Below are 54,844 nucleotides of genomic sequence, written 5' to 3' on the forward strand. Positions count from 1 at the left end.
ATCCTGGTCGGCCCGTCCGGCTGCGGGAAGTCCACCACGCTCAAGATGATCAACCGGCTGATCGAGCCGTCCGGCGGACGCATCCGGATCAACGACGAGGACGTCACCGACATCGACCCGGTACGCCTCCGCCGCAAGATCGGCTACTCGATCCAGTCCTCCGGCCTCTTCCCGCACATGACGGTCGCGCAGAACATCGCGGTGGTGCCCAGGATGACCGGCTGGTCCAAGTCCGGTATCAAGACCCGGGTCGAGGAGATGCTGGACCTGGTCGGGCTGGACGCGGCCGAGTTCCACGACCGCTACCCCCGGCAGCTCTCCGGCGGGCAGCAGCAACGGGTCGGCGTCGCCCGCGCCCTCGCCGCCGACCCGCCCGTCCTCCTGATGGACGAGCCCTTCGGCGCCGTCGACCCGATCACCCGCGACCACCTCCAGGACGAACTGATCCGGCTCCAGCACGAGCTGCACAAGACCATCGTCTTCGTCACCCACGACTTCGACGAGGCGATCAAGCTCGGCGACCGCATCGCCGTCCTGCGCGAGCGCTCGCACATCGCCCAGTTCGACACCCCCGAGGCGATCCTCACCAACCCCTCCGACGACTTCGTCTCCGGCTTCGTCGGCGCGGGCGCCGCCCTCAAGCGGCTCAACCTGACCCGCGTACGTGACGTGGGCATCGTCGACTTCCCCACCGCGACCGTCGACGAGCCCCTCCAGAACATCTTCGACATGCTGCGCGAGGGGCAGACCAACGAGCTGCTGCTGCTCGACCGCCAGCGCCGCCCGTACAAGTGGCTGCGGCGCGGCGACCTGATGCGGGCCAAGGGCTCCCTCGCGCGCGCCGGCACGATGGTCCACGACACGGTGACCCGTGACGCCACCCTGCGCGACGCGCTGGAGGCCGTGCTCACCGACAACGCCGGCCGGGTCGCGGTCACCGGCCGGCGCGGCGAGTACACCGGCGTGGTGGACATGGCGACGCTGATGAACTCCGTGCACGAACTCCTGGACGCCGACCGGCTCGACGCCCTCGACCACCAGCACCGGCTGGAGGAGGCGCGGGCGCGGACTACCCGGTCCGAACAGGAGGGCACCGCATGAGCGCCACACCGGGCGACGGCGCGGACCCGCCCCCGCGGCCCGGCGCCCGCACCGCCGCATCCGAGGAGGACACCCGGCTGCTCGACGCGGACGACCCCGACGGCCCCGACGGCCGGCCGGGCCCCGCCGCCTCCCGCACCCGCGGCACCCCGCCCGGCACGCGGCGGGTCAGCTGGCAGAAGCTCGTGCTGCTGCCCGCGCTGCTCGCCCTGATCCTGCTCATCACCTGGCTCTGGTTCGACGACGCCGACCTCGACCCGATCGCGCGCAACTCGCTCGCCGACGGGAACGTCTGGCTCCGCGTCAAGGAGCACATCTGGCTCACCGCGGTCTCCACCTTCTTCGTGCTCATCATCGCCATCCCGCTGGGCATCGCGCTCACCCGCCGTTCGCTGCGCCGCGCCGCGCCGTATGCGATGGCCCTCGCCAACCTCGGCCAGGCGGTGCCCGCGCTGGGCCTGCTGGTGCTGCTCGTCTTCTGGATCGGCATCGGCGCCGACACCGCGATCGTCGGCATCGTCATCTACGCCGTACTCCCCGTCCTCGCCAACACCATCGCCGGGCTGCGCGGCATCGACCCCTCGCTCGTCGAGGCGGCCAAGGGCATCGGCATGTCCTCGTGGGGCGTGCTGGGGAAGGTCGAACTGCCGCTCGCCGTCCCGCTGATCCTGGCCGGGGTGCGCAACGCGCTCGTCCTCAACGTCGGCACCGCCACCCTCGCCACCTTCGGCGGCGGCGGCGGGCTCGGCGACCTGATCGCCGCCGGGATCACCAACCAGCGCATGCCGGTGCTCGTGCTCGGCTCCGTACTGACCGTGGTGCTCGCGCTGCTCGTCGACTGGCTCGCCTCGATCGCCGAACTGCTCCTGCGGCCCCGCGGCCTGGAGGCGAGGACATGACGCCCCGCGCACCCAGCGCCCCCCGGCCCGCCGGGCCCCTGCGGCGCGCGCTGCGGCGTGCGCTGCGGCCCGTCCCGGCCGCCGCGCTCGCCTGCGCCGTCACCGGCTGCGGACTGGTCAGCGGCAGCCCGATGAACGACGCCGTCGAGCCCGGCACCGCCGGCCGCGGCAAGCCGCTGGAGGGCGCCGAGCTGACCGTCACCTCCAAGGAGTTCACCGAGCAGATCATCCTGGGCCAGATCATGGGGCTCACCTTCAAGGCGGCGGGCGCCAGCGTCGTGGACCGCACCAGCATCCAGGGCACCATCGGCGCCCGCGAGGCAGTCCGTTCCGGCACCGCCGACGGCATGTACGAGTACACCGGCACCGCCTGGATCACCCACCTCGGCCGCACCAAGCCCCTCGTCGACCCGGACGAGCAGTGGCGGGCCGTCCGCTCGGCCGACCGGAAGAACGGCATCAGCTGGCTGCCCCAGTCCTCGCTGAACAACACCTACGCGCTGGCCGTCAACGACACCTTCCAGAAGAAGTACAAGGTCCGCACCCTCTCCGACGTGGCCCGGCTGGCCAGGAGCGACCCGTCGCAGGTCACGCTGTGCGTGGAGAGCGAGTTCGCCTCCCGCGAGGACGGACTGCCGGGCATGCAGAAGGCGTACGGCATGAAGATCCCGGCCTCGCAAGTACGCAAGATGAGCGGCGGCGTCGTCTACACCCAGGCGGCCAAGGGCTCCTCCTGCCACTTCGGCGAGGTCTTCACCACGGACGGACGGATCAAGGAACTGGGGCTGAACGTCCTCGAGGACGACCGGAACTTCTTCCCCAACTACAACGCCGCCCCCGAGATCAGGACTTCCACGCTGGAGGAGTACCCCGCGATCGCCCAGGTGCTCGCACCGGTCACCAAGGCCCTCGACAACGACGTCGCCCGGGAGCTGAACGCCAAGGTGGACGTCGACGGCGAGGACCCGCACAAGGTGGCCAAGGACTGGCTGCTCGACGAGGGCCTCATCAAGGAGGGCTGACCCGGCGTGCCCACGCGGGCTGGTGCCGCGTCAGGCAAGGTTCACCCCGCTCGCCGTCCTGGCAGGCCCATCCGCTGCGTTGCCCGATCGACCGAGTAGCCCACTACGAGGCCGATCAGGCGCCTTCCGGCCGGCCGCACCAGGACGCCTCGCTACCGGGCAAACCTTGCCCGACGCGGCACTAGCCGCGGGAGTCAGGCGGAGCCGCCCCCCAAGTCCCCCGGCTCGCCCGACTCCTCGCTCGCGCGCGGGTCCCGCGGCAGGCCGCGCGGGCGGGAACCGTCGTGGGAGGCCGGGCTCAGCAGCTCTCTGAGCCCGTCGTCGATCTCCAGCCGCTCGCCCTCGCTGCCCGGCGGCACCACCCGCAGCGTGCGCTCCAGCCACGCCGAGACGGCCAGTACGGGCGCCTCCAGCAGCGCGTCGCCGTCCGGCGAGGACAGCGCCACGCAGATGATGCTGCGCGTCCCCACCCGGGTCGGCCACACCCGCACGTCACCCTGCCCGCTCGGCCGGAACACCCCCTCGATCAACAGCTCGCGGGCGAACGTCCAGTGCACGGGGCTGTCGGAGCCGATGTGGAAGGCGATGTGGACCGCGTACGGATCGTCCGTGCGGTAGGTGAGCCGGGCGGGGACGGCGATGCTGCGCTCCGGCGACAGCACCAGCTTCAGTTCCAGCTCACGTTCGACGACGGTCTCCATGGGGGTGGGCCCCTTCCTCTCGTGTTCCTCGTCCGGGTCGTCCGGTGCGGACGGTTCCGCAGGAGGAGAGAGCGGGTCGGCCCGGGACTCTTACACGCCTTCGCGGGACTTTCCGGGGAAATCTTTTTCGCCAGAACGCGCGCGGGGCCCTCGGCACCGGGCACGCCGTCGGCCGCTTCTGGTAGATGTTGACTCCGCGCGGACCGGCCGCGCCGGAAACGCGGTCGCGGAGCGGCCTTCGTCACATACCGACACAACGGTCGAAGAGATACGGGACCCTGGACAGATGAGTGCGCCACCCGCGGGAGCCAACGGAAGCCCTGTGCCTGGTTTTTACCCAGACCCCTCGTACTGTCAACGGGTACATTTCGGGTACGCCTCTGACCTGCGGTGATGCGTGCTGGCTGCTCTGTCCGGAGGGGATCGGGCGGCCCGGGTGTGGCCATGACTTTGGGTGCCACATCAGCGGGGGGCTGGCGCGGCACCCAAGAGTGTCGGTGTGCGTTCGGCGAGAACGCTCGGCTAGCGGTCGGCGGGGTCTTCGCGGGCGTCGTGGGTGGGGTTGGTCATCTCCCATGTGTGGCCGGTGGGGTGGTTGCGGAAGAGGGCGCAGGCGTCTCCGTCGATGTCCCTGGTGCTGGTGTCGGCTTGTGCTCGTACTTTGCTGCTGATCATGGGGCGGTTGCGCGTGATGCTGGGGCGGGGCTAAGTCAGGTGTTGGGGAACAAGTGGGGGTAGTGGCGCGCGAGGACTTCCCGGGTTACTTCGCGGCTGGGGTCGGTGATCTGCCATGCATGCACCTGCGGATGTCCTCGGAACAAGGTGCACACGTCCTCATCCTCTTCGCTGGGAGCCTCGCAGGCGGGGTGCAGCGCGAACCGGCCGCCTTCGTTTGTCCACCTTCGCCACACGGACCATTGAGCGTCCATGTCCCAGAGGAATGCGGCATGCGGCCCATCGTGTTCCTGCGCGAGTTCGCACAGGGCGTGTCCAACATTTGCTTGCGGAAGGAGGTGCTTCGGGGGAGGCACTTCACCTACTGCTGTGCACTGGAGCATGAGCGTTCGCCTGTCTGCGGAGTCTTGGGGCCGGAATGTGCGGACTACTCGGGCAACGGTTGCTGTGGGTGCGCGAAAATCTGTGGCGTGGGCCCGGGTGGATTCGAACCACCAACCGCACACCGTCGGGGCACGTGCTAGGAGTCGACGGGAGGTGCGGCACCGAGTGCGGGCCCATGTCCCCCACTTCTGTCAGGGCTAGGCGGGGACACGCCCTGACAGCAGTGGGAACTTGGGGAAGATTGCCCGGAACAGAGTTCGGGGTTGTGTCTTAGGTAACTGGAGCGGAATTCAGGTGGTCCAGTCCTCGGACGGGGGGAAGGTCCATATCGGGGTACCTGTGCGGTCCTCGACCTGCGCGCCGGAGAGAGTACAGGGAATGTCTTCTCGCACGTTGTGCTCCTCCAGACGAGAAGAGAGAGGGTCGATCCGTACGTGGCGATTGCATCGTGGACAGCGCAGCGAGCGCAGGCGGCTATATCGTGGGACGTTGTTCATAGATTCTCTCCCTGCGTGCTATCGCGAGTGCGGAATGGTGGGGATCGCGTGCCAGGGACGCACAATGATGTGGCGGTAGGCGCGGTGTGCCGGGTGGACTCCGGCATGGGCGGTGATCCACTCCCGTAGCGCTTCGGTGGAGGACAGGGGGCGGGATTGCTCGTGGCAGGAAGCGCACTGCACGATCTGTTTCGTCGGCGCGTCCTTGCGCGGGTCGGGATTGGCGCGCCACACCACGGGGGATGGAGCGGGGTCGGCCTGCACCCTGACGCGCAAGGCCGCGTCGTTCAAGAGCCGGTAGGTCACCCCGCCCTCAAACATCAGCAATCGGTCACCCCCGGCGCATCGACGCATCTCCTGCACCTTCCTCCAACCGCCCCGTACGTGAACGATGTTGCCCACGCGCACGCTTTGCGCGGTGACATGGGGGCCTCCTTGGAAACTCTCGACGTGCATCCCCGGAAGGTCTCCTTGCTTGATTCTTCGTTGGGTGAAAGTTGGAGCCGCGTCCAGGCCGGGTTGGGGGGAGCCGTTGCGGCCTGGATGCGGAGTGGCTCCGCCCCCGTCCGTGCGGGGCAGGGGGAGGGGACGGAGCCGCTTACAGCGCCCGGCTGGCGACCTGTCCGCCATGGCGGCACTCAGGTGCCCCGGGCGGCAACGGCGCGTCCCGCAGTGCGCGGCAGAACTGGGCGTGCACCAATTCCGCCTCGGCTGTCGAGAGGCGGAGGTTCAGGTTCGCTTGGGGGCGACCGTTGTAGACCAGCCACAGCGGCAGCACGCACCGGTTCTCGTCGGCCCGCAGCGGTATTCCAGGGACCCGCTCCACGGACCATCCGCGCGGGCAGCGCAGGTTGGACGGAGGACAGATCCGGGACGGGTCCGGCATCACCTGGTGGTCAAGGACGTGGCAGAACTGGGCGTGCAGTTCCTCGGCCTGTGCCGTGCTCAAGATCAGATCGAGGTCACTGTGGTGCTCGCCATCACGCACCAGCCACAGCGGCATCAAGCACCTGTCGAACTCCGGCTGCCGCAATACTGGCTTGCCCGGGATGCGGTCGATACGCCAGCCCACGGGGCGTCGCGTTGTCACCGGGCTCGCTCCTGATCTGTGCTCGGCGCGGGGGTGACGTGAGGCGCGCAGTCGGGACAGGCGACCATCCGTAGCGGTCGGTAGCCGGTCTCCACGAGGCGCACGAGCACCCCCGCGTACGTCTCACGCCCGCAGCGTAGGCACTCTTCGAGTGGCTTCACGACGGCCCTCCCACCAGTACGCCGTGAATCCACTCCGGCCCCAAGTCGAGTCCGCTGGCCGCGAAGTACAGCGCACGTCGGCGGCTGGTCTGCTCACCGGCGAGCACGTAGGGACGGACCATCGGCAGCGCATCCGCGTCGATGAACTCGGGTTTCGGCTGCGGGCGGGGCTGCGGTGGAAGCGGCAGAACCGGGGTCTCCTGCGTGGTGCGGTCTCCAGCTCGGTGGCGTTCCGCTGTCCGGCAGATGAGCGCGCTCACTCGTTCGATCAGTCGTCGCATGTTTCGGTTACTGTGATCCACGTTGATCACCCCTTGCGTGATCGGCCATGCCCCCGGACGTTGGCGCGTCGCGGGGGTGCTTGTCCCGGCTATCGTTTGGGTATCCAGTGCTTACGCGGTAGTTGACCTGACTTGACGATGCGTGGGCACTCAGTCCATGCCCAGAGGGTAACTATGAGTGACTTTGTGGACCTTGCGCGCAGGGCCCTGCAAGAGCGCGGCTACTCAATGAGGGCTGCTGCTATCGCCATGAATTACGACCTTTCCTATGTGTCTCGGGTTCTGAATAGGAAACAACATCCTTCCCGGAACCTGGTCAAGGCATTTGATGATTTAGTGCAAGCGGATGGCGCCTTGTTGGCGACTATGCTTGACGAGGATAGTGCCAATAGAGTTGATCGAACGGCTGAGAATCCATCTCGGTTGGATGCGGGAACGGTTGATGCTCTGGCGCGGATATTGAGTGCTTATAGGCGCCTGGATGACCATACGAGTCCGGCGGTGATTATCCCGGGTGCGCTTTCACAGGTTGAAGAGTTGACGCAGCTGCTTAAGTCGGCGCGTGGTCCGCATCGTGATTCTTTGACTAAGGTAGTTTCGGAGTTCCATCAATTCGTCGGCTGGATGCTTGCTCAGGATCGACAGGATAAAAGAGCAGTGGGTTTCCTGGATAATGCTCTGGACCTGGCTGACGAAGTGAATGATGGTGTCCTAGCTGCCCAGGCATTGAATTTTCGCGGATACCTCGCACGTCAACAGAAGAAACCCATGGCAGTCGCTCGTTGGTTCTCAGCCGCTGCCTCTACTCCGGGTGCTCATCCCGCTCAGCGAGTGGGCGATATGCTGCAATCGGCAAGCGGGCTCGCTGAGGTGGGAGAAAGGAATAGCGCTCTGCGGGTTATTGAGAAAGCGGAGAAATTGACAGATTCAGCCGCTGCGCTTAACCCGCCCGAAACTGCGTATTGGTTGACACCGGATTTCAATCGCCTAAATATGGGGCTCTGCACACTTTCCCTGGGTAGGTATGACGAAGCAGTAGATCACTTGACTCGTGGCCTTCAAGGACTGCCAGCGGACCAGCAGAATGCGCAATGGACGTGGGAACATAGAAATTCTCTGCGTACTGCGATCAGCTGTCAGTGATGCCGGGGCCGTGAAGGGCGCCTAGGGGTGCCTCCGGGGCAGCGGCCTGGGGGCAGTGCTTCCCCGGTTCGTGACCTGTACCAGCCTCGGAGCACCCTGCAACTCATCCGAATAACCGGTTGCAACTCATCCGGATAGGTTGCAGAGTGGTACTCATCCGGATGAGTCGGGTCGCTCGATCTTGGCTCATCATGTACTGATTTAGAAGGGTTCCAATGCAATTGATGCGTTATACGGTCAGGTATGGAATCGTTTGTCTTGTTGTAGCTGGTTTGATCGGTTTCATGAACGCAGCGGATTCGGATGCTGCGGGTGCGGCCGAGTCTCGGGTTGATCTTGTGGGACCGGCGGCAGCGGCGGCAGTGGCGTCTCCGACTGCTCCGGCTCCTCCGGCCGGACTGCCCACGAAGGGCATAGGTGTTTCTGGTTTGCGGCTTCGTGTTGATCCTGGTGTGGGCTCGGGAATCATCGGTCTTCTGTATCCGGGTGACCGCGTTTTCATCAGGGAGTCCTACGCCAACACCTATACCGATTGGGTCGGCGTGACGCTGACGCGGACCAGTGCCAGCGGCCTTCCGTATATGACGCGGGGGTACGTCTATAAGTCCTATCTGCGTTGATGCTTGGGGGGCGGCGGCGTGACCCTTCCGGGTGGCGCCGCCGCCCTAACGTGTGCGCCCGCACACCAGGAGTGAGAAATATCCGCAGTATTTGCCCCAGCTAGCTGCTCTATGTCGGCAATGTCAACAACAGCAGGTGGTGACAGTGCAAGCACGGACGGCATATGTTCGTCTACAGGAGCGACAGGAGCGGGGGGTGTTTCTGGGACGTGAGGGGGAATCGTGACCGAAGATCAAGAGTCGGAGGATAGCGCAGAAACGGCAGCGTGGGTTCCGGATGCGGATTACCTGAAAGCGTGGATGGACACGCGGGATGCTGCTGAGGTGCTGAATGCGGCGGCGGACGCTGCGGGATTGGAGCTGGAGGCGGTTCCTCGCACGGAGCGGTGCGGCTGCGGGAAAGTCCGTATGCATGCGTCTCCTGCGGACGCGCGGCGGATGGCGGGGATTCTCAGACGCGTTCGGCGTTCGCCTCCCGTGTGAGTGTTACGGGGTGGGGCAGATAGGGAAAGCGGGTAGCGCTGGCGGGCTTTGGGCTGGAGCTGCCACGGGGCGAGAGATCAGGGGCTCGTAAGCTTGCTGCGACTCGGGCAGCACCTAGCCTGCCCGCAAAGGCCCGAAGTGAGCCCCTGATCTTCGAGGCTCGCCCCGTGGTGGCTGCCTAAAGCCCGCTAGCCCCGGCCGACCCGGTGTCATGAAGAGAAAGCCGAATACAGACAGGGGACGGACTGTGCCGACAAGGAAGCTGCGTACACGAGGGCGGGGACGTGTGGAAGTGCGCACCGACCGCAAAGGGGCTCAGCGAGTGTGCTGCACGGGCTGCGGTGCGTCGCTTTTGGTGCCCTGGCCTGCCTCCGCGACTGCTCGGCAGCGGCAGCATGCCGCCTCGTGCACGGCATGACAGACGGTGAACACGCCCTGGTGCGGCTGGCGACGGTCGGCATGGTCTTTGAGCTGGTCATTTAGGCTCTGACCGGCCGTCGCCGGCGTCCCGCGGTGGCTACTTTCTGTGTTCGGGTCCGCGCCGTGTCCTCTGGGTGTCAACAGCGGGCAGCGTCCGCAGCTTCGTGTGCAGCGGCCTCGCCGGTGAACGTGACCTGGCTCCGCCTGCGCCGACATTCCCCGGGCTGCGAGCGCTGTCCCTCGGCTCCCGAGGGCACCTGGGCGTGACGCCACTTGCTCAGCTGTCCACTGGTTGGGTTCGTGCTCGGAGGGTGGTGAGGAACTGCGGCTGCCGCTTGGGGCGAGACCGGCCGGAGGCCGCAGCTCGCCCAAGGGCGGCGGGACGCAGGCGCGCCGCAGGCGCGCCCTTGAAGAAGTAGAGAAAATCTACGCCAGGCCGGACTGAGGACGGGTGGCGGTGATGCGGTAGGTGAGGCTGCTGCGAGCGGCGCTGGTGCGCAGCTCTTCAAAGATCAGGGGTCCGCTGGCTGCGTGGGTGATGCGGTGGGTGACCAGGAGCGGCGCGGGCTCGGCCATGGCCAGCGCAGAGCGCTCGTCGGGGAGTGCGGCGCGGGCGCTGACGGCCTCTGTCCAGGTGAGCGGGGAGTATCCGGCGGCAGCCAAGTGGCCATAGATCGTGTCCAGTTCGGCGCGGGGGTCCTCGGCCAGTACGGGTGCGTGCTCTGCAACGTCGAACGGGATGGCCAGCCGGTGCTGTACGCGTGGCCCGCCGTCCGGCTTGATCAACCGGTCGACAAGGAAGGCGGCGGCGCCCGGACGTTGCAGCAGCTCTGCTGCCACTCCGCAGAGATGGGCGCGGTTGACGGTGGGGGATTCGGCTTTGCTGAAGAGATCGCCTGTGTCGTAGCCCTTGCCTCGACGCGTGATTGATCGGTTGATGCTCGTCGTGGTGGTCGCGGGCTGGCGCACGAAGGAACCGCGTCCTTGCTCGCTGAACACGAGGCCCGTTGAGCGCAGCTCTGCGACGGCGGCGCGCACCGTCAGCCGTCCGACGCCGTACTCCGCCATGAGCTGTGACTCGCTTGGAAGCTTGGTCCCCGGTTGATACCTCCCCGTCGTGATGGCCTCGGCGAGTGCTGAGGCTAGCTGCCGGTACATGGACCCTTCGGGGTCCCCAAGTCTCCGTGTGATCTGACTGGGCATGCCTGGCGCTCCTTCGCTGCGCTTGCGAGCGGCCTGACCTGGTGAAAGGGCCTGCTCATCCGCACATGTTCACCTGCCTATCAGGATAAGTGCTTGCCGGGGTGGGTCAACCGGACACATACTGCTCGCCACTCATCCGCATAAGTGGGTGAGGTTGGAGAGTGAAGGGATACAGGCTGATGCAACGGATGCCGATTGATACGGGGCGGCTTGGAACGCTGATGTGTGTGGTGGCGCCGGAGCCCAGGGTTGACCGGGAGACGGGAGCGGTCCGGACCACGAGGGAAGGTGCCCCCTTGTACGTGGTGGGGGTGCTGGCTCGGCAGGCTGATTCCCGGCGGGCTGATGTGCTTGAGGTGACGGTGGAAGGCGAGCCGCGCGGGCTCGCTGAGGGCGTGCGGGTCACGCTCAGGGAGTTGACGGCCATGCAGTGGGAGATAGACGGCCGTCATGGAATCTCCTTCCGTGCGGCGGAAGTCGCTGCGGCCCCTGCGGCTGAGGGCTCCGCATCCGCTCCGGCGGCTCGTGGCAAGTCGAGTTCGGGTGGTGACTCATGAACGGCTGGGTGGACCTGCGGCACTTCCTGGACGAGCTGCCCGCTGCGGGACGGCACATGGAGCACCTGCACGCGACGGGGGAACCGCCAGAGGTTCGGGCGTCGTTCCTCACTGACCTCGGGATGAGCTTGACCGAGGGCGCGCGAATCGCCCGGATGTTGGCGCGGGAAGCACGCATCCCCGGCGTCCCGCCGGGGCAGTGGCCCGAACTGCGGGCGCTGTTGCAGCAACTCGGTACGGACGTCGAACTGACGGATCGGATCATGCACGATCCGCAGAAGACACAGAAGTCCGAAGCGCTCTTCTTGTCGCTCCTGGCGGGCAGCATGCTGGCCAGCACTGACCTGACGCTGAGCCTTCTGCATCGCGTCCGACAGGGCGACAGCGGAGGCGGCAGTGACTGACGAACGCCAAGACGCCGTGGCCCAACGACTGATGCGGGACTTACGCATCATTGCGGGAGCTGAGGCGCTGCTGACCGCCCTGGAAGGCGGCGGCCTGGTAGCGGAAGCCCTCGTGCTGGTTCAGCGGCACGCGACCAGCGCGGCGGACGCGGCCAACGTGCTGCTGCGGGATATGAGGGAGCAACAGAGCCGGTCCGAGTGGTGGTCCTCCCCGTCACCGGGGGGCGGTGATGGCTGACGCTCTGGAACTGATCCTTTGGCTGATCTTGCTGGCGCTGTGCTTGGCGCTGCTGACGCGACGGCATTGGGAGAAGCCTCTCCCAAGGTGGGCGGCCAGCGTGGCGGCCTGGCCGTGGCGCTGGTGGCTCGTTGGGTTCCCCGTGACGCTGTGCAGAGTGCGGTTCACGTGGCGCCGCCTGAGCGCCCATGCGGGTCTCTCCGTCGTCAAGCGGCCGTCCTTCGCCGTGATTGGAGATCAGGCAATGCGGGGGATGGCGCTGCGGCCGGTACCGGCACGGCTGGGAATGATCCGGCCGACTCGGAGCGGCCTGAAAGTCTGGGCACGTCTCCAACCCGGCCAGACACCGAGGGAGTTCATAGACGCTGCACCGGTGCTGACGCACGCGTGGCGGATGCACAGTGTGCGGGTCCGCTCGGCGCGGCGCGGTCATCTGGAGATCACAGCCACAGCACATGATCCGCTGCGGGCCGCAGCTCTTGTGCCTCCGGCGGAAGTCGCGTCGGCTCTGCCGCTGCTGTCGGCACGAGTGGGCACGCTGGAGGTGGGCGGCGAGTGGGTGCTCGATCTGCGGGCCGTGCCGCATTACCTGGTGACCGGTGCGACGCAGAGCGGCAAGTCAACGTGGATGGCGGCCTTGGTCTGTGCCCTCGCGCCGCAACCCGTCGCCCTGGTCGGGATCGACTGCAAGGGCGGTATGGAGCTTTCCCTGTTTGCTCCCCGGCTGAGTGCGCTTGCTGAGAGCCGCACACAAGCGGTCACGCTCCTGGACACGCTCTTGGAAGAGATGCAGCGCCGGATGAGCTTGTGCCGGACGGCGGGCGCCCGGTCCATTTGGGACCTGAGCGAAGATGCGCGGCCGGTTCCCGTCGTCGTGCTGGTTGACGAGATCGCAGAGCTGTACCTGTCGGACGGTTCCAAAGAGGGGCGCGAAGAGGTGGCGTCCTGTTCGACGGGGCTGCTGCGTATCGCTCAGCTCGGCCGTGCTCTTGGGATCTACCTGGTTGCGGCGGGCCAGCGGTTCGGCTCAGAGCTGGGCGGCAAGGTCACCGCGCTTCGCGCGCAGCTCGGCGGGCGGATCTGCCACCGGGTCAGTGATCCGGAGACGGCACAGATGACCCTGGGCGACCTGGCGCCGGATGCTGTCGGCATAGCGCAGACCATCGGCACGGATGAGCCAGGCGTATCTGTGACCACGACTAGCGGCGGCCAGTGGACACGCGCCCGCTGTGTTTACCGCTCTTCGGAAGAGGTCGAGGAGATCGCTCGTCAGCACTCTGATATGACACCCCCATTCCCGGGGCTCTCATGAATGAGGTAGCCGAATGGACCAAGTAGTAAGCGAAGAAGTCGCTTTACCTCTTGTGGTGGTTCTCGGAATTGTCGCCGTATTGCTGGTTCGTTCTCAGGAGATTCGGGTGTGGCATGCGATAGTTCTTTTCCTGTTCGGTATCTATATGGCGCTGACACCTGCGGTATTCATCGTGACTGATCTGGTGTATTGGGTGTATTCCCGGTTCACGTTCTGATTTGGGAGAAGGAGCGTATGCCGCACCGATACATACGCTGCCCCTACTGTCGGCGTCTGAGAATCCGAACCCCCGGGGGCCGTCTGCGTCGCTGCTGGTGCTGCCGTAGGCGCCGTGGGCCTTGGCGCCCGCACTGACCCCCAATCCGTCTACTACTAAGGAGAGTTCCGTGCCCGTCCGTCTCGCTCCCGTCTCATTCCGAATTGAAACAAGAGAAAGGTCTCCGCCGTGACGGAACCGCACCACCATGCAGAACACGAATTGGGGCGCCCCGTTTCCTCGGACGCGGGGCGCCCGCTGCTGTCTGAAACAGAAAAGGATCTCATCCGGGTTGCTTCTCGCGAGGGGTTTCGGCGCTGGCTTGGCCAGATTCAGAATGTAGGCGGCTGTGCTCATCCCATATATCTTGCAGGGCGCGCGGTCACACGAGACACACGCACCGGTGAGATTCTGGAGGAGTACACCACGGGCACCGAGCCCGGAGGGGCTATAGCGGTTCGCTGCCGGAACCGGCGTGCCAATGTGTGCCCTTCCTGCGCGCGGCTGCATAGCGGTGACACCTTCCAACTCGTGCGCGCTGGGCTCGTAGGAGGAAAAGGCGTCCCCGATACAGTCTCGGGGCACCCGCGTCTCTTCGTGACGCTCACCGCACCGTCCTTCGGTGCTGTGCATCGGAGGGGCGACGTGTGCCGCCCTAGGGGGAGAAAATCATCGTGCGCACACGGGCATGATTTGCGGTGTGCAATGGAGCACGCCGACATTGATCCGCTGTGCGGTCAGCCGCTGTGTGCACGGTGTTATGACTACACAGCGCATGTGCTGTGGAATGCGCATGCGGGGGTATTGTGGAATCGAACCTGTGATTCGATTCGGCGCCGACTGGCTACGGCTGCGGGAATCTCGCGTGCTGCATTCAGCAGAAAAGCGAGGGTGAGTTTCGCAAAGGTGGCGGAATACCAGCTCCGAGGGGCAATCCACTTTCACGCGATTATTCGGATGGATGGGCCGACTGGCGCGAGTGGGACTCCCCCGAGCTGGGGTACCGAAGAATTCCTAGAGAATGCAGTTCGTGACGCCGTGCTGTCTATATCTGTCCGCATGCCCTACGTGGCCGACCTTGGGGAATATGAATTCACCTGGGGTAAACAGGTCGACATCCGGCCGATTCGTTCACTCGAAAAAGATACGTCGATGCAAGCGGCGGCGGTGGCGGGATATATCGGAAAGTACGTCACGAAAAGTGTGACGGAATCCGGCATCGACCGGCCTGTCACTGCTCGTCATCAGATAGGACTGAGGGGCGCCAGTCCGCATGTGCGTTCACTCATGTACGCCTGCTGGCGCCTCGGCGGCCTATGTGAACTGAAGCCCCTGCGGCTTCGAGCCTGGGTGCACACCCTGGGGTACCGGGGTCACTGTCTCACCAAATCCCGGCGCTACTCCACTACTTACAAGGATCTGCGGGCAAACCGCGCTGCCCATTGGGGTGAGCGGAATAGCGAGAATTCAGCTACTGACTCAGTGTGGCGGTACGTCCGTTCGGGCCACAGTCCTGGGGAAGCGGAGATCTCTGCTGGTATATCTGAGGATCTGATTCGACTGAGGCGGGAAGGTCTAGCGCCTTGAATCGTGATGACCCTCGTGTTCGGCAATGGCTGGCGTACCATCTTGCTCGTGCTCCTGTTCTAAAGAAGGAAGAACGTGTTTATCTGCGTCGTCGTCTTCGGGCTTTCGGGAAGGGTGCTTCCAGTCGGGAAGAACCGTGTTCGGATCAAATGCCCCCCGACCTCGCGGAGAAGGAAGAAGGCTGATCTTATGTAGGTATCGCTTAAGGATGGAACGCTTTTCCGAAATGTCTCCGCTGCGCCAGTCGGTCAAGATTGTTTCCGAGGGTTCATCGGATGACTCAACATTCAGAGAGGATATGGCGTCCGCTATTTCTCGCAGCCTCCTGGAAGTATTCCCGATGTGTTCGTCGTAGTCGTCTTCGCTCCATCCCAGCTCTCCCAGTTTTCCGGATTCCCATTTTTCCGTAATCCGCCCTCGTTTTTGAATCTGCTCTTCTTCCTCCTGCTCTAGCTCCCTTAGTCGAGACGTTACTTCTTCCTCTTCTTGTTCGAGAGGGTTCGCAACCTGCTCTATCAGGAAATTCTCCATGAGTTCCTCTATTAGGTTATCTAAGGGCGCCATCTTTCGGGAAATCGCGCCGCACGCTCCCCCTCGGCCTCGCTGGGGGCACCTGTACACGGGGTATTTCCGCTGCGAGTCGTACTTTCCTTCCATGGGCGCCTGGCACTTAGAGCACCGAAGTATGTTGCTGAGGAGATACTTTCCGCGATTGTGTCCGCCTTGACTGGGTGTGCTGTGTTGCTCGCTTAATTTGCGCATCCTTGCTTGGGCTTTAAACCAGATTTCCGGCGAAACTATCCTGTCCCAGGAACCCATTATGGGGTTTCCTTTTTCGTCTGTGAGCAGTTTCGAAATGCCGTCGTTCCATTTGGCGGAGGTGATCCTGTGTACGCCCTTGTAGAGCACCATTCCTGCAAATCGGGGATTTGAGAGGATGGCCTTTACGGTGGCTGTCGTCCAGCCACCGCCAGTGGGGGAAGGTACTTTGTCTAGAGTCAGCTGGCGCACGATCCTGCTGTACGACTTTCCTTCGATGAACTCCTCGAAAATCCGGGAGGCAATTTTCGCCTCTTCGGGGATTTTCCTGCCAACGTCCGGTCCTTTCCTGATCCAGCCGTAACCTAGGCGACCGATTGGGATTCCGGACTCTGCGGCTCCGAGGGTTTCGCGTGCGGCACGCCGCGCGGTGTCTTGGGATTGCTTTAGCAGCATCACGCAGAGCACGCGCGCCATATTGCAGTCAGATTCCCGAACGAGATTCAGTTCACTCGTTGTGCCAATTGCGGGGCGCTTGGTCTCCTGTACGACATTCGCAAGGTCTTCGAGGTCCCTTGGCTGTCGTACCAATCGATCGAGGTCATAGAAGATAACCCCATCAATTACACCATTTAGGAGATCGCGCAGCATTTGTTGAAAATCGGGACGTAATACAACCCAGTCTGTTGACCCGTCCGGGCGGGTGATGCGGGTCTTCTTGTAGGCGCTGCTGTCCGCCTCGCCGTAGACCTTTGCGAAAGGCCCCCAGTTCAGGGCCTTGCGCTTGGCCTCTACGTCCTCGTGCTGGCGCTGCCTGGCGGTCTTCCGGTTGGTCCTCTTCTTCCTCTCCCTCCGTTCTTGGCTAATGTCTTCCTGGGAAAGGCGGAGGTACGCGCCTGGCCGCTGCGGTACGTACGACGCGTAGCCCCTCGTCAGGTCAAGGGTCGTGGCTCGTCCTTGCCCGCGTAGCCGTGCTATCGCGGGGTCATCGACGCCTGAGACGGCAGACAGGTCAAGTGTGTTGTGTGCGATGGGAGTTGACGGCATTGGTGCCTCCAGGTAGCGATGAGAAAGTACCCCGTTCAGGGTATTACCCAGATCCGTCCATCCCCGGCTATATCCGGTACTGGGACGGCGCTGCCTGGGTGCCGGGTACCAGCCGCCCGGAGCCGCGGGAGGGTGAGCCGATGCCGCAGCCGCCCGGCGGTGGCGGTGCGGGCGCCGCCGCCCAGGTCCCGGCCGCGCGTACGGCGCCGGAGGCCTCGGCGGCCCCGGCGGACGCGGCGCCGGTGCGGGACGCGCGGGAGCGGGAAGACGCGCGAGCTGTGCGGGACGCGCCGCCCGCCGAGGGGACCGGCCCGGTCTTCCTCGACGAGGCGGCCCGCGCGGCCGTGGTGCCCCGGCCGGACGCGGTCACCCCCGGCGAACGGGCCGCCGCACCCCCGTCCCCCGTGGCGGGGGCGAGCGGCGAAGCCGGTGAGCGGGAGCCCGTACTCGACTGGGACGACCCGCGCAGGCTGCACGGCAACCGCCCCGAGGCCGCCACCGCCTGGCAGCCCGGCACCCCGCAGCCCGCCACCCCGCAGGCGGACGTGCCGCCTGCGGCCGTCCCGGAGGCGGAGGGCCCGGAGCACTTCGCCCCCGAGGACGACGGCGGGCCCGGCACGGCCGCCGCCGGCCCGGGAGGCGCGAGCCCCGCCCTCGACCCGCGCGGCAGCTGGCGGCGTACGGAGGACGACGCCCCCGCGCCCGCGCCGACGCCCCCCGCGCCCGCCCCCGGCGACGACTTCACCGTGGGCATCCGCCTCCCGCGCCCCGCCGACGGCGAGCGCGGCAGGCGCCGCGCCGCAGGCCCCGGGAGCGGCGGCGCCCAGCAGCCCGAGCACACCGTGGGCCTGCGCCGCTCCGACCTCCGGGCGAGCGGCCTGGGTGGCGCGGCGTCCCAGCCGTCCACCATGGCCCTCCAGGGGCCCGTCCACGGGCCGGTCCAGGGCCCGGTGCAGAGCCCGCCGGACGCCGTCGCCCCGCCCGCCCCGCCCGCCGCGCCGGACACCGAACGGCCGCCGTGGGCACAGCAGGTGCACGACCTGGCGCAGCAGCCGCAGCCGCAGCAGGCCCCGCACGTGCAGCAGCAGGCGCCCCAGCCCCAGCCTCCAGCCCAGCCCCAGCCCCACGCGGGCGGCGGCCTGCCCGCGCAGCCGCCGGGCGGGGGGCCGGACGCCGTCACCCCGTGGCGGCCCCCCGTCTCCGACCCCTTCCTGCTGGCCGCCCAGCAGCAGGCGCGGCCCGCCGGCCTCGGCCGCCGGCTGGGCGCCCGCCTGCTGGACGGGCTGATCGTCTTCGGGGCGGCGGGCGCCGTCGCCTTCCCGTTCGTCGGCAAGGCGACCGACCACATCGACGCGAAGATCGACGCGGCCGAACAGGCGGGAGTGAACCGGCAGATCTGGCTCGTGGACGGCACCACCGGCGGCTACCTCGCCCTCGTGCTGGGTGCCTTCCTGCTCTTCGGGCTGCTCTACGAGGCGCTGCCGACCGCCCGCTGGGGGCGCACCCTGGGCAAGAAGCTGTTCGGCATCCAGGTGCTCGACGTCGAGCGCCAGGACCCGCCGGGGACGGGCGCCGCGCTGGTGCGCTGGCTGACGTACAACGTGCTGGCGCTCCTCGTGCTCGGGATCGTCAACGTGCTGTGGTGCCTCTTCGACCGGCCCTGGCGCCAGTGCTGGCACGACAAGGCGGCCCGTACGTTCGTCGCGGGGAAGTGACCGCCCCAGGGGCACCCGGGCGGGCGGGGTCCCTCTAACGGACGGCGCCGGATGCGGGGCCGCCGGGAGCGCGATCCACTCGGGGCATGAGCACTGAGCAGCCGGAGGAAGACCCGTTCCGGAGACCGCCCCCGACCGAGCCGCCTCTCGGGCCGGCGCCGCAGTCGCCCTCGGGCGGGGGCCGGCCGCCCGGCTCGCCGTACGACGAGCCGGGTGTGCCCGGGTCCCCGTACGGCAGCGCGCCCCCGCCGCCCGGCATGGCGGGATACGGCGACCCCTACGGCGCCAACCCGTACGGCGACGCGGGCGGGGCCAGGGACCCGCTCGCGGGGATGCCGCCGCTGGCGAACCGCGGCAGGCGGCTGCTGGCCCGGATCATCGACGCACTGCTCGTGGGCATTCCGGTGGGCCTGGTCATGGGCCTCCTCAGTGGCTTCGACTACGACGACACCGATACGGGCCTGTGGCAGGGGGGCGTGTACACGCTGGTGTATTTCGTCTACGAGGGACTGATGCTCTCGCGGTCCGGCCAGACCGTCGGCAAGAGGCTGCTGAAGGTGCGCGTCGCCGTGCTGCGGGACGGGGCGGTGCCCACGGGGGCGCCCGCCTGGGTGCGGGCCGTCATCTACCAGTTGCCGTCGCTCGTGCCGTGCCTGGGCACGCTCTTCTGGCTGCTGAACGTCCTCTTCTGCACGTGGGACAAGCCCTATCGGCAGTGCCTGCACGACAAGGGCGCCAAGACCGTGGTCGTCGCGGTTCCGTGACGGCCCTCAGGACGCCTGCGGAAGCCGCGTCTCCGCCGGACGGGACGCGGGTGCCGCCGTCGGCAGCGAGGTGGCCGCGGGTGCGGGCGCCGGTGCGGTCTCGGCCGTCTCGGTGCGCACCTGGCGGGAGCTGCGGGCCGTACGGGCCAGCGGGGCCGTGTGGGCGACGAGCAGGCCCAGCCCCAGTGCCACGACGGCGATCAGCGCGACGCTCAGGCCTGAAGTGGCCTCTGAGAGCAGCAGCATGGCGAGGGTCGAGCAGACAACGGTGACCGAACCGTAGACGAGCTGTGCGGGAGCCGGACGCGGCATGGCGTGATCCGTCCTCGGGGGGTGTCGGGGGTGCTGGAGCCATACGATCCGGTACGAATGGCGCGCCGACGCACGACTCTACGATGCGGAATGCCCACCTGGTAGCCGGGTAAGCGTGACCTCGCCCATAGGGCTGTGGCACAGGGGGCGCACGGGCGCACGGGGCCTTCGAGGTCACCGGGCCGTCCGGCGGAGGGGCGGACGGCCGGCCCGGCCGGGCGCAGCAACTTACTGCTGTGCTCCATGGCGAATCAAGGTCTGTCTTTTCCGGCGCACCTCCGGTCGAATACCTCCGTCAAGTCACTGCGTTTGCAGGGAGGACACCGAACAAGTGAACAGTAGACGGAGATCCATAAGATCGAGAACGGCCGCGCTGGCCACCGCCGTCGCGGCGTTGGGGGCGACGGTCCTGCTGCCCGCCGCGACGGCGGAGGCCCAGCCGCATCCGCAACCGGATCAGCAGGCGGCCACCGCGGAGCCCGCCGGCAAGAAGCCGGGGGAGCAGCAGCCCGACCACGACCTGGACGGGCCGTACAGCAAGCAGCAGCGCGCGGAACGCCAGGCAGCGCTGCAGAAGCTGGCCACCGGAGACGGCAACAAGGGTGAGGCGAAGACCCTCACCCGTGACGACTCCAAGGTGATGAAGCTGGGCGACGGCAAGTACGTCGAGCTGGAGCGGGAGAAGACCGACAAGATCTTCACGATCCTGGTGGAGTTCGGCGACAAGGTCGATCCCAAGTACGGCGGCGACCCCGGCCCGATGCACAACCAGATCGCCGAGCCCGACCGCAAGGACAACAACTCGACGCTCTGGAAGAAGGACTTCAACCGGGAGCACTTCGAGGAGCTCTACTTCGGCGAGGGTACCGAGGACTCCCTCAAGAGCTACTACGAGAAGCAGTCCTCCGGCCGCTACTCCGTGGACGGCGCCGTCTCCGACTGGGTGAAGGTCGACTACAACGAGGCCCGCTACGGCTCGAACTACTGCGGCGACACCACCTGCCCCACCGTGTGGGACGCCATCCGTGACGGGGTCAGCTCCTGGGTCGCGGACCAGAAGGCGGCAGGCAAGACGGACGCGGAGATCGCCGCGCAGCTCGCCGAGTACGACGTGTGGGACCGCTACGACTACGACGCCGACGGCGACTTCAACGAGTCCGACGGCTACATCGACCACTTCCAGTTCATCCACGCCGGCGAGGACGAGTCCGCGGGCGGCGGAGCGCAGGGCACGGACGCCATCTGGGCGCACCGCTGGTACGCGTACGGCACCGACGCGGGCCACACCGGCCCGGCCTACAACAAGTCCGGTGGCGCTCAGATCGGCGACACCGGCATCTGGGTCGGCGACTACACGGCGCAGCCGGAGAACGGCGGACTGGGCGTCTTCGCCCACGAGTACGGCCACGACCTGGGCCTGCCGGACCACTACGACACCACCGGGACCGGCGAGAACTCCGTCGGCTTCTGGTCGCTGATGTCCTCGGGCTCCTGGCTCAACAAGGGCAAGGACGCCATCGGCGACTCGGCCGGCGACCTGAACGCCTGGGACAAGTTCCAGCTGGGCTGGCTCGACTACGAGACCGCCAAGGCGGCCACGAAGTCCACGCACAAGCTGGGCTATCAGAACTACCGGACCAAGAACCCGCAGGCGCTCATCGTGGAGCTGCCGAAGAAGGAAGTCACCACCACGATCACCAAGCCCGCCGCGGGCGAGCAGCAGTGGTGGAGCGGCAGTGGCGACGATCTGCGCAACACCCTCACCCGTTCCGTGGACCTCACCGGCAAGTCCGGTGCGACGCTGGACCTCAAGGGCTGGTGGGACATCGAGGAGAACTACGACTTCCTCTACACCGAGGTCTCCACGGACGGCGGCGCCAACTGGACGCCGCTGGACGGCACGGTGGACGGCAAGCCGCTGCCGAGGGACGGCGGCGACCGCCCGGCGCTGAGCGGCGTCTCGGAGTCCTACCGGGATCTCTCGTTCCCGCTGGACGCCTACGCCGGTAAGAAGTTCGATCTTCGCTTCCGCTATCTGACGGATGGTGGGGTTGCCCAGAAGGGCTTCACCGCCGACGCCCTCTCGATCACCGCGGACGGTGCGAAGGTCTTCGAGGACGGCGCCGAGGGCGACAGCGACAACGGCTGGACGAAGGACGGCTTCTCGCGGATCGCGGAGTCCTTCACCAAGGAGTACGAGCAGTTCTACATCGCGGAGAACCGCCAGCACGTGGGCTACGACAAGTCGCTCCGGCACGGTCCGTACAACTTCGGCTGGGCCTCGACGCGGCCGGACTGGGTCGAGCGCTACAGCTACCAGAAGGGGCTGCTGGTGTGGCTCTGGGACACCTCGCAGCTGGACAACAACGTCGGTGTCCACCCTGGTGAGGGCCTGATCCTGCCGGTCGACGCGCACGCGAAGCCCGAGAAGTGGACGGATGGCGGCCTCATGCGCGGCCGGCTCCAGGCCTACGACTCGCCCTTCAGCTGGTACCCCTCGGGCGGCATGAAGCTGCACGACGACGGGGAGAAGAAGTACGTGCTGCCGAAGTTCGGCAATCCGGTCTTCGACGACCGCAAGGGTACGTACTGGTACAAATCGAACCCGCAAGCCGGGGTGAAGGTGCCGGACACCAACACCCGGATCTCGATCGTCCACCAGCCGCTCAGCGGTAAGACGATCACCGTGCGGGTGGGACCCTCCACACGCTGATTTGCATCGTTGCAGGTCAAAACATGATCGGCCGTTGCCCCCTGGCGGGCAGCGGCCGATCGCGTTTAGATGCCCCCAGTGAGTTCTTCTGACGACCGGTCCGCGGGGGAGATGTTGATCATGACTGGAGGCGGGTTCGCCCGGCTGCCCGACGGCAGCGTGATCGTCGCGCTGTCATTGCCCCGACCATCCGCGCACGGCGCGCGGGACGAGGCACGAGACGCGTCGCGGGAGGCGCGTGACCTGCGGGAGGCGCGTGACCTGCGCGACCTGCCCGCCGTGTGCGACGTACGGCCTGCCGCGGCGGACCGGCCCTGGCGGCGCAGGCCCGGCCCGGGCGCACCCGCCGAGCAGGAGCGCTACCGCTGGTCCGCGCACGCGGACGAGGCGCACACCGTGCGCGCCGCCGCCGCGGTCGCCCCCAGCCTGCTGGAGGAGCCGCGGGTGCGGGTGCTCGTCCACTCGGCGAACCGCGCGCGGGCCCTGACCCGGCTGCGCAACCTGGGGCTGCGGGCGGTCTACCTGCGCGGCAACGCGGAGCCGCCCACGCCCGACGAGATCACCGCCGTCCTGCACCACCCGGACGGCCTGGTCTGGCGCGCGAACCCGGGCGACGACACGGAGTCCTGGCACCCGATAGCCGCGCTGCTGCGGCATCCCCACCGGCCGCCCCGTACGGCCTGGGGCGTCCCCACCGGCACGCTCTGGCCCGGCGACCCGCGCTGAGACCCGGCCCCTGCGGCCGCTCAGCTCCCGCGGACCACCGGCGTGCCCGTCAGGCTCACCCCGGCGTCGCGGAGCTGCGCGAGCGCGCGCTCCGTGGTGCCCTGGGCGACGCCCGCCGTCAGGTCCAGCAGCACCTTGGTGCGGAAGCCCTCCCGCGCGGCGTCCTGCGCCGTGGCGCGGACGCAGTGGTCGGCCGCGATGCCGACCACGTCCACCTCGCTCACCTCGTGCTCCCGCAGCCAGGCCGCCAGCGGCTGCCCGTTCTCGTCCGCGCCTTCGAAGCCGCTGTACGCGGCGGCGTAGGCGCCCTTGTCGAAGACGGCGTCGATGGCGCCCGAGGCCACCGCGGGGGCGAGGTTGGGGTGGAAGCCGACGCCCTCCGTGCCCGCCACGCAGTGCGGGGGCCAGGAGTGCTCGAAGTCCGGCTGCTCGGAGAAGTGCTCCCCCGGCGCGATGTGGCAGTCGCGGGTGGCCACGATGTGGCGGTATCCGGCGGACGCGTTGCCGACGAGATCGGTGATGGCGGCGGCGACGTCCGCGCCGCCCGCGACCGGGACGCTCCCGCCCTCACAGAAGTCGTTCTGCACGTCCACGATGATCAGTGCCCGGTGCATGGCGCACACCTTTCGGCCGGGGTAGGGGCGGTTCGGTCAGCCAGCGGCACCGAGCCTAGACACTCCGCGCCGCTGAGGGGAGTAGCGGGCCCGCGGCGCGCCCATCCGGTCGTCCGCGTGCCGCCGTACGAACCGTACGTGCCGCAGCTCCCGCGCGGGGCGCTCACCGGTGCTCCGTCGCGAGCACCGGCTCGCCCCGGGAGAGCTGGGTGGCCGACATCGGGAGCCCGGCCAGTGCCGCGCGGTGCCGGGCGCGGGCCGCGTCCAGCGGCTCCCTGCCCACCGGGGTGCCGTCGCGGACCAGGGGCACCTGGAGCAGGGCGTCCGCCAGTTCCGGCGGCACCGCCCCGGTGCCGACCACCTCGGCCCGCGCGATGCCGTCCGCGTCCTTCGGCCGGGCCGCCCACTTGGTGCCGCCGTGGCTGGTCTTGCCGCCCAGGGACTTCTTCGCCACCGGCCGCAGCGGCGCGCCCGCCCCGCCGCCCGCGTCCTGGCCGCCGCCACCCGCGCCGGCGCCGTCCGGCTCCGCGCGGGCGACCAGCTTGTAGACCATGGAGCAGGTCGGGTGCCCGCTCCCGGTCACCAGCTGGGTCCCCACCCCGTAGGAGTCGACGGGCGCGGCGGCCAGCGAGGCGATCGCGTACTCGTCCAGGTCGCTGGTGACCACGATCCGGGTGCTGTGCGCGCCCAGCTCGTCCAGTTGCTGCCGCACCCGGTGGGCGACCAGCAGCAGGTCCCCGGAGTCGATGCGGACGGCCCCCAGGCCGGGCCCGGCGACCTCCACGGCCGTGCGCACCGCCGCCGTGACGTCGTAGGTGTCCACCAGCAGCGTGGTGCCGCTGCCGAGCGACTCGACCTGGGCGGTGAAGGCCGCGCGCTCGCTGTCGTGCAGCAGTGTGAAGGAGTGCGCGCTGGTGCCCGCCGTGGGGATGTCGTAGCGGAATCCGGCGGCCAGGTCGGAGGTGGCCGAGAAGCCGCCGACGTACGCCGCCCGGGAGGCGGCCACCGCCGACAGCTCGTGGGTGCGGCGGGCGCCCATCTCCACCAGGCGGCGGCCGCCGGCGGCCACGGCCATCCGGGACGCGGCGGCGGCGACGGCCGAATCGTGGTTGAGGATCGAGAGGATCACCGTCTCCAGCACCACGCACTCGGCGAAGCTGCCCTCGACCCGCAGCAGCGGGGAGCCGGGGAAGTAGACCTCTCCCTCGGGGTAGCCGTCGATGTCGCCGGTGAAGCGGTAGTCGGCCAGCCACTTCAGCGTGGCGTCGTCCACGATCGCCCGGGAGCGGAGGAAGTCCAGCACCCGGCCGTCGAAGCGGAAGTTCTCGACCGCGTCCAGCACCCGGCCGGTGCCGGCCACGACGCCGTAGCGGCGGCCCTCGGGGAGGCGGCGGGTGAAGACCTCGAAGACCGACCGGCGCTCCGCGGTGCCGGCGCGCAGCGCGGCCTGCACCATGGTCAGCTCGTACTGGTCGGTGAAGAGTGCCGTGGAGGGGACGGACACCGGCAGTTCCAGATCCGCAGGGTTCATGGCGCTGATGCTACCCCAGATCTCGTCAATCTGACGATATCGATCGCGTGACGCGGGGTGACGGAACGTGACGCGGGTGCCGCCCGTGATGCCCGGTATGCCGCCGCCGTTTGCGCGACCGCACCCCAGGGGTGGCAGCATAGGAGTCGTGAGTGTCGCCCCTGCGGAGATCGAGCGTCCGGAGTCGAGTGAACAGCACCTGGAGGTTCCGGAGCCGGACGTCCCCTGGGCGACTGTCGTGCACAACGACCCGGTCAACCTCATGAGCTACGTGACCTACGTCTTCCAGAGCTACTTCGGTTATCCCAAGGACAAGGCCAAGAAGCTGATGATGGACGTCCACCACAAGGGCCGCGCGGTCGTCTCCACCGGGAGCCGCGAGGAGATGGAGCGGGATGTGCAGGCCATGCACGGCTACGGCCTGTGGGCGACGCTGACCCAGGAGCGCTGATGGCGGGCCAGTTCGAGGCCGCGGGCGACGGCGGAGCGGCCGTCGCGCTCGACGAGGTGGAGATCTCGATCCTGCGCAGCCTCGCCGTGCAGCTGCTGGAGCTGATCGGGCCCGGCGAGGAGCCCGCCGAGGGCGAGGACCCGCTGGCCGCCCTGTTCGCGGAGGGGCCCAGTGAGCCGCCCTCCGATCCGGCCCTGGCCCGGCTCTTCCCGGACGCCTACCGGGGCCCCGGCGCCGACCTGGCCGAAGTCGCGGGCGCCGTCGACGCCGCCGGGCGGGAGGACGCGCGGACGGCCTCGGCCGACTTCCGCCGCTTCACGGAGAACGACCTGCGCGCCCGCAAGCGCGCGGACGCGCTCGCGGTCGTGCGGGCGCTGGACGCGGTCACCGTGCGTGGTGAGGGAGGGGCGGTGCTCACGCTCACCGGGGACGAGTCCCGGCAGTGGCTGGGCGCGCTCAACGACCTGCGGCTCGCCATCGGCACCCGGCTCGAGGTGTCCGACGACGAGGACGGCGGCGGCCTCTACGCGCTGCCGGACGAGGACCCGCGCAAGCCGATGGTGATGGCCTACCTCTGGCTCGGCGCGCTCCAGGAGACGCTGATCGAGACCCTCGCGGACTGACCTCGCGCCCGCCGGAGAGAAACGCCCGACGACGCCGACGTTAATGTCGTATTTCCTCACCTGTGTGCTGATATGCCTAAGGAATGCCGCGCGTCCGCGCTCCCGCCCGTCGGCACGCGACCCCGTACGAGCGGGAGGGGGCCGGACCGGACCGGCATGCGGACCGGCGCGGAGAGGGGCGCACAGGCATGAAGTCCGAACAGGATTCCGGTCTTTCGGAAGAGGGCTACCAGCGCGGGCTGGGCAGCCGCCAGGTCCAGATGATCGCCATCGGCGGAGCCATCGGCGTCGGCCTCTTCATGGGCGCCGGCGCGGTCATCGAAAGGGGCGGCCCGAGCATCATCCTGATGTACGCCCTCGCGGGCGTCGTCATCTTCTTCATCATGCGCGCCCTCGGCGAGCTGCTCCTGTACCGGCCGGTCTCCGGCAGCTTCGCGGAGTACGCGCGGGAGTTCCTCGGCCCCTTCTTCGGCTTCGCCACCGGCTGGACCTACTGGCTGATGTGGATCGTCACGGGCATGGCCGAGCTGACCGCCGCGGCCATCTACATCCACTTCTGGTTCCCCCAGATCCCGCAGTGGTTCAGCGCCCTGGTCTTCCTGGTCGCGCTCTTCGGGATCAACCTGATCTCCGTCAGGATCTTCGGCGAGGTCGAGTTCTGGTTCTCCATGGTCAAGGTGACGGCGATCATCGGCATGATCGTGATCGGGCTCGGCGTGCTCACCCTCGGCTTCTCGGACGCCGGTGAGACCGCCACGACCAGCAACCTCTGGGCCCACGACGGGTTCTTCCCGAACGGGATCGGCTCCAGCCTGATGACCCTTCAGGGCGTCATGTTCGCCTACGTCGCCGTGGAACTGGTCGGCGTCACCGCGGGCGAGAGCGCGGACCCGGAGAAGACCCTGCCCAAGGCGGTCAACACGCTGCCCTGGCGCATCGTCATCTTCTACGTCGGCGCGCTCACCGTGATCCTCTCCGTCGTCGAGTGGACCGAGTTCGGCGAGGGGGTCAGCCCCTTCGTGGCGGCGTTCGAGAAGATCGGCATCCCGCTGGGCGCCTCCGTCGTCAACTTCGTGGTGCTCACCGCCGCGCTCTCCTCCTGCAACTCCGGCATGTACTCCACCGGCCGGATGCTGCGCGACCTGGCGGCGAACGCGGCGGCGCCGCGCCTCCTGAGCAGGCTCAACTCGCGCCGCGCCCCCGCCCGCGGCGTCGCCCTCTCGGCGGCCTTCATGGGCATCGGCGTCGTCCTCAACTACGTGGTCCCCGAGAAGGCGTTCCTCTACGTCACCTCGGTCGCCACGGCGGCGGGCATCTGGACCTGGTCCATGATCCTGGTCTGCCACCTGCGCTACCGCTCCGGCGTCCGGGCCGGCCGCCTCCCGCGCTCCTCCTTCCCCGCGCCGGGCGGGGCGGTGTGCAGCGGGATCGCGCTGTGCTTCTTGGCCATGGTGCTGGTCCTGGTCGCCCTCGACGAGGACGCACGCGTCTCGCTCTACGTCGGGACGGCCTGGGCGGTGCTGCTGCTGGGCGGCTGGGCGCTGCTGCGCCGGCGCGGCCCGCGGGACCCCGGCAGCGCGGGCCGCGGCCGTCCGCAGCCGGGCGGGCACGACGAGCGCGACGAGCCGGACGAGCGCGACGGGCCCGACGAGCGGGACCGCCGGGAGCCCGTCGGCTGAGCGCCCGGCGGGCGGTCTCGGGCCGCGCCCCGGCCCCGCATATCCTGCACAGCATGCTGACGCTTACCCAGGAGCTGTACGAGCGGATCGTCGCGCACGCCCGCCAGGACCACCCCGACGAGGCGTGCGGCGTGATCGCCGGACCGGCCGGCACCGACCGCCCCGAGCGCTTCATCCCGATGCTGAACGCGGCCCGCTCCCCGACGTTCTACGAGTTCGACTCCATGGACCTCCTCAAGCTCGACCGCGAGATGGACGAGCTGGACGAGGAGCCGGTGGTCATCTACCACTCGCACACCGCCACCGAGGCGTACCCCTCGCGCACGGACATCGACCTGGCGATGGAGCCCGGCGCCCACTACGTCCTGGTATCGACCGCCGAGTGCGGGAACGGCGAAGGGCCCGTCTCGTTCCGCTCGTTCCGCATCGTGGACGGCGAGGTCACCGAGGAGGAGGTCACTTTCGTCACCTCCTACCAGGTCTGAGACAGGTCCGTCCACATGATGGTACGAACACCGGGTTCGGGTTCCGGGAATCGTTACGATGAGCCCATGGTTGTCCACGACGTGAGCGCACTCTCCTCTGCCGCGGGCCCGCTGCTCACGGCGCGCCTGCATGTCGACCTCTGCCGCCTCGCGAGCGCCACCTGTACGCGGCGCGCCGCCGTCCGCGCCTGAGAGCACGGCCGCACGGCGCGTACGGTCCCCCGCCTGCCCGTTTTCCTCTTCCACCAGGAGCACACCCATGGCCATCGAGGTCCGCGTCCCGACCATCCTGCGCACGTACACCGACGGCGCGAAGTCCGTGACCGGCCAGGGCGCCACCGTCGCCGAGCTGTTCACCGACCTCGAGTCGCGGCACACCGGAATCCACCAGCGCCTGGTCGAGGGCGGCGAGCTGCGCCGCTTCGTGAACGTCTACCTCAACGACGAGGACGTCCGCTTCCTGGACGGCATCTCCACCAAGCTCAACGACGGCGACAGCGTCACCATCCTCCCGGCGGTGGCCGGAGGCATGCGCTGATGCGCTACGACTCCCCGCTGGAGGCCGTCGGGAACACGCCGCTGGTGCGCCTGCCGCGCCTCTCGCCGTCGGCGGAGGTGCGGATCTGGGCCAAGCTGGAGGACCGCAACCCGACGGGCTCGATCAAGGACCGCCCGGCCCTGCACATGATCGAGCAGGCCGAGAAGGACGGCCGGCTCACCCCCGGCTGCACCATCCTGGAGCCGACCTCCGGCAACACCGGCATCTCGCTGGCCATGGCCGCCCGCCTCAAGGGCTACCGCATCGTGTGCGTGATGCCGGAGAACACCAGCGAGGAGCGCCGCGAGCTGCTCGCCATGTGGGGCGCGGAGATCATCCCCTCCCCGGCGGCCGGCGGCTCCAACACGGCCGTGCGGGTCGCCAAGGAGATGGCCGCCGAGCACCCGGACTGGGTGATGCTCTACCAGTACGGGAACCCGGGCAACTCCGGCGCCCACTACGCCACCACCGGCCCCGAGATCCTGGCGGACCTCCCCTCCATCACCCACTTCGTCGCGGGCCTGGGCACCACGGGCACGCTGATGGGCGCGGGCCGCTACCTGCGCGAACACCGGCCCGGCATCCACATCGTGGCCGCCGAACCGCGCTACGACGACCTCGTCTACGGACTGCGCAACCTGGACGAGGGCTTCGTCCCGGAGCTGTACGACGAGACCGTGCTCACCACCCGCTTCTCGGTGGGCTCCGCGGACGCGGTCACCCGTACCCGCGAGCTGCTCTCGCAGGAGGGCATCTTCGCGGGGGTCTCCACGGGTGCCGCGCTGCACGCCGCGATCGGCGTCGGCAACCGCGCGCAGCGGGCGGGCGAGAGCGCCGACATCGCCTTCGTCGTGGCGGACGGCGGCTGGAAGTACCTCTCGACGGGCATCTACACCGCCCCGTCCACCGAGGCCGCGGTGGCGGCGCTCCAGGGCCAGCTCTGGGCGTGACGCCCACCGGGCGGGTGCTTGGTCCCCGCGTGTCACCCGCCCGGGGGCCGGCAGCGCTCCCACAGCTCGGGCGGCAGCCGTGCCGCCCGTCGCCGCAGGCTGGCGCGGGGCACGTGCCGGGGCGTGGTCCGGAGCCAGTACGGCGTCCCGCCCAGGGTGCCGGGCGGCAGCGGCACGGCGTCCGGGGGGAGCGGGCCGTCCACCGCGCCGGTGACCGCCGCGACCCGCACGGTCCCGGTCTCCTCCCGGACGGCGACGACGAGAGCGAGCCACACCGCCTCCGCGGGCTGACCCGCCTCGCCCGTCCCGCCGCCCGCCCCGTTCGCCTCGCCGCCTGTCCCGGCCGCGCCGTCCGGGGCTTCGCGCGCGGGGGCCGCCCACCAGATCTCGCCGGGCCGCGGCAGCCGAGCGGCGTCGCGGGCACCCGCCCGACGCCCCCGGGCGGCCCGTCCGGCGCCGTCCACCAGCGCCGCCACGAGCGCGAGCAGCACCACCGCGCCGAGCGCGCACCACGTCCAGGTCTGCACGCCGCTCTCCCTCCGGTCACCCGGACCAGGGCAGCTCCGGACGGCTGTACGAGCGTTCTCGGCCCCGACCGTACCCCGCGCTGGTGATTCCGCCCACACCACAGCCCTGCGGAGGAGTCAGCGGGCCGCTCGCGGCTTACGCTCGGAAAACCCCGCCTTACCCGCCAGGGCGGGCCCCCACCGGCCGCCCACGGAGGTTCCCGCTCCATGAAGCTCACCGTCGTCGGCTGCTCCGGGTCGTTCCCGTCCGCGGACTCGGCCTGTTCGAGCTATCTCGTCGAGGCCGACGGGTACCGGCTGCTTCTCGACATGGGCAACGGGGCGCTGGGCGAACTGCAGCGCCACTGCGGGCTCTACGACCTCGACGCCGTCATGCTCAGCCATCTGCACGCCGACCACTGCATCGACATGTGCGGGTATTTCGTCGCGCGCTACTACCGCTTCGAGGGCGGGCGCTGCGGCCCCCTCCCCGTGTACGGGCCCGACGGCACCGAGAAGCGGCTGACCACGGCGTACGACGACACCCCCTCCGACTCCTCCATGAGCGAGGTCTTCGACTTCCACGTGCTGGACCCGGCGGTCTCCGTCGAGCTGGGGCCGTTCGTCGTCCGTACGGACGCGGTGCGGCACCCGGTGGAGTCGTACGGCTTCCGCATCGAGCAGCCTGGCACCGGCCGCACTCTCACCTACTCCGGGGACACCGGCCCCTGCGCGGAACTGGCCGGGCTGGCCGAGGGCGCGGACCTGTTCCTGTGCGAGGCGTCCTTCACGCACGGCAAGGAGGACATCCCCGAACTGCACCTCAACGGCAGGCAGGCCGGGGAGTTCGCGAGCGGCGCGGGCGCGGGGCGGCTCGTGCTCACCCACATCCCGCCGTGGACCGACGCGCAGACCAACCTGCGGGACGCGAAGGGCGCCTTCGACGGCCCGGTGGACCTGGCCCGGCCCGGCGCGGTCTACGAGGTCTGACCCCCGCCCGCCCCCGCGGCGCGCGGCCCGTACGCACGCGGCGCGGCCCCCGTACCTCCGCGAGGTACGGGGGCCGCGTCGTGGCACCGGCCGGTCAGCGGCGGCCGGTCGCGCCGGTCACGCCTTGTACTGCTCCTTCTCCTCCTGCTCGATCTCCTCGTCCGACTCCCGGCCCGGTGTGGGCAGGTTGAACTTGGTGATCGCGAAGCGGAAGACGAAGTAGTAGACCACCGCGAAGCACAGGCCCACCACGACCAGCAGCCAGGGTTTCGTGGCGATGCCCAGGTTGAGCAGGAAGTCGATCGCGCCGGCCGAGAAGCCGAAGCCGTCCTTCATGCCGAGCGCCCAGGTCAGGGCCATGGAGACACCGGTCAGCACCGCGTGGATGGCGTACAGGACGGGCGCGATGAACATGAAGGTGAACTCGATCGGCTCCGTCACACCGGTCACGAAGGCGGTGAGGGCGATGGAGAACATCATGCCGCCGACGACCTTGCGGCGCTCGGGGCGGGCGCAGTGGTACATCGCCAGACAGGCGGCGGGCAGGGCGAACATCATGATCGGGAAGAAGCCCGTCATGAACTGGCCGGCCTCCGGGTCGCCCGCGAGGAAGCGGGCGATGTCGCCGTGCGCACCGTCGTACTCGCCGGCCTGGAACCAGGGGAAGGAGTTGAGCAGGTGGTGCATGCCGACCGGGATCAGCGCACGGTTGGCGACGCCGTAGATGCCGGCGCCGGTGGCGCCCGAGCCGACCAGCCACTCACCGAAGTTGTGCAGACCGGTGCCCAGGACGGGCCAGATGTAGCCGATGGCGATACCGATGAACAGACCCGCGAAGGACGACAGGATCGGCACCAGGCGGCGCCCGCCGAAGAAGCCCAGCCAGTCGGGCAGCTTCTTGCGGTGGTAGCGCTGGTAGAGCAGGGCCACCACGATGCCCATGATCACGCCGCCGAGCACGCCCGCGTCGACCGCGGGTGCCGCCTCGACGATCTTTCCGTCGACCACCTCCTGCACCTTGGGCAGGTTGTCGTCGGTGAAGACGCCCAGCACGTTCTTGAAGACCAGGTAGCCGACGACCGCGGCCAGGCCCGTGGAGCCGTCCGACTTCTTCGCGAAGCCGACCGCGATGCCGACGGCGAAGAGCAGCGGCATGTTGTCCAGCAGAGCGCTGCCGCCGGCTCCCAGGAACTCGGCGATACGGTTGAGGAAGGCCGGGAAGTTGTCCCGCCCCAGCATGTCCGGCTGCCCGAGCCGGACCATCAGCGCGGCGGCGGGGAGGGTGGCGATCGGCAGCATGAGGCTGCGGCCGATCCGCTGGGCGACGGCCATCGCGTTCGCGCCGCGGCCTTTCTTGCCGGCCTTGTCGGCACCGGCCGAAGCACTAGCCGTGGGCATATGTTCCTCCTGGTAGGCGTGGGGCGGCCGGGTGAGCGGACCGTCCATGCCAATGGTCTAATCCACTAAGTGGTTTAGACCATTCCTAACACGGGCTCGGCGACGAGGGAATCCACCGGCTGGAGTGGCGTGCGTCACTATCGGGAACTATTCCCGGACGCGCCCATCATCTGCTGATCCCGCAGTGCACGCCCGTGAGGATGGACTGAACGTGGACTACCGTGAACACACCGCCTCATGGGCCCCCACCAGGGCCTTGACACCAGGAGAAGCAGATGGCCACCAAGGCTGAGAAGATCGTCGCCGGACTCGGCGGGCTGGAGAACATCGAAGAGATCGAAGGCTGCATCACCCGCCTTCGCACCGAGGTCGCGGACGCCGCGCTCGTCGACGAGGCCGCGCTCAAGGCCGCGGGTGCCCACGGCGTCGTCAAGATGGGCACGGCGATCCAGGTCGTCATCGGCACCGACGCGGACCCCATCGCCGCCGAGATCGAGGACATGATGTGAGCGGCCGGTCGCACTGACCAAAGCCCTCGGCCGACCGCGGTCCAAGCGCCCGCTCCGGCCCCCGGCGGGGCCCTCGCCGTTCCCGGCCGCACACGGTCCACCGGCCCGAAGCGGAACGGGCCCCGCCGGTGAGCCGCTAGGCTCGCCCCCATGTCTCAAAGCGACGTCCCCCGCATCGACGGGAGGACACCCGACCAACTGCGCCCCGTCACACTCGAGCGCGGCTGGAGCAAGCACGCCGAAGGATCGGTCCTCGTCTCCTTCGGCGACACCAAGGTCTTCTGCACCGCGAGCGTCACCGAGGGCGTGCCCCGCTGGCGCAAGGGCAGCGGCCAGGGCTGGGTCACCGCCGAGTACTCGATGCTGCCCCGCTCGACCAACACCCGCGGCGACCGCGAGGCCGTACGCGGCCGGATCGGCGGCCGTACCCACGAGATCTCCCGCCTGATCGGCCGCTCCCTGCGCGCGGTCGTGGACTTCAAGGCGCTCGGCGAGAACACCATCGTGCTCGACTGCGACGTCCTCCAGGCGGACGGCGGCACCCGCACGGCAGCCGTCACCGGCGCGTACGCGGCGCTGGCCGACGCGGTGGCCTGGGCACAGGAGCGCAAGCTGACCAAGAGCAAGGCGCAGCCGCTGACCGGCGCCGTGTCCGCCGTCAGCGTCGGCATCATCGGCGGCGTCCCCATGCTCGACCTCTGCTACGAGGAGGACGTGCGCGCGGAGACCGACATGAACGTCGTGTGCACGGACGACGGCCGCTTCGTCGAGGTCCAGGGCACCGCCGAAGGGGCGCCCTTCGCCCGCGACGAGCTGAACAGCCTGCTCGACCTCGCGGTCAAGGGCTGCGCCCAGCTCGACGGCGCGCAGCGGCTGGCGCTCGCCACCGCGTAGGCGAACCGAGCGCATCACGCGCCCCGCGTACGCCGACCGGGCCGTGTTTCCGGGCTTGATCGGCAACTTTACGAGTGCTTTACGCGTCTGAGAAGGTACGGGCCGTACGGGTCATGCCGTGCGGCCCGTCCGGCTGTTCAGCCGTCGGGCGGACCGTCCGTCCACTCAGGAGGGGAACACTCGTGCGTCGCACACTGGGGACCACCGCCGCCACCGCCGCCACTGTCGCGCTCACCGCCTCACTCATGGTGGGGTGCGGCGCGCTGGACAAGGCGCTGGACTGCGCCAACACCGCGGTCACCATCGCCGGGACGGTGGACGACCTGCAACAGGCCGTCTCCGGCGCGACCGAGGACCCGGTGGCGGCCAGAGAGGCACTGACGAGCATCGACAAGAACCTCGACAAGCTGGAGGACCAGACCGACAACGGCGACGTCAGCCAGGCGGTCAAGGACATGAACAAGGCCGTCGGCGACGCCCGTACGGACCTGGAGGAGGGCCGCACCCCGGACACGGGCCCGATCGGGGACGCGGCGGACAAACTCACGGGCGTGTGCTCACCGGGCTGAGCGGACCGGCGCGCGCCAGCGTGGGGCGGCTCAACGGGCCGCCGGGCCGGGCGGGCCCGGCGGCCGGCTGAGTGCCCTCCCGGAGCGGGCGGCTGCGAGAATCCGGCCATGAGCCAGCGCCTGATCCTCGCCACCCGCAACGCCCACAAGGTCACCGAGCTGCGCGCGATCCTCGCCGCGTCCGGGCCCGCCCTCGATCTGGTGGGCGCGGACGCCTACCCCGAGATCCCCGACGTCAAGGAAACCGGCGTCACCTTCACCGAGAACGCCCTGCTCAAGGCCCGCGCCCTCGTCTCGGCCACGGGCCACCCCGCCGTCGCCGACGACTCCGGCCTCTGCGTGGACGTCCTCGGGGGAGCGCCGGGCATCTTCTCCGCGCGCTGGGCGGGCACCCACGGCGACGACCAGGCCAACCTGGCCCTGCTGCTCGCCCAGCTCGCCGACATCGACGCCCCCCACCGCGCGGCCCACTTCGCCTGCGCCGCGGCCCTCGCGCTCCCGGACGGCACCGAACGCGTGGTCGAGGGCCGCCTCTCCGGCACGCTGCGCCACACTCCCGCGGGCACCCACGGCTTCGGGTACGACCCGATCCTCCAGCCCGAGGGGGAGACGCGCACCTGCGCGGAGCTGAGCCCGGCGGAGAAGAACGCGATCAGCCACCGGGGCCGCGCCTTCCGCGCCCTGACCCCGGTGATCCACGAACTCGTGGGGTGAGGGACGAGGGTGAGCCCGGTGGGATTCGAACCCACGACACACCGGACCTAAACCGGCGCTCTCTAGCCGCTGGAGTACGGGCTCGTCGGCACCACTCTACTGGTCAGGCCGCTTCCGGTGCAGCCGGTCCTGGCCTGTTACCCGGCGTGAGTGGGTGACTGTCTGACTGTGGCACGAAGGGCAGAGATAGCGGAGGTTGGCCAGCCGGTTGTCGAGTCGGTCACCATTGATGTGATCGATCTCCAGGACCAGAACCTTTCCTCTCCAGAGACTGCCTGTGCCGCATTCGCCGCACAGGTAGTCGACGCCCTTCTCCCGCAGTGCGCGATCGAGTTGCTCCCGCCGTACGCGACGGGACCCGGGATCCAGCAGGCGCAGAATCGCGTCGGCCGACTTGCGCTGCGGTGATTCCCGATTGCGGTAGTGGGCCTGTCCGGTGAAGTGCGCTGTGCTGATGGCAAAATGGGTCAACTCGCGCTTCACGCGTGCGCGGACAGCTGCCGTGTCGGTCATTCCGCATTCTCGGATGACCCCGGCTATGCTCGTCGCCTTCGCGACAGCCGCACGAAGATCCTTTTCTGGAATCGCCGCTCCGGCAGGCCCCTGGCGCCGGAAATGAGAGGTATCGACGGCGAAGTGCCGCAACCGCCGGGTGAGATGTGTGTATGCGCTGCTGTACGGGGGAATTCCGAGGTACTCAACCATTTCCCGCATTGATGTGGAATGTGTCGCAGCCTCTTCGAGGAGATCTCTGGTGTAGCGCCGCGGAGGCCGGTATGGGAGCGGCTCATCGACAAAATGACGAGTGTCGATGGCGTAGTGGGCTACGCGCTGGCGGAGGTAGCGGAGAGGGCTGCTACCGAGCGGCTGCCCAAGGTAGCGCAGCATGTCGACGAATGAGCCTGAGCGCTCCGCTGCGTGGGTGAGTCGTTCCTTGGTGAATCGAGGGGCAGGTGCGCTCATGTGCCCTGCCCACTGATCTTCGCGCGCTTCCTCCCGCGGAACGTGTCGGTAGCCGCATGGCAGTTGGGACAGAGCAGCCGCAGGTTCTGCTCGCGGTTGTCCCACCAGTTGCCGTCGATGTGATCGACCTCCAGGCGGAGCGGTTTGCCGTTCCATTCCGGTCCGATCGCGCATTCCGCACAGTGCTCCTCGCGGCCGAGGCGGAGCAGCGCAGCGCGTAGGCGGCTGCCCTCGGTGCGGCCGTCCTCCGGGCTGCCCAGCACAAGCAGGTCGCTCCGTGGCCGGGTGGGTGATTTCGGCGGGAATCTGAAGTGCGAGGTGTCGATGCCCAGTGCTGCTATGCGGCGGCCGATGTGCGCTTGGTTGCCGCCGACGGGATCGATTCCCAGTCGGCGTACGACCTCGACTGTGGTCCGGGAGAGCCGCACCGCCTCGCGCAGACGGCGTTCGGTGTGTCTGACTCCCTCGCGTTCAAGGTGCGATGCGTCGATGTGCCACTTCCGCAGCAGTTGTCGGGCGTACCTGCGGCTGCCGTTGGTCGGGTTGCGTCCTAGCCGGACGAGGGCTTCGGACAGCGTCGCCGAGAGCCGGACGGCGTCGGCCAGTCGTTCACGTGAGTACGTACTGGGCATCTGCCCTCCCCGAACTGCCGTGGATTCGGCCCTGTGGAGTGGCCTCGTACGGAAGAACGAATGGAAAGGGCGAGAGTGACGCCCGTGCGGGTCAGAAGGCCGGGGTGGGGGCCTGTTCGCGGGCCATGGTCTCGGCTTCCTCCTTGGTGGCGACCGACGGCGGTGAGCCGTCCAGCGGTTTGCGTGCCGTCTCCTTGAGGCAGAGCACGGAGATGATGCCGACGACCGCGAACCCCGTCGTGTAGAAGGCGGGGGCCAGCTTGTTGCCCGTGCTGTTGACCAGGGCCTCCATGACGACCGGGGTGGTGCCGCCGAAGAGTGACGCGGAGAGGTTGTAGCCGATGGCCAGGGAGCCGTAGCGCACCTCGGTGGAGAAGAGGGCCGGGAGCGTGGCCGACATGGTGCCCAGCAGGCACACCAGGCAGCCGCCGAGGAGGAACATCCCGCCGAAGATCGCGAGCGTGCCGCCCTGCTGGAAGAGGAGGAAGGCGGGCACGGTCAGTACCAGGAAGCCGACCATGCCGGTCATGAGCAGCGGCTTGCGCCCCACGCGGTCGCTGCGGCGGCCGATGTGGATGATGGCGGTCATCATCACGGCCATCGTGACGATGGTGGAGACCAGTTCCATGGACTCGGGGTAGTCGAGCGTCTCCTCGACGTAGGTCGGCATGTAGGTGAGCAGCATGTAGTGCGCGACGTTGTAGGCCGCGACGAGGCTGATGCACTGGACCATCGTGCGCCAGTGGGCGCCGAAGATCTCCTTGAGTTCCTTCTGCGGCACGTCCTCCGAGAGGGCCGGGCCGCTGCGCCCGGGCGCCTCCGCCGCGTCTCCCGCTGATTCGGCGGAGGTGCCCGCCTCCGGCTCGCCGGTGCGGGTGGCGCGCGACTGCTCGGCCTCCAGCTTCCGGAAGGCCGGAGTCTCGTCGAGCCGCATCCGGAGGTAGAGGCCGACGATGCCGATCGGTCCGCCGATGAGGAAGGGCACGCGCCAGCCCCAGGCCTCCATCCCGGAGTCGCCGAGGGCGGTGGTCAGGAGGAGGACGAGCCCGGCGGCGAAGGTGTATCCGGCCAGGGTGCCCAGCTCCAGGAAGCTGCCGAAGAAGCCGCGCCGCTTGTCCGGCGCGTACTCGGCGATGAAGGTGGCCGCTCCGCCGTACTCGCCGCCGGTGGAGAAGCCCTGGACGAGGCGGCAGAGGATGAGCAGGATCGGGGCCCAGACGCCGATCGCGTCGTAGCTGGGGATGAGCCCGATGGCGAAGGTGCCCGCGGCCATCAGCATCATGGTGAGGGCGAGGACCTTCTTGCGGCCCACGCGGTCGCCCAGCGGCCCGAAGAACATGCCGCCGAGCGGCCGTACGAGGAAGGAGACCGCGAAGGTGCCGAACGACGCCAGGGTCTGCACGCCGTCGCTGGCCCCGGAGTAGAAGACGTGGCCGATGGTGACGGTCAGGTAGGCGTAGATGCCGAAGTCGAACCACTCCATGGCGTTGCCGAGCGCCGCGGCCTTCACCGCGCGCTTGACCACCCGTTCGTCGGTGACGGTGATGTCACTGCGGCGGATGCGCGGGTTCAGGCGCCGCCGGACCGCCCGGTGCAGGAGGCGGTGCCGGGGGAACGCCGTCGGATCGGGGGCCTCGCTGTGCATGAGTCATGTGTACCGCGCAGGAAACACTCCAATCCGGCGCGGTTGGGCCAGACGCGTGCGGCTGGGGCCGTCAGATGGCGAGATCCTTGATGAGCTTGGCAACGTGGCCGGTCGCCTTGACGTTGTAGAGCGCGTGTTCGACCTTGCCTTGCTCGTCGACGACGATGGTCGAGCGGATGACGCCGGTCACCGTCTTGCCGTAGAGCTTCTTCTCGCCGTAGGCGCCGTAGGCGTCCATGACCTCCTTGGAGGGGTCGCCGACGAGGGTGACCTTGAGGCTCTCCTGCTCGCGGAACTTCGCCAGCTTCTCCGGCTTGTCCGGGGAGACGCCGATGACGTCGTATCCGGCGCCCGCCAGCAGGTCCAGGTTGTCGGTGAAGTCGCACGCCTGCTTGGTGCAGCCGGGGGTGAGCGCCGCGGGGTAGAAGTAGACGATGACCTTGCGGCCCGCGTGGTCGGAGAGCGAGACCTCCTTGCCGTCGGCGTCGGGCAGGGTGAAGGCGGGCGCGGTGTCGCCGGGCTGGAGTCGCTCGCTCATGGGGTGCTCCTTCGAGGGTCGGTGCCGTACGGGACGAGCGTAGCGAGGTGTCCGTTTGGGGGAGCCGCGGGGCGCGCACGGTGCGGAGCTGACAGACTGTCCGGTACGAGTGCAGGTGTGGTTCTACGAGTAACGACGGAGGCAGCGCGGTGTCTGATGCCAGGACCCCCGTGGACATCGAGGCGGACATCGTCCGCAGGCGGCGCGAGCTGGCCGTCGCGCTGGACGAGATCGCCGTGCGGGTGCACCCGCAGACGATCATGGGTGACGTCAAGGCCAAGGCCGCCGCGAGCGTCGACCGGACGGTGGGGCGGGCGTACGTCGCGGTGAACCGCGGCGTGACCGAGGTGCGGGCGCAGTTCGTCGGCGCGGACGGCTCGCCGCGGCTGGAGCGGATCGTGCCGGTGGCCGTGGTGGCGGTCGTCGTGACGAGCGGGCTGTTCGCCCGGTCGGCCAGGCGCCGGCGGCGCTGATCCGGCGTCGGCCCAGCGGTCGGTGGTGCGCCGGGCCTGTTATACGGTCGTCGCGTGAGTTCCCTGACCCCCGCCTCTGATTCCCCCCGGCACGACAAGCTGCCGATCCGGATGCTGCATGACCGCGTGCTGGTCCGGACGGACATCCCGGAGGGCGAGCGGCGTTCCTCGGGCGGCATCGTGATCCCGGCGACGGCGGCGGTCGGCCGCCGGCTGAACTGGGCCGAGGTGGTCGCCGTCGGGCAGAACGTGCGGACGGTGGAGCCCGGTGACCGGGTCCTCTTCGATCCGGAGGACCGGGCCGAGGTCGAGGTGCGGGGGGTGGCGTACGTGCTGATGCGCGAGCGCGACCTGCACGCGGTGGCGGCCGAGAGGCTCCAGGGCTCCGAAGACTCCACAGGTCTATACCTTTAGCGCTCGCCCGGTGCTCCGAGGCGGCCTCGGAGCACCGGGGCGGCCGGTCTTGAGCGCCCGAGCCGTCAGCGCCGGGCTGCCAGCCTCAAGCCGTCAGCGCCGCCGGCCGTCAGTGCCCCGAGGTGACCTTGAGGCCGACGACGGAGGCCAGCAGCAGGCAGATGAAGAAGATCCGCGCCGCCGTCGCGGGCTCGCCCAGCGCCAGCATGCCGACGATCGCCGCCCCTGCCGCGCCGATGCCCACCCAGACCCCGTACGCGGTGCCGATGGGCAGCGTACGGGCCGCCTGTGCGAGCAGGATCATGCTGGCGGCGAAGCCCGCAACGGTGAAGACGCTCGGCCAGAGCCGGGTGAAGCCTTCGGTGAACTTGAGCCCGATGGCCCAGCCGACCTCGAGCAGGCCGGCGAGTGCGAGCAGAATCCAGGCCATGACGGCACCTCCGTGATTCGATCATTTACGGGGTGCGTCGTCTTTTCCTGGTGGAGCGGACCCGGTACGGCGCGTCTCGTCGGGTTCCCCCTACCGTAGCAAACCCGGGCCGACGCGGCTCCGGCGCTGGTCAGCCCTCGCCGCCGCCCAGGGCGGCACCGCTCTCCGGGCCGCCGACCTCGCCGCCGGGGTCGCCCCCGCCGACGTCGCCGCCGCCGCCCGGATCACCACCCCCGACGTCGCCCCCGCCGACCTCACCGCCGCCGGGATCGCCGGAGCCGCCGCTCCCCTCGGTCGTCCCCTCCGGGGCACCGCCGCCGACGTCGCCCCCGCCGACGGCTCCGCCCGTGGTCGGCTCCTCGGTGTCGGGAGGCGGCTCGGTGCCCGGGTCCTCCGGCGGTTCCGAGTCGCCGGGGGGCTCCGGCTGCTCGTCGGCCGGGGGCTCGGTGCCGGGCCCGTCGGTGGGCGGGCCGGTGGGCTGGGTGTCGCCGCTGGGAGGCGCGGGCGGCAGGCTCGCGTCGCCGTCGTCGCCGGGCTGGAGGTCGAACTCCTTGACCGGCTTCCCCTCCAGCGCCTCCGCCGTGTACGCGCCCCAGATCTGCGCGGGGAAGCCGCCGCCGTTGATCCGGGGGAGCCCGGCGGCGCCGTAGAGCGGCTCGTGTCCGCCCTCGGGGTTCTGGCCCATCACGCTGATGACGGTGGCCAGCTCCGGCGTGTACCCGGCGAACCAGGCGGCGCGGTCCTCCTCGGCGGTGCCGGTCTTCCCTGCGGCCGGGCGCCCGGCGGTCTGGGCGGCGGTGCCGGTGCCGCCCTCGACCACGCTCTGAAGGACGGCGGTGGTGGAGTCGGCGGCCTCGCGCGGCACGGCGCGCTCGCCCTCGCGCCCCGGCAGCTTGATGACCTCGCCGCCCCGGGTGGCCTTCTTGACCAGCGTGTGGTCGCGGTGCTCGCCGTGCCGGGCGAGGGTGGCGTACGCCTCCGCCATGTCGAGGGTGGAGGCGGTGGCGACGCCGAGGGCGATGGAGCCGTCGGCCGGCATGTTGGGGGTGTCCTTGGGCAGGCCCAGGTCGATCGCGGTGTCCTTGACCTTCTGCGGCCCGATGTCCACACCCATCTGGGCGAAGACGGAGTTGACCGACTTGTCCATCGCGGTGGTGACCGGGATCTGGCCGTAGGAGCGGTCGTCCTCGTTGGCGGGGGCGTAGTCGGTGGGCTGCCCGTCGCTCATGACCCGGCGCTTGTTGGTGCCGTCGTAGACGGTACGGGCGCGGATGGGGCGGCCGTCCTGGGTGGTGGAGCCGTGGTCCAGGGCGGCGGTGTAGAGGAACGGTTTGAAGGTGGAGCCGACCTGGTAGTCGCGGCGCGTGGCGTTGTTGACGTACTGCTTGAGGTAGTCGATGCCGCCGTACATGGCGACCACCTCGCCCGTCTTCGGGTCGATGGAGGTGCCGCCCGCGCGGACGTACTTGTCGACCTTGCGGTCCTTGCTCAGCTGCGACATCAGCTGCTCGTCCACGGCGTCGACCAGCGCCTCCTGCCGCTTGGGGTCGATGGTGGTGGTGATGCGGAAGCCGCCCGCGCGCAGCCTGCGCTCGTCGATGATGCCGTTGTCGACGAGGTACTCCTCGACGGCCTTGACGAGGTAGCCGCGCTGCCCGGACAGCGCGTTGGGCGGCTTGTACGGGCCGGGCTCGGGGAACTTCATCGCGTCCCGCCTGCCCTGCTCGAGCCAGCCCTCCTCGACCATGCCGTCGAGTACGTAGTTCCAGCGGGCCACCGCACGCTTCTTGTTCTCCGGGTGGGCCCGGGTGTCGTACGCGCCGGGGGCGTTGACCAGGGCCGCCAGGTAGGCGCTCTCGGCGGTGGTGAGGTCCGCGGCGGCCTTGCCGTAGTAGGCGTGCGCCGCCGCCTGGATGCCGTAGGCGTTGCGCCCGAAGTAGCTGGTGTTGAGGTAGCCGAGCAGGATCTCGTCCTTGCTCACCTCGTTGTCCAGCTTGAGGGCGATGAAGAACTCCTTGGCCTTGCGGCTGAGGGTCTGGTCCTGGGTGAGGTAGTAGTTCTTCACGTACTGCTGGGTGATGGTCGAGCCGGACTGCTTGCCGCCGCCGGTGACCATGTTCCAGCCTGCGCGGGTCATGGCCGTCAGGTCGACGGCGGACTCGCTGTAGAAGCTGCGGTCCTCGGCCGCCAGCACCGCGCGCTGCGTGGTCCGGGGGATCTGGGACAGGGTGACGATCTCCCGGTTGACCTCACCGTCCCGGGCGATCTGGGTGCCGTCGGCGTAGAGGTAGACGTTGTTCTGCGCGGCTGCGGCCTTGTTGGGTGCCGGGATGTCGACGAGCAGGTAGCCCGCCACCAGGCCGCCCGAGAGGATGAGCACGATCATGAGGAACGAGCCCACCACGAGGCGCCAGGTGGGGATCAACCGCCGCCAGCCCGTCCGGGGGCGGCGTGCCGCCTTGCCGGTGGCGGCCGTGCCGTCCGCCGTGCCGGTCGCGCCCGCCGCGGGCGGGCTCCCCGCCTTGCCGCCCGCTCCGCCTGGCTCGTCACTCATCGTTGCAGGCACTCCTCGTCCACCGGTGGGCGATTCGCGTCGTACGCCCCGAAATCACTGTCGCATCATCCCTGCCGTAAGCCGCTCGGTGTCGAACGGCCACACCCGCGCCACGTCGTGGCCGTCCCCCATCCGAGTGCGCTCACCCGGTCGCGCGGGGGCCGCCGTACGGAAACCCGTGGCAGCGATCCCGTCAGGTCGTCTAGGCTCGCGTGCTTCGGCTGTTTTCAGGTGTCGTACGGAAGTGCTACTGGGTAGACGGGGGAGCGGCCCAAAAGGATGCGCTATGTGCCACTCTATTTCGCTGTCGCGGCCAGCAGCTTCCGGCGCTACTCCACTTACCGCATCGCCACTGCGGGCGGACTCTTCACCAACACCGCCTTCGGCTTCATCATCGCCTACACCTACATCGCCCTGTGGACGGAGCGCCCGGACCTGGGCGGCTACGACCAGGCGCAGGCGCTGACCTTCGTCTGGCTGGGCCAGGCGCTGCTGGCCGCGACGGCGCTGATGGGCGGGGGCGCGCAGGAGGACCTCCAGGCCCGCATCCGCACCGGTGACGTGGCCGTCGACCTCTACCGGCCGGTCGACCTCCAGGCGTGGTGGCTGTCGGCCGATCTGGGGCGGGCCGGATTCCAGCTGCTGGGGCGGGGGATCGTGCCCATGCTGGTGGGCGCGCTCGCGTTCGAGCTGGCGCTGCCCGGCGCGCCGCTGGTCTGGCTGGCGTTCGCCGTCTCCGTCCTGCTGGCGGTCGTCGTCGGCTTCGCGCTGCGCTACTTGCTGGCCCTGAGCACCTTCTGGCTGCTGGACCCGGCCGGGCTGAACACCGTGGGCATGCTGCTGGGCATCTTCTTCTCCGGGATGCTGCTGCCGCTCACCGTCTTCCCCGGCGCCTTCGGCGAGGTCGCCCGCCAGCTGCCGTGGGCGGCGATGCTCCAGGTGCCCGCCGACGTGCTGCTCCAGGAGCGTGCGGGGGCGGGCGGCGTGGCCGGTGCGCTCGGCTTCCAGGCGGTGTGGGCGGCGGTGCTGCTGGGGGCGGGGCGCGTGCTCCAGTCGGTGGCCACGCGCAGGGTGGTGGTGCAGGGTGGCTGAGCGGATCTGGTGGGGGATACGGGCGTACTGCCTCATCGTGATGATGTGGATTCGCGCGACGATGACCTACCGCGCGTCCTTCGCGATGATGACGCTGGGCAACTTTGTCATCACACTGCTGGACTTCGCGGCCATCGCCATCATGTTCACGCACATCGACCGGCTGGGCGGCTTCACCCTGGCGGAGGTGGCCTTCCTCTACGGCACCTCGTGCACCGCCTTCGGCATCGCCGACCTGCTGCTGGCCTCGCTCAGCAACATCGGCAGCCGGGTGCGCGACGGCACCGTGGACACCCTGCTGGTGCGCCCCGTGCCGGTGCTGGTGCAGGCCGCCGCCGACCGCTTCGCGCTGCGCCGCATCGGGCGGCTGGCCCAGGGCGTGCTGCTGCTGGGCTGGGCCCTCACCCGGCTGGACATCGACTGGACGCCGGTGCGCCTGCTGCTGGTGCCGGTGATGCTGCTCAGCGGCGCCGCGATCTTCGCCGCCGTGTACGTCCTGGGCGGTGCCTTCCAGTTCTTCGCGCAGGACGCGTCGGAGGTGCAGAGCGCCTTCACCTACGGGGGTACGACGCTGTTGCAGTACCCGCCCACGATCTTCGCCAAGGACCTGCTGCGCGGGGTGACGTTCGTGGTGCCGCTGGCGTTCGTCAACTGGCTGCCCGCGCTGCGGGTGCTGGGCCGGGACGACCCGCTGGGGCTGCCGGGCTGGGTGGACTTCGCCTCCCCGGCGGTGGCGGTCGCGTGCTGCGCGGTGGCCGGGCTGGCCTGGCGGGCGGGACTGCGCGGCTATCAGAGCACCGGCAGCTGAGCGGACGGGACGGTACGGGGTGGGCGAGAGGGGCGGCATGAGCGACTGCATCGAGGTCGAGGGACTGGAGAAGGTCTTCCAGGTACGGCGCCGCGCCGGGCTGCTGCGCCGGGAGCGCCGCGAGGTGCGGGCGGTGGACGGCATCAGCTTCACCGTCCCGCGCGGCCAGATCGCCGGCTTCATCGGGCCGAACGGCGCGGGCAAGTCGACCACCATCAAGATGCTCACCGGCATCCTGACCCCCAGCAGCGGGCGGCTGCGGGTCGCCGGTATCGATCCGCCCAGGGACCGTACGGCGCTCGCGAGCCGGATCGGCGTCGTCTTCGGTCAGCGCACGACCCTGTGGTGGGACCTGCCGCTGCGCGACTCGTACGCGCTGGTGCGACGGATCTACCGGATTCCGGCGGCGCGCTACCGGGCGAACCTCGACCGCTGCGTCGAACTGCTGGACCTGGGCCCGCTGCTGGAGGTCCCCGTACGGCAGCTGTCGCTGGGCCAGCGGATGCGCGGCGACATCGCCGCCGCGCTGCTGCACGACCCCGAGGTGCTCTACCTGGACGAGCCGACGATCGGGCTCGACGTCATCAGCAAGGCGCAGGTGCGCGACTTCCTGCGCGACCTGAACGCCGAGCAGCACACCACGGTGCTGCTGACCACCCACGACCTGACCGACATCGAGCAGCTGTGCCGCCGCGTGGTGGTCATCGACCACGGGCGGCTGATGTACGACGGCTCGCTGGCGGGGCTGCACGAGGTGGGCGAGAGCGAGCGCACCCTGGTGGTGGACCTGGAGCGGGAACTGCCGCCGATCGAGGGGGTGCCGGGTGCGCGGACCGTGCGCACCGAGGGCCCGCGCCAGTGGCTCGCCTTCGCCGCCTCGGCGAGCGCCGCGCCGATCGTGGCCCGGATCGCGGCGGACTACCCGCTGGTGGACCTCTCGCTGCGGGAGCCGGACATCGAGCAGGTCATCGCCAGGATGTACGCGGAACGGTGACCGGGGGCGGCCGTCGTCGCCCGGCCGTCGTCCGGTCGTCCGGTCGCCGGGACGGGCGGGCCGTCCGGGTCACAGGTCGGCGGGTGCCGCTCCCTTGAGCGACCGCATGTCCACGGCCTGCGCCATCGCGCGGTAGCCGTTGTCGTTCGGGTGCAGGTGGTCGCCGGAGTCGTAGGCGGTGCGCAGCCGCTCCGGGTGGGCGGGGTCGCGCAGCGCGGCGTCGAAGTCGATCACCTGGTCGAAGACCTTGCCGCCGCGTATCTGCTGGTTGACCTCCTGCCGGACGGCGTCCAGCCGGGGCTGGTACCCGCGGTGCCCGCCGAAGGGGGTCAGGGTGCCGCCGAGCACCTGGAGGCCCCGCGCGTGGGCCTTCGCGACCATCTGCCGCAGGCCCTGGACGATCTTGTCGGGGTCGTGCTGGCGGGGGGCCTTGAGCATGTCGTTCAGGCCCAGCTGGATGATGACGGCCTTGGCCCCCGTACGGGAGAGCGCGTCCCGCTCCATCCGGAGCAGGCCGCTCGGGCCGTTGTTCGGGTAGTACTTGTTGCCGTCGACCAGTATCCGGTTTCCGCTGATGCCGCTGTTGAGGACGCTGTAGCGCGGTGCCTCGCGCTCGGTGCGCAGCCGCTCGGCGAGGAAGTCCGTCCAGCGGCGGTTGGCGCCCGGGCTGGAGGTGATGCCGTCGGTGAGCGAGTCGCCGATCACCACGACGGAGCCCTCGGCCTCGGTGCTCCACACATCGACGCCGGTCAGGTAGCGCCAGTAGGGGATCTGCTGGGTGAAGGCGGTGCCGGCCGCCGCCTCGGTCCGGTCGCCCTGGGCCAGGTAGCTGGTCTGGCGCGCGTAGGGGTGGTACGTCACCGGGCCGGAGGTCCGCCGGGAGTAGGTGGTGACCAGCAGGTCGGCGGCGGAGGGGACGTTGAGCCGGACGGCGTCGCTGGTGACCTTGCCGCCGGGCGGGATGGTCACCGACTGCTTGCCGCCGAAGGTCAGCGTCCGCATGCTGCCGGCCGCGGCCGTGGGATTGCTGGGCGCGGCGGCCAGCGCGAGGCTGGCGTGGCTGACGGTCAGCGGGCTGTTGCCGTAGAGGTTGGAGAGGTGGATGCGGGCCCGGGTGCCGCCGACGGAGGAGTGCACCACGTTGCGTATGGAGGTGTCGGTGATGCCGTCCTGGGTGTTCGGCTCGGCCGCGGCGGCGGCGGCGGACCACGTGCCGACCCAGGCGCCGGCGGCGGCCGGGTCGGCCGGGTCACGCGGGTCGGGCGCGGCGTTGATGTCGTCGCGCCCGCCGCCGACGCCGATGAATATCGCCGTCGAGATCAGCACCACTATGGCCGCCAGCCCGGCAAGCAGGGCATAACCCATGTTTCTGGTCATGCTCGTGATTCCCCTCGGGCGGACGGAGCCCACAGCTCCGGACAGTCGGCGGTGTCATGATCCCACGGATGGAGCAGCGCCCCGCACGCACAGACGCGAGTGGGCCGTCGATCGTTCCCTGCTCATGCGGTGCGGGGACAATGGCGTGACCGGGGGGTGGACAGGTGGAGCGGATGGAACGTACTGAATCGGGTGAAAAGCAAGCCGTCGGCGACGGGCGTGTGAGTGCACTCACAAGCGGTCCGGGTGTGTTCACCGCAGCCGACGAGGAGAAGCAGCGCGGCGTACGCGCGATGAAGGCCATCGCGACCGGCGCGCTGGCGGCGATGGCGTTGATCTTCGTCCTCGCCACCTGGGCGCGGAACTCGGGCGCGGGCGGCTGGGCGGGCTACGTGGCCGCGGCGGCCGAGGCGGGCATGGTCGGCGCGCTCGCCGACTGGTTCGCCGTCACGGCGCTCTTCCGGCGGCCGATGGGGCTGCCGATCCCGCACACGGCGATCATCCCGACGAAGAAGGACCAGCTGGGGCAGAGCCTCGGCGACTTCGTGGGGGACAACTTCCTGGCCGGCGACGTCGTACGCGGGCGGCTGCGCTCGGTGGGCATCGGCCGCAGGGTGGGCGCCTGGCTGGCCCGGCCCGAGCACGCGGACCGGGTCACCGAGGAGCTGGCGACGGCGCTGCGGGGCGCGCTCACGGTGCTCCGCGACGCCGACGTGCAGGCGGTGGTGGGCGAGGCGATCACCCGCCGGGCCGACGCGCAGGAGATCGCGCCCGGTCTGGGCACGATGCTGGAGAAGATCGTCGTCGACGGCGGCCACCGCAGGGTGGTGGACCTGGTGTGCGCACGGGCCTGCGACTGGCTGGAGGCACACGGCGACTCGGTGATGGACGCGGTGAGCGGAGGCGCGCCCGGCTGGACGCCGCGCTTCGTGGACCGCAAGATCGGTGAACGGGTCTACCGCGAACTGCTGCGCTTCGTCACGGAGATGCGGGACATGCCCGCCCACCCGGCGCGCGGTGCGGTCGACCGCTTCCTCACCGACTTCGCCCACGACCTGCGCACCGATCCCGGGACCAGGGAGCGGGTGGAGCGGCTCAAGCGGGACGTGCTGGGGCGCGGGGAGGTGCAGGAGCTGATCGCGTCCGCGTGGTCGTCCGTGCGCGGCATGATCGTCGCCGCGGCGGAGGACGAGCGGAGCGAACTGCGCGTACGGGCCCGTGCGTCGCTGCTGTCACTGGGCGCGCGGATGGCCGAGGACGGCCGCCTCCAGAGCAAGGTGGACGGGTGGATCGAGGGTGCGGCGGAGTACGTGGTGACCACCTACCGGGGCGAGATCACCTCGCTGATCGCCGACACGGTGGCGGGCTGGGACGCGGAGCACACCTCGCGGAAGATCGAGGCGCACATCGGACGGGACCTCCAGTTCATCCGGCTGAACGGCACGGTGGTGGGCGCACTGGCGGGTCTGGCGATCTACTCGGTGTCGCACCTGCTGGGTGCGTAGGGGGCGCGGCGGTTTGCCGTGACGGGCCGGGAACCGGTCCGCGGTGCCGGGCGGTGCTCCTGCCGCCGCGCCGTCCCACCAGGTGAACGGCGGGTTGTGCAGCGGCGCGTGCTCTTGGAGGATCGTCCGACTGAGCCTCGATGGCCGTCCCCATCGTGTCCACGACCTCGGGAGTGATGTTGAAGCTGCTGCGTGTGGGAACGAAGGGGGCCGAGCGTCCGGCCCTGCTCGACGGCGAGGGGACGCTGCGCGACCTGTCCGCACTGGTGCCGGACATCGACGGGGCGCTGCTTGCGGACGGCGCCGCGCTCGCCCGGATACGTACCGCGGCGGCGGGCGGGGAGCTGCCCGCGCTGGACGCGGCGGGGCTGCGTACCGGCCCGCCCGTCGCCCGGATCGGCAAGGTCGTCTGCATCGGGCTGAACTACCACGACCACGCGCGGGAGACCGGCGCCGCCGTACCGGGGGAGCCGATCCTCTTCATGAAGGCGCCGGACACGGTCGTCGGCCCGCACGATCCGGTGCTGGTGCCGCGCGGCAGCGTGAAGACGGACTGGGAGGTCGAACTGGCCGTCGTGATCGGCCGCACCGCCCGCTATCTGGAGACGGACGAGGAGGCGCTGGCCGCGGTCGCCGGATACACCGTCGCGCACGACGTCTCGGAGCGCGAGTTCCAGCTCGAGCGCGGCGGCCAGTGGGACAAGGGCAAGAACTGCGAGACCTTCAACCCGCTGGGCCCGTGGCTGGTCACCTCCGACGAGGTGCCCGACCCGCAGGCACTCGGGCTGCGGCTGTGGGTCAACGGCACGCTGCGGCAGGACGGCAGCACGGCCGAGCAGATCTTTCCGGTGGCCCGAGTGGTGCGCTATGTCAGCCAGTTCATGACGCTGTATCCGGGCGACGTGATCAACACGGGCACTCCGGCGGGCGTCGCGATGGGGCACCCGGAGCCCAAGCCGTACCTGCGGCCGGGCGACGTCGTCGAGTTGGAGATCGACGGCCTGGGCCGCCAGCGCCAGGAGCTGCGCGCCGCGTAGCGTGCGGAGGGCGTCGGCGCGACCGGGCCGGTTCGCGGCGCGGTGACGACTGCGCACTACCCCGGGGTGTTGTGGAGGGTGCAGCCCGAGGTGCGGTTGCTGCGGCTTGGAGTCGTCGTCCCGGGATGATGGGATGCGCACATGTGTGCAGGTTCCGGCGGGAGTTCGAGCTGATGACGCGATGGGTCAGGGTCGCCCGGGGTCCGTATCGGGAGTACGTCGGAGAGGTGGTCGAAGCGGCTGCGGATTCCGGGGCAGCCGGGTCCGGAGGGGGCACCGATTTCCCGGGCGAGGGCGGGAACGACGACCTGAGCGAGATATGGGCGGACGAACTGGTCCCCGTCCGTGTCGTCGGTGTGCTGACCGCACAGCCTGAGGTCGTGACCGTCGCAGATACGGATCTGCACCCTGTCGAGGACGTGATCGACGCGTTCCGGGCGTGGGTGGACGGCGATCACCTCTCCGCGGCGCGAGCCGAGGACCTGACGTTCTTCGTCGAACGCCTCGGCCTCCCCGCCGTGGACCTGGCCGCCGAGTGGGACGCGTACCGGGAGCACGAAGCGGCGGTGTGCGCCCGTGCCGAGGCCCGCCGGGCGGGTGTGCTGGCCGCGTTCGACCGGGACCTCGCCGGGCAGGGGGGTGCGGACGTGGTCCGGGCGTTGCAGCGGGATGCGGCGCGCTGGCTGCCCGACGCGACGCGTCGCGCCGTCGGCGGCCCCGCAGACTTCGAGGCCACACCCTTGGACCGCCTGTTCGAGGCCATCTTCGAAACCGAGGACCCAGGGCGCTCGGTCTGGGAACAGGCCCGCGAGCGCCGGCACTTCGCCGAACGTGCCGCGGCCGACGGCGCCTACCCGCGCTGGAAGGCGGCCCTTGCACAGCAGGAGGACCACCAGGGTCTGCGTCGGGCCGCCGCCGAGCGCGTACGGCGCGACCGGCCGGCGATCGAACGGCGTTGCCGAAACGTCTGGGGAGTGCGGCTGCCTGAATCGATCCTCCGGTTCTGGGAGTTCCTCCTTGCGCTGGGCCCGGTCGGACGTACTGCCTTCGACGAGGATCTGAACCTGCACGCGTGCGGAATCATGAGCGTCTTCGACGACCCGGCCTGGCAGCCGCCCGACGGCACGGACCCGCGGATGCACTGGCGTTACTACTGGGACCCGCCGGAGTTCGTCACCTTTCTCAACGGCTCCCACCCCGGCGACCACTACGGTCTGTGGTTCGACGACGGGCACACCTGTGCCGGAGTTCTCGGCCACAGCCCCAAGGACGATTCCGGCTTCGGCCTTCCCGCCGGGTACACACCTCTTGAGGTGGTTCGGGAGAAGATCGAGGACTTCCTCCTGAACCACGGCGGCGACGAGGACGACGGAGGAGGAGTACCTGCCCGCTACCGGGTCCAGTTGCTGCGGGAGACGCTGATGAGGTACGAGACGGGCGACCGCTTCGGTCAAGGCCGCGACTACGACCTCCCGCACCGGCGCGGCGACGACGACGGGTACGGCACCGCCGACCCGGCCCGCGTCACCACCCTCGACGGAGCGGGCGCCCTGGTCACCGGCGAGACCGTCCTCGACCGAGGGCCACAGCGCGCGAGTGAGGACCGGGCGCTGACCGACCGGATCCGCGAAGCGCTCACCACCGACGGGCCGGCCCTGGACACGCTGGTCGCGCAGGCGAAGGAGCGCTGCGACGCCGGCGACCCGGCCGAAGCGCTGGCCCTGGGCCGCGACCTGCACTTCATCAGCGACGTCAGCGGCCCGTCCGGCCGCACCCGCACCCGCACCCGCGTCCCCGAACGCGAACGCGAACGCCACGCCGCCGAACTCCTCGCCCTGGCATACCGGGCCCTCGGGCGCGACAGCCTCGCCGAACTCGCCGAACTCGACCTGCGCGAACGGAAAATCCCCTGGGCCGGGCCCGACGGAGTTCTCAGCTCCGGTCTTCGCTCCGGCGCTCTTCCGCCAGACACGGCTCAGGCCCGGCTCAGGCCCCCGGCTCCAGCGTGACCGTGCGGCCGGTGGTCGCCGAGTGGCGGGCCGCCTCCAGGACGCGCAGGGTGGCCGCCGCCTCCCGTGCCGGGACCGGCGGTGGTCCGTCGTCGCGCAGGGCGGCGGCGACGGCGGCGTAGTACGCGGGGTAGTCACCGTCGAGGGTGCGTACCGGCCGGCTGCCGTCGAGCGAGCCGAGGGTGCCCCAGGCGTCCTCGGGCTCCACGCCCCACGGCTGCCCGGCCACCGGCCGGCCGCCCGCCCGCAGCGCCGCCTCCTGGGGGTCGAGCCCATGCTTGACGTACGCGGCCTGGCTGCCCAGGACCCGGAAGCGCGGGCCGAGCTGGGCCGCCGTCGCGCTCATCCACAGGTGTGAGCGGACGCCGCTGTCGTGGGTGAGGGCCACGAAGGTGTCGTCGTCGGCGGCGGCGTCCGCGCGGCGGACGTCGGACTCCGCGTAGACGCACCGTGCCGGACCGAAGAGGGTCAGGGCCTGGTCGACGAGGTGGCTGCCCAGGTCGTAGAGGAGCCCGCCGAGTTCGGCCGGGTCGCCCGACTCGCGCCAGCCGCCCTTGAGCCGGGGCCGCCAGCGTTCGAAGCGGGACTCGAAGCGGTGCACGTCGCCGAGCGCGCCGTCGGCCAGCAGTGCGCGCAGCGTGCGGAAGTCGTTGTCCCAGCGCCGGTTCTGGAAGGCGGAGAGGAGCAGGCCGCGTGCGTCGGCGAGGGCGGCGAGCGCCTCGGCCTCGGCCGCCGTCGCGGCGAGCGGCTTGTCCACGACCACCGGGAGGCCCGCCTCCAGTGCCCGGCGGGCGAGCGCCACGTGGGTGCGGTTCGGCGCGGCGACCACGATCAGGTCGAGGGCGGCGGCGCCCGCGAACAGCTCGTCGGCCGAGGCGGCGGTACGGACGCCCGCGCCGTGTTCGGCCTCGATCCGCGCCCGGCGGCCGGGGTCGGCGGTGACCACCGTGTCGAGAGCGAGGCCGTCGGTGGCGGCGATCAGGGGCGCGTGGAAGAAGGACCCGGCCACGCCGTAGCCGATCAGACCGACGCGCAGGTCGGTGGGGGCAGCGTGCATACCGCCACCCAAGCACAACGCGCCCTGGCCGCCCGGCCGGAGGGGACGCCCAGCCGGAGGGGGCGGCGCCTTGCGCGGATGCCGCCGCGGCCGGTGCCCGCGCCGCCCCGCTGCCCGACGGCCACGTGCCCTACCACGCACGGTCAGGACCCGGACCGTCCCGCTCCTCGCGCAGCATGCGGCGGCCCCGACCGGGGTCCGGGAGGGCCGGTTACGCTGGCAGCGGCGGCCGGACCCACCGGCTGGCCCGAGCGACAGATGGCAGGAGCCGTTACGTGGCAGAGCGCAAGCCGATCGAGTCCTGGCTCACCGACATGGACGGTGTGCTGATGCACGAGGGCGTCCCCGTCCCCGGAGCCGACGCCTTCATCCGGCGGCTCAAGGAGTCGGGCCGCCCCTTCCTGGTGCTCACCAACAACTCGATGTACACCCCGCGCGACCTGCATGCCCGGCTCGCCCGGATCGGGCTGGAGGTGCCGATCGAGAACATCTGGACGTCCGCGCTGGCCACCGCCAAGTTCCTGGACGACCAGCGGCCGGGCGGCACCGCGTACGCCATCGGCGAGGCGGGGCTGACCACGGCGCTGCACGACATCGGGTACGTGCTCACCGACCACGCGCCCGACTACGTGGTGTTGGGCGAGACCCGCACTTACAGCTTCGAGTCGCTGACCAAGGCGATCCGGCTGATCAACGACGGCTCGCGCTTCATCGCCACCAACCCGGACGAGTCCGGGCCGTCCGCCGAGGGCGCGCTGCCCGCCACCGGCTCGGTCGCCGCGCTGATCACCAAGGCGACCGGGAGCGAGCCGTACTTCGTCGGCAAGCCCAATCCGCTGATGATGCGCGCGGGTCTGAACGTCATCGGCGCGCACTCGGAGACCAGCGCCATGATCGGCGACCGGATGGACACGGACGTCCTGGCCGGGCTGGAGGCCGGGATGGAGACCTTCCTGGTGCTGACCGGCCTCACCCGTCCCGAGGAGGTCGACCGGCACCCCTTCCGGCCCTCGTCGGTGGTCGACTCGATCGCCGACCTGGTGGACCGCGTCTGAGGCCTGGGCCGCAGCCTCCGCCCGGCAGGGCCCGCCCGCTTTCGCGGCGGGACCCTGCCGGGCAGGCGGGCCGACAGGCCCGGGGGGATCAGCGGGTCAGCAGGTGAGGCCCGAGCCCGGTGCCGTGCCGATGATCCCCGTGATGCGCTCGTAGCGGGCGACCCGTGCCGCCACCGACTCGGGGTTGCCGCCGTCGCACTCCAGGGCGCCGTTGAGGGAGCGGATGGTCTCGCCGAAGCCCGCTCCGCCCACCATGGCCTCGTGCGAGGTCATGGTGCCGGGGCCGTTCTGCGTGTTCCAGTACCACAGGGCCGTCTGCCAGGCCACGGACGGATCGCGCTCGACGAGCCAGGGGTCGTTGAGCAGGTCCAGGCCGAGCGCGTCACCAGCGGTCTTGTAGTTGAAGTTCCAGCTGAACATGATCGGTCCGCGCCCGTAGTACGCCTTCTGGCCCGCCGGGCATCCGTAGGGCTGGCTGTAGTCGCACTTGCGCCAGTAGTTCTCCTCGTTGATCTCCTTGACGTACTGGAGGCCGACCGACTCGAAGTCCGCGTGCGTCAGGAAGGCCGCCGCCTCGCGGGCCCGCGTCTGCGGTGTGCCGGTGTTGGCGAACCCCGGGTAGCTGTGCAGGGCGTCGATCAGCCCCTGGTAGGTGTAGAAGGGGTTGCGGTTCGGGAAGATCTCCTCGAACTGCGCCTCGCTGATGACGAAGTCCGACTCCCCTCCCGTGCACGCCTGCC

General features: G+C 69.6%; 56 protein-coding genes, 2 tRNA genes and 1 riboswitch (2 of these 59 only partly in view). Of the genes, 35 read left to right on the forward strand and 23 right to left on the reverse strand.

Features of this window, described 5'->3' with window-relative positions:
- The 3 genes in view from H299_RS0100435 to H299_RS0100445 are tightly spaced (each overlapping or abutting the next) and all read left to right on the forward strand, a layout consistent with a single transcriptional unit that may run on beyond the window.
- A protein-coding gene (locus H299_RS0100435; RefSeq protein WP_027746800.1) for a betaine/proline/choline family ABC transporter ATP-binding protein crosses the window boundary here: on the forward strand, positions 1-1,101 show its 3' portion. Its footprint begins 213 nt before the window's first position; only the last 1,101 of its 1,314 coding nucleotides appear in the window; the start codon falls outside the window, past its left edge; the stop codon is at positions 1,099-1,101.
- Positions 1,098-2,000: an ABC transporter permease gene (locus H299_RS0100440; protein ID WP_027746801.1), complete on the forward strand. Its 903-nt coding sequence runs from the start codon at positions 1,098-1,100 to the stop codon at positions 1,998-2,000. Before H299_RS0100435 ends, H299_RS0100440 begins: the two co-directional genes overlap by 4 nt.
- Positions 1,997-3,022: a glycine betaine ABC transporter substrate-binding protein gene (locus H299_RS0100445; RefSeq protein ID WP_078512353.1), complete on the forward strand. Its 1,026-nt coding sequence runs from the start codon at positions 1,997-1,999 to the stop codon at positions 3,020-3,022. Before H299_RS0100440 ends, H299_RS0100445 begins: the two co-directional genes overlap by 4 nt.
- A gap of 194 nt (positions 3,023-3,216) precedes the next feature.
- Here the strand turns inward: H299_RS0100445 and H299_RS0100450 are convergent, their stop codons facing one another.
- The 6 genes from H299_RS0100450 to H299_RS31390 form a co-directional block, all read right to left on the reverse strand.
- A complete protein-coding gene (locus H299_RS0100450; protein ID WP_027746803.1) occupies positions 3,217-3,723 on the reverse strand; it encodes an SsgA family sporulation/cell division regulator in 507 nt (168 codons plus the stop codon).
- A gap of 522 nt (positions 3,724-4,245) precedes the next feature.
- Positions 4,246-4,398 (reverse strand): hypothetical protein, encoded by a 153-nt coding sequence (locus H299_RS39420; protein ID WP_158692241.1) that lies wholly within the window; start codon positions 4,396-4,398, stop codon positions 4,246-4,248.
- A 471-nt stretch (positions 4,399-4,869) separates the two neighbouring features.
- A tRNA-OTHER gene (locus H299_RS39425) sits at positions 4,870-4,957 on the reverse strand.
- A 340-nt stretch (positions 4,958-5,297) separates the two neighbouring features.
- Positions 5,298-5,735, reverse strand: a complete 438-nt coding sequence (locus tag H299_RS37240; protein ID WP_051261982.1) for a DUF7848 domain-containing protein — start codon at positions 5,733-5,735, stop codon at positions 5,298-5,300.
- A 142-nt stretch (positions 5,736-5,877) separates the two neighbouring features.
- On the reverse strand, positions 5,878-6,369 hold the full coding sequence (locus tag H299_RS38820; RefSeq protein WP_158692242.1) for a hypothetical protein: 492 nt from the start codon (positions 6,367-6,369) through the stop codon (positions 5,878-5,880).
- A 157-nt stretch (positions 6,370-6,526) separates the two neighbouring features.
- Positions 6,527-6,811 carry a hypothetical protein gene (locus H299_RS31390; RefSeq protein WP_158692243.1) on the reverse strand — a complete coding sequence of 95 codons (285 nt, stop codon included), beginning with the start codon at positions 6,809-6,811 and terminating at the stop codon, positions 6,527-6,529.
- A 174-nt stretch (positions 6,812-6,985) separates the two neighbouring features.
- Here H299_RS31390 and H299_RS37865 point away from each other — a divergent pair, with 174 nt between their 5' ends.
- Positions 6,986-7,954, forward strand: a complete 969-nt coding sequence (locus tag H299_RS37865; RefSeq protein ID WP_078512354.1) for an NsdA family TPR-like regulatory protein — start codon at positions 6,986-6,988, stop codon at positions 7,952-7,954.
- Positions 7,955-9,903: 1,949 nt separating this feature from the next.
- Here H299_RS37865 and H299_RS0100485 read toward each other — a convergent pair.
- Positions 9,904-10,680, reverse strand: a complete 777-nt coding sequence (locus H299_RS0100485) for a GntR family transcriptional regulator (RefSeq protein ID WP_078512356.1) — start codon at positions 10,678-10,680, stop codon at positions 9,904-9,906.
- Between the two features lie 188 nt (positions 10,681-10,868).
- On the opposite strand from H299_RS0100485, the gene H299_RS40065 reads away from it, so the two are divergent.
- The 6 genes from H299_RS40065 to H299_RS40070 all read left to right on the forward strand — a co-directional run bounded on the left by H299_RS40065 (position 10,869) and on the right by H299_RS40070 (position 15,034).
- Positions 10,869-11,237, forward strand: coding sequence for an SCO3933 family regulatory protein (locus H299_RS40065; protein WP_486587122.1), 369 nt, complete (start codon positions 10,869-10,871; stop codon positions 11,235-11,237).
- Positions 11,234-11,641, forward strand: coding sequence for a hypothetical protein (locus H299_RS0100495; protein WP_027746808.1), 408 nt, complete (start codon positions 11,234-11,236; stop codon positions 11,639-11,641). The genes H299_RS40065 and H299_RS0100495 overlap by 4 nt, the downstream gene beginning before the upstream one ends.
- The gene (locus tag H299_RS0100500) at positions 11,634-11,879 is read left to right on the forward strand and encodes a hypothetical protein (protein WP_027746809.1); all 246 of its coding nucleotides are present in this window, start codon (positions 11,634-11,636) and stop codon (positions 11,877-11,879) included. Before H299_RS0100495 ends, H299_RS0100500 begins: the two co-directional genes overlap by 8 nt.
- Complete coding sequence (locus H299_RS0100505; RefSeq protein WP_037757191.1) at positions 11,872-13,191, forward strand: FtsK/SpoIIIE domain-containing protein; 1,320 nt, start codon at positions 11,872-11,874, stop codon at positions 13,189-13,191. Before H299_RS0100500 ends, H299_RS0100505 begins: the two co-directional genes overlap by 8 nt.
- 13 nt (positions 13,192-13,204) lie before the next feature.
- The gene (locus H299_RS38825) at positions 13,205-13,408 is read left to right on the forward strand and encodes a hypothetical protein (RefSeq protein ID WP_106965684.1); all 204 of its coding nucleotides are present in this window, start codon (positions 13,205-13,207) and stop codon (positions 13,406-13,408) included.
- A 228-nt stretch (positions 13,409-13,636) separates the two neighbouring features.
- Complete coding sequence (locus tag H299_RS40070) at positions 13,637-15,034, forward strand: replication initiator (RefSeq protein ID WP_486587098.1); 1,398 nt, start codon at positions 13,637-13,639, stop codon at positions 15,032-15,034.
- Here H299_RS40070 and H299_RS38830 read toward each other — a convergent pair.
- Positions 15,023-16,840, reverse strand: coding sequence for a recombinase family protein (locus H299_RS38830; RefSeq protein ID WP_106965685.1), 1,818 nt, complete (start codon positions 16,838-16,840; stop codon positions 15,023-15,025). The two genes, H299_RS40070 and H299_RS38830, sit on opposite strands and share 12 nt — an antisense overlap.
- 2 nt (positions 16,841-16,842) lie before the next feature.
- Here H299_RS38830 and H299_RS0100515 point away from each other — a divergent pair, with 2 nt between their 5' ends.
- Together H299_RS0100515 and H299_RS0100520 are read left to right on the forward strand one after the other, a co-directional pair.
- A complete protein-coding gene (locus H299_RS0100515) occupies positions 16,843-18,555 on the forward strand; it encodes an RDD family protein (protein WP_486587099.1) in 1,713 nt (570 codons plus the stop codon).
- An 86-nt stretch (positions 18,556-18,641) separates the two neighbouring features.
- The gene (locus H299_RS0100520) at positions 18,642-19,319 is read left to right on the forward strand and encodes an RDD family protein (protein WP_027746812.1); all 678 of its coding nucleotides are present in this window, start codon (positions 18,642-18,644) and stop codon (positions 19,317-19,319) included.
- A gap of 6 nt (positions 19,320-19,325) precedes the next feature.
- Here the strand turns inward: H299_RS0100520 and H299_RS0100525 are convergent, their stop codons facing one another.
- Complete coding sequence (locus H299_RS0100525; protein WP_027746813.1) at positions 19,326-19,631, reverse strand: hypothetical protein; 306 nt, start codon at positions 19,629-19,631, stop codon at positions 19,326-19,328.
- Between the two features lie 331 nt (positions 19,632-19,962).
- Here H299_RS0100525 and H299_RS0100530 point away from each other — a divergent pair, with 331 nt between their 5' ends.
- A complete protein-coding gene (locus tag H299_RS0100530; protein WP_027746814.1) occupies positions 19,963-22,344 on the forward strand; it encodes an immune inhibitor A domain-containing protein in 2,382 nt (793 codons plus the stop codon).
- A 396-nt stretch (positions 22,345-22,740) separates the two neighbouring features.
- On the forward strand, positions 22,741-23,070 hold the full coding sequence (locus H299_RS40075; protein WP_051262058.1) for a hypothetical protein: 330 nt from the start codon (positions 22,741-22,743) through the stop codon (positions 23,068-23,070).
- A gap of 20 nt (positions 23,071-23,090) precedes the next feature.
- On the opposite strand, the gene H299_RS0100540 is transcribed toward H299_RS40075, so the two are convergent.
- On the reverse strand, positions 23,091-23,684 hold the full coding sequence (locus H299_RS0100540; protein ID WP_027746815.1) for an isochorismatase family protein: 594 nt from the start codon (positions 23,682-23,684) through the stop codon (positions 23,091-23,093).
- A gap of 163 nt (positions 23,685-23,847) precedes the next feature.
- The gene (locus H299_RS0100545; protein WP_027746816.1) at positions 23,848-25,215 is read right to left on the reverse strand and encodes a nicotinate phosphoribosyltransferase; all 1,368 of its coding nucleotides are present in this window, start codon (positions 25,213-25,215) and stop codon (positions 23,848-23,850) included.
- A gap of 139 nt (positions 25,216-25,354) precedes the next feature.
- Between H299_RS0100545 and clpS the strand changes: the two genes are divergently transcribed.
- The 7 genes from clpS (at position 25,355) to H299_RS0100580 (ending at position 29,941) form a co-directional block, all read left to right on the forward strand.
- Entirely contained in the window at positions 25,355-25,666 is a 312-nt protein-coding gene (gene clpS, locus H299_RS0100550; RefSeq protein ID WP_027746817.1) for an ATP-dependent Clp protease adapter ClpS, read from the forward strand.
- Positions 25,666-26,289: a DUF2017 domain-containing protein gene (locus tag H299_RS0100555; RefSeq protein WP_027746818.1), complete on the forward strand. Its 624-nt coding sequence runs from the start codon at positions 25,666-25,668 to the stop codon at positions 26,287-26,289. Before clpS ends, H299_RS0100555 begins: the two co-directional genes overlap by 1 nt.
- A 188-nt stretch (positions 26,290-26,477) precedes the next feature.
- A complete protein-coding gene (locus H299_RS31400; RefSeq protein ID WP_078512358.1) occupies positions 26,478-27,968 on the forward strand; it encodes an amino acid permease in 1,491 nt (496 codons plus the stop codon).
- A 53-nt stretch (positions 27,969-28,021) separates the two neighbouring features.
- Complete coding sequence (locus H299_RS0100565) at positions 28,022-28,453, forward strand: M67 family metallopeptidase (RefSeq protein WP_027746819.1); 432 nt, start codon at positions 28,022-28,024, stop codon at positions 28,451-28,453.
- Between the two features lie 66 nt (positions 28,454-28,519).
- Positions 28,520-28,645 carry a putative leader peptide gene (locus H299_RS40080; protein ID WP_486587100.1) on the forward strand — a complete coding sequence of 42 codons (126 nt, stop codon included), beginning with the start codon at positions 28,520-28,522 and terminating at the stop codon, positions 28,643-28,645.
- Positions 28,646-28,712: 67 nt separating this feature from the next.
- Positions 28,713-28,991 carry a MoaD/ThiS family protein gene (locus tag H299_RS0100575; protein WP_027746820.1) on the forward strand — a complete coding sequence of 93 codons (279 nt, stop codon included), beginning with the start codon at positions 28,713-28,715 and terminating at the stop codon, positions 28,989-28,991.
- Positions 28,991-29,941, forward strand: coding sequence for a cysteine synthase (locus H299_RS0100580; RefSeq protein WP_027746821.1), 951 nt, complete (start codon positions 28,991-28,993; stop codon positions 29,939-29,941). Before H299_RS0100575 ends, H299_RS0100580 begins: the two co-directional genes overlap by 1 nt.
- A 32-nt stretch (positions 29,942-29,973) precedes the next feature.
- Here H299_RS0100580 and H299_RS37250 read toward each other — a convergent pair whose 3' ends face one another.
- Complete coding sequence (locus H299_RS37250) at positions 29,974-30,468, reverse strand: hypothetical protein (RefSeq protein WP_051261985.1); 495 nt, start codon at positions 30,466-30,468, stop codon at positions 29,974-29,976.
- 207 nt (positions 30,469-30,675) lie between these two features.
- Between H299_RS37250 and H299_RS0100590 the strand changes: the two genes are divergently transcribed.
- Complete coding sequence (locus tag H299_RS0100590; RefSeq protein WP_027746822.1) at positions 30,676-31,437, forward strand: MBL fold metallo-hydrolase; 762 nt, start codon at positions 30,676-30,678, stop codon at positions 31,435-31,437.
- Between the two features lie 117 nt (positions 31,438-31,554).
- Here H299_RS0100590 and H299_RS0100595 read toward each other — a convergent pair whose 3' ends face one another.
- The gene (locus H299_RS0100595; RefSeq protein WP_027746823.1) at positions 31,555-32,835 is read right to left on the reverse strand and encodes a PTS transporter subunit EIIC; all 1,281 of its coding nucleotides are present in this window, start codon (positions 32,833-32,835) and stop codon (positions 31,555-31,557) included.
- A 275-nt stretch (positions 32,836-33,110) separates the two neighbouring features.
- Here H299_RS0100595 and H299_RS0100600 point away from each other — a divergent pair, with 275 nt between their 5' ends.
- From H299_RS0100600 to rdgB, 4 genes are all read left to right on the forward strand, one after another.
- The gene (locus H299_RS0100600) at positions 33,111-33,344 is read left to right on the forward strand and encodes a PTS glucose/sucrose transporter subunit IIB (protein WP_027746824.1); all 234 of its coding nucleotides are present in this window, start codon (positions 33,111-33,113) and stop codon (positions 33,342-33,344) included.
- Between the two features lie 150 nt (positions 33,345-33,494).
- Positions 33,495-34,238, forward strand: a complete 744-nt coding sequence (gene rph / locus H299_RS0100605; RefSeq protein WP_027746825.1) for a ribonuclease PH — start codon at positions 33,495-33,497, stop codon at positions 34,236-34,238.
- 182 nt (positions 34,239-34,420) lie between these two features.
- Positions 34,421-34,807 carry a hypothetical protein gene (locus tag H299_RS0100610; protein WP_027746826.1) on the forward strand — a complete coding sequence of 129 codons (387 nt, stop codon included), beginning with the start codon at positions 34,421-34,423 and terminating at the stop codon, positions 34,805-34,807.
- A 108-nt stretch (positions 34,808-34,915) separates the two neighbouring features.
- Positions 34,916-35,521, forward strand: coding sequence for an RdgB/HAM1 family non-canonical purine NTP pyrophosphatase (gene rdgB / locus H299_RS0100615; RefSeq protein WP_027746827.1), 606 nt, complete (start codon positions 34,916-34,918; stop codon positions 35,519-35,521).
- A 10-nt stretch (positions 35,522-35,531) separates the two neighbouring features.
- Here rdgB and H299_RS0100620 read toward each other — a convergent pair.
- From H299_RS0100620 to bcp, 5 genes are all read right to left on the reverse strand, one after another.
- A tRNA-Leu gene (locus tag H299_RS0100620) sits at positions 35,532-35,605 on the reverse strand.
- Between the two features lie 12 nt (positions 35,606-35,617).
- Positions 35,618-36,034 carry an HNH endonuclease signature motif containing protein gene (locus H299_RS40085; RefSeq protein WP_486587101.1) on the reverse strand — a complete coding sequence of 139 codons (417 nt, stop codon included), beginning with the start codon at positions 36,032-36,034 and terminating at the stop codon, positions 35,618-35,620.
- Between the two features lie 446 nt (positions 36,035-36,480).
- Positions 36,481-37,116, reverse strand: coding sequence for an HNH endonuclease signature motif containing protein (locus tag H299_RS0100630; protein ID WP_027746828.1), 636 nt, complete (start codon positions 37,114-37,116; stop codon positions 36,481-36,483).
- A gap of 91 nt (positions 37,117-37,207) precedes the next feature.
- Complete coding sequence (locus tag H299_RS0100635; RefSeq protein WP_027746829.1) at positions 37,208-38,761, reverse strand: MFS transporter; 1,554 nt, start codon at positions 38,759-38,761, stop codon at positions 37,208-37,210.
- A gap of 70 nt (positions 38,762-38,831) precedes the next feature.
- Positions 38,832-39,299 carry a thioredoxin-dependent thiol peroxidase gene (gene bcp / locus H299_RS0100640; RefSeq protein ID WP_027746830.1) on the reverse strand — a complete coding sequence of 156 codons (468 nt, stop codon included), beginning with the start codon at positions 39,297-39,299 and terminating at the stop codon, positions 38,832-38,834.
- A 149-nt stretch (positions 39,300-39,448) separates the two neighbouring features.
- Here bcp and H299_RS0100645 point away from each other — a divergent pair, with 149 nt between their 5' ends.
- Positions 39,449-39,772 carry a DUF3618 domain-containing protein gene (locus H299_RS0100645; protein ID WP_027746831.1) on the forward strand — a complete coding sequence of 108 codons (324 nt, stop codon included), beginning with the start codon at positions 39,449-39,451 and terminating at the stop codon, positions 39,770-39,772.
- A gap of 111 nt (positions 39,773-39,883) precedes the next feature.
- Complete coding sequence (locus tag H299_RS0100650) at positions 39,884-40,186, forward strand: GroES family chaperonin (protein ID WP_051262059.1); 303 nt, start codon at positions 39,884-39,886, stop codon at positions 40,184-40,186.
- 109 nt (positions 40,187-40,295) lie between these two features.
- Here H299_RS0100650 and H299_RS0100655 read toward each other — a convergent pair whose 3' ends face one another.
- The gene (locus H299_RS0100655) at positions 40,296-40,616 is read right to left on the reverse strand and encodes a DMT family transporter (protein ID WP_027746833.1); all 321 of its coding nucleotides are present in this window, start codon (positions 40,614-40,616) and stop codon (positions 40,296-40,298) included.
- A 31-nt stretch (positions 40,617-40,647) separates the two neighbouring features.
- Positions 40,648-40,721: riboswitch (guanidine-III (ykkC-III) riboswitch) on the reverse strand.
- 25 nt (positions 40,722-40,746) lie between these two features.
- Positions 40,747-43,170, reverse strand: coding sequence for a transglycosylase domain-containing protein (locus H299_RS0100660; RefSeq protein WP_027746834.1), 2,424 nt, complete (start codon positions 43,168-43,170; stop codon positions 40,747-40,749).
- Positions 43,171-43,449: 279 nt separating this feature from the next.
- On the opposite strand from H299_RS0100660, the gene H299_RS0100665 reads away from it, so the two are divergent.
- The 3 genes from H299_RS0100665 to H299_RS0100675 are packed head-to-tail and all read left to right on the forward strand — an operon-like array spanning position 43,450 to position 46,064.
- Positions 43,450-44,262: an ABC-2 family transporter protein gene (locus tag H299_RS0100665; protein WP_027746835.1), complete on the forward strand. Its 813-nt coding sequence runs from the start codon at positions 43,450-43,452 to the stop codon at positions 44,260-44,262.
- Between the two features lie 40 nt (positions 44,263-44,302).
- The gene (locus H299_RS0100670) at positions 44,303-45,070 is read left to right on the forward strand and encodes an ABC transporter permease (protein ID WP_078512415.1); all 768 of its coding nucleotides are present in this window, start codon (positions 44,303-44,305) and stop codon (positions 45,068-45,070) included.
- A 37-nt stretch (positions 45,071-45,107) separates the two neighbouring features.
- Entirely contained in the window at positions 45,108-46,064 is a 957-nt protein-coding gene (locus H299_RS0100675; RefSeq protein ID WP_027746837.1) for an ATP-binding cassette domain-containing protein, read from the forward strand.
- Between the two features lie 69 nt (positions 46,065-46,133).
- On the opposite strand, the gene H299_RS0100680 is transcribed toward H299_RS0100675, so the two are convergent.
- Complete coding sequence (locus tag H299_RS0100680) at positions 46,134-47,441, reverse strand: SGNH/GDSL hydrolase family protein (protein ID WP_486587102.1); 1,308 nt, start codon at positions 47,439-47,441, stop codon at positions 46,134-46,136.
- A 173-nt stretch (positions 47,442-47,614) separates the two neighbouring features.
- On the opposite strand from H299_RS0100680, the gene H299_RS0100685 reads away from it, so the two are divergent.
- The 3 genes from H299_RS0100685 to H299_RS0100695 all read left to right on the forward strand — a co-directional run bounded on the left by H299_RS0100685 (position 47,615) and on the right by H299_RS0100695 (position 51,992).
- On the forward strand, positions 47,615-48,946 hold the full coding sequence (locus tag H299_RS0100685) for a DUF445 domain-containing protein (protein ID WP_051261986.1): 1,332 nt from the start codon (positions 47,615-47,617) through the stop codon (positions 48,944-48,946).
- A gap of 179 nt (positions 48,947-49,125) precedes the next feature.
- Entirely contained in the window at positions 49,126-49,983 is an 858-nt protein-coding gene (locus tag H299_RS0100690; RefSeq protein ID WP_027746840.1) for a fumarylacetoacetate hydrolase family protein, read from the forward strand.
- Positions 49,984-50,156: 173 nt separating this feature from the next.
- Complete coding sequence (locus H299_RS0100695; protein WP_158692245.1) at positions 50,157-51,992, forward strand: ADP-ribosylation family protein; 1,836 nt, start codon at positions 50,157-50,159, stop codon at positions 51,990-51,992.
- Here the strand turns inward: H299_RS0100695 and H299_RS0100700 are convergent.
- Positions 51,970-53,049: a Gfo/Idh/MocA family oxidoreductase gene (locus tag H299_RS0100700; RefSeq protein ID WP_027746842.1), complete on the reverse strand. Its 1,080-nt coding sequence runs from the start codon at positions 53,047-53,049 to the stop codon at positions 51,970-51,972. The genes H299_RS0100695 and H299_RS0100700 overlap by 23 nt on opposite strands.
- A gap of 275 nt (positions 53,050-53,324) precedes the next feature.
- Here H299_RS0100700 and H299_RS0100705 point away from each other — a divergent pair, with 275 nt between their 5' ends.
- Positions 53,325-54,104, forward strand: a complete 780-nt coding sequence (locus H299_RS0100705; protein WP_027746843.1) for an HAD-IIA family hydrolase — start codon at positions 53,325-53,327, stop codon at positions 54,102-54,104.
- A gap of 96 nt (positions 54,105-54,200) precedes the next feature.
- Here the strand turns inward: H299_RS0100705 and H299_RS0100710 are convergent, their stop codons facing one another.
- Positions 54,201-54,844: the 3' portion of a glycoside hydrolase family 19 protein gene (locus H299_RS0100710; RefSeq protein ID WP_051262060.1), read on the reverse strand. The gene runs 187 nt beyond the window's last position; only the last 644 of its 831 coding nucleotides appear in the window; its start codon lies off the right edge, out of view; the stop codon is at positions 54,201-54,203.

Source organism: Streptomyces sp. CNH287 (assembly GCF_000424825.1).

Excerpts from the sequence above, each read along its gene's own strand:
- H299_RS0100635 (WP_027746829.1), bottom strand. The coding sequence starts at position 38,761 with ATGCACAGCGAGGCCCCCGATCCGACGGCGTTCCCCCGGCACCGCCTC.
- rdgB (WP_027746827.1), top strand. The coding sequence starts at position 34,916 with ATGAGCCAGCGCCTGATCCTCGCCACCCGCAACGCCCACAAGGTCACC.
- rph (WP_027746825.1), top strand. The coding sequence starts at position 33,495 with ATGTCTCAAAGCGACGTCCCCCGCATCGACGGGAGGACACCCGACCAA.
- H299_RS0100485 (WP_078512356.1), bottom strand. The coding sequence starts at position 10,680 with ATGCCCAGTCAGATCACACGGAGACTTGGGGACCCCGAAGGGTCCATG.
- H299_RS40085 (WP_486587101.1), bottom strand. The coding sequence starts at position 36,034 with ATGACCGACACGGCAGCTGTCCGCGCACGCGTGAAGCGCGAGTTGACC.
- H299_RS0100685 (WP_051261986.1), top strand. The coding sequence starts at position 47,615 with ATGGAACGTACTGAATCGGGTGAAAAGCAAGCCGTCGGCGACGGGCGT.
- H299_RS0100630 (WP_027746828.1), bottom strand. The coding sequence starts at position 37,116 with ATGCCCAGTACGTACTCACGTGAACGACTGGCCGACGCCGTCCGGCTC.
- H299_RS0100590 (WP_027746822.1), top strand. The coding sequence starts at position 30,676 with ATGAAGCTCACCGTCGTCGGCTGCTCCGGGTCGTTCCCGTCCGCGGAC.
- H299_RS0100545 (WP_027746816.1), bottom strand. The coding sequence starts at position 25,215 with ATGAACCCTGCGGATCTGGAACTGCCGGTGTCCGTCCCCTCCACGGCA.
- H299_RS0100695 (WP_158692245.1), top strand. The coding sequence starts at position 50,157 with ATGACGCGATGGGTCAGGGTCGCCCGGGGTCCGTATCGGGAGTACGTC.
- H299_RS0100445 (WP_078512353.1), top strand. The coding sequence starts at position 1,997 with ATGACGCCCCGCGCACCCAGCGCCCCCCGGCCCGCCGGGCCCCTGCGG.
- H299_RS0100580 (WP_027746821.1), top strand. The coding sequence starts at position 28,991 with ATGCGCTACGACTCCCCGCTGGAGGCCGTCGGGAACACGCCGCTGGTG.
- H299_RS31400 (WP_078512358.1), top strand. The coding sequence starts at position 26,478 with ATGAAGTCCGAACAGGATTCCGGTCTTTCGGAAGAGGGCTACCAGCGC.
- H299_RS0100575 (WP_027746820.1), top strand. The coding sequence starts at position 28,713 with ATGGCCATCGAGGTCCGCGTCCCGACCATCCTGCGCACGTACACCGAC.
- H299_RS37240 (WP_051261982.1), bottom strand. The coding sequence starts at position 5,735 with ATGCACGTCGAGAGTTTCCAAGGAGGCCCCCATGTCACCGCGCAAAGC.
- H299_RS0100505 (WP_037757191.1), top strand. The coding sequence starts at position 11,872 with ATGGCTGACGCTCTGGAACTGATCCTTTGGCTGATCTTGCTGGCGCTG.
- H299_RS31390 (WP_158692243.1), bottom strand. The coding sequence starts at position 6,811 with ATGCGACGACTGATCGAACGAGTGAGCGCGCTCATCTGCCGGACAGCG.
- H299_RS0100680 (WP_486587102.1), bottom strand. The coding sequence starts at position 47,441 with ATGACCAGAAACATGGGTTATGCCCTGCTTGCCGGGCTGGCGGCCATA.
- H299_RS38825 (WP_106965684.1), top strand. The coding sequence starts at position 13,205 with ATGGACCAAGTAGTAAGCGAAGAAGTCGCTTTACCTCTTGTGGTGGTT.
- H299_RS0100520 (WP_027746812.1), top strand. The coding sequence starts at position 18,642 with ATGAGCACTGAGCAGCCGGAGGAAGACCCGTTCCGGAGACCGCCCCCG.
- H299_RS0100655 (WP_027746833.1), bottom strand. The coding sequence starts at position 40,616 with ATGGCCTGGATTCTGCTCGCACTCGCCGGCCTGCTCGAGGTCGGCTGG.
- H299_RS0100525 (WP_027746813.1), bottom strand. The coding sequence starts at position 19,631 with ATGCCGCGTCCGGCTCCCGCACAGCTCGTCTACGGTTCGGTCACCGTT.
- H299_RS0100595 (WP_027746823.1), bottom strand. The coding sequence starts at position 32,835 with ATGCCCACGGCTAGTGCTTCGGCCGGTGCCGACAAGGCCGGCAAGAAA.
- H299_RS40065 (WP_486587122.1), top strand. The coding sequence starts at position 10,869 with ATGCCGATTGATACGGGGCGGCTTGGAACGCTGATGTGTGTGGTGGCG.
- H299_RS39420 (WP_158692241.1), bottom strand. The coding sequence starts at position 4,398 with ATGATCAGCAGCAAAGTACGAGCACAAGCCGACACCAGCACCAGGGAC.
- H299_RS40080 (WP_486587100.1), top strand. The coding sequence starts at position 28,520 with ATGGTTGTCCACGACGTGAGCGCACTCTCCTCTGCCGCGGGCCCGCTG.
- H299_RS0100700 (WP_027746842.1), bottom strand. The coding sequence starts at position 53,049 with ATGCACGCTGCCCCCACCGACCTGCGCGTCGGTCTGATCGGCTACGGC.
- H299_RS0100600 (WP_027746824.1), top strand. The coding sequence starts at position 33,111 with ATGGCCACCAAGGCTGAGAAGATCGTCGCCGGACTCGGCGGGCTGGAG.
- H299_RS0100495 (WP_027746808.1), top strand. The coding sequence starts at position 11,234 with ATGAACGGCTGGGTGGACCTGCGGCACTTCCTGGACGAGCTGCCCGCT.
- H299_RS37865 (WP_078512354.1), top strand. The coding sequence starts at position 6,986 with ATGAGTGACTTTGTGGACCTTGCGCGCAGGGCCCTGCAAGAGCGCGGC.
- H299_RS0100670 (WP_078512415.1), top strand. The coding sequence starts at position 44,303 with ATGATGTGGATTCGCGCGACGATGACCTACCGCGCGTCCTTCGCGATG.
- H299_RS0100675 (WP_027746837.1), top strand. The coding sequence starts at position 45,108 with ATGAGCGACTGCATCGAGGTCGAGGGACTGGAGAAGGTCTTCCAGGTA.
- H299_RS0100650 (WP_051262059.1), top strand. The coding sequence starts at position 39,884 with ATGCTGCATGACCGCGTGCTGGTCCGGACGGACATCCCGGAGGGCGAG.
- H299_RS0100540 (WP_027746815.1), bottom strand. The coding sequence starts at position 23,684 with ATGCACCGGGCACTGATCATCGTGGACGTGCAGAACGACTTCTGTGAG.
- H299_RS0100450 (WP_027746803.1), bottom strand. The coding sequence starts at position 3,723 with ATGGAGACCGTCGTCGAACGTGAGCTGGAACTGAAGCTGGTGCTGTCG.
- H299_RS0100555 (WP_027746818.1), top strand. The coding sequence starts at position 25,666 with ATGGCGGGCCAGTTCGAGGCCGCGGGCGACGGCGGAGCGGCCGTCGCG.
- H299_RS0100660 (WP_027746834.1), bottom strand. The coding sequence starts at position 43,170 with ATGAGTGACGAGCCAGGCGGAGCGGGCGGCAAGGCGGGGAGCCCGCCC.
- H299_RS0100665 (WP_027746835.1), top strand. The coding sequence starts at position 43,450 with ATGCGCTATGTGCCACTCTATTTCGCTGTCGCGGCCAGCAGCTTCCGG.
- H299_RS0100565 (WP_027746819.1), top strand. The coding sequence starts at position 28,022 with ATGCTGACGCTTACCCAGGAGCTGTACGAGCGGATCGTCGCGCACGCC.
- H299_RS0100440 (WP_027746801.1), top strand. The coding sequence starts at position 1,098 with ATGAGCGCCACACCGGGCGACGGCGCGGACCCGCCCCCGCGGCCCGGC.
- bcp (WP_027746830.1), bottom strand. The coding sequence starts at position 39,299 with ATGAGCGAGCGACTCCAGCCCGGCGACACCGCGCCCGCCTTCACCCTG.
- H299_RS38830 (WP_106965685.1), bottom strand. The coding sequence starts at position 16,840 with ATGCCGTCAACTCCCATCGCACACAACACACTTGACCTGTCTGCCGTC.